We start from the raw sequence: 55,939 nt of genomic DNA, 5'->3' as shown, positions 1-55,939 counted from the left end.
ACCGCGAGGTCATCGACTTCGGCGGGTTGGGCATCCTGGCCGCATACACATTGGCCGGGAACATGGCCAGCATGAGCAGGAACAGGCACACGGCTGCGGCGACCCGGGTGGGCGGGTAGAGCAGGCCCGTGGCGCCGGCCAGCTCCAGCACGCCGGTGACCGTCACCTGTGCGGCCGGGGCGGGCAGCGCCGGCGGCACGATGGCGATCATGTCGCGCCGCAACGGATTGACGAAGTGCGCGACGCCGGTCATCACGAACATCGCGGCCAGTCCGACCGCTATTGCCTCGGGCCAACCGTCGAGATAGTCCACGCCCAGCATGCCGATCACCCGGGCGGCCAGGCTACCCAGAATCAGGGTCAGGAAGACGGCCATCGAAGCTCCGATCTTGTCGGTGTCTAGATCGCCACGCTACGCCGAATCTAGGCGGTGTCAAGATGTGGGGCTAGGATGGCCCGCATGGGCTATCACCACGGCGACCTCAGGGCTGTGATCCTCGCTCAGGCCGCCGATCTGGTGGCCGAGCGCGGCGCCGACGGCATCTCGCTGCGCGAACTCGCGCGGGCTGCGGGTGTCTCACACGCGGCACCCGCGCACCACTTCACCGACCGGCGCGGGTTGTTCACCGCACTGGCCACCGAAGGGTTTCAGCTTCTGGCCGCGGCCCTGACCGAGGCCAGGCCGCAGTTCATCGACGCCGCCAAGGCCTACGTACGCTTCGCCCTCGACCACCCCGGCCACTACGAGGTGATGTTCGACAAATCGCTCTACGACGACACCGATGCCGAGCTGGTCGCAGCCTCGTCGGCCGCCGGAGCGGAGCTGAACCGCGGCGTCGGCACCCTGGCCGATCCGAAGGCCGCCGCCGATCCGGCGGGTGCCGCGCTGGCCGCTTGGTCTCTGGTGCACGGCTTTTCGATGCTGTGGCTCAACGACGCGATCGACACCGCGGGCGATCCGATCGCGAAGGTGGAGAGCCTGGCCGGGATCCTGTTCGACAAGTAGGTCGGGATAGCTCCGGTAACCTCTGGGCGATGAGCCTCAACGACATTCCGCTGACCACCCTCGACGGCAGGCAGACGACGTTGGCCGAGTTGGCCACGGGCGCCACCCTGGTGGTCAACGTCGCCTCCAAATGCGGCCTGACGCCGCAGTACACCGCGCTGGAGAAACTCGCACAGGATTACGCCGCGCGCGGGCTCACCGTGGTCGGCGTGCCGTGCAACCAGTTCATGGGCCAGGAGCCGGGCAGCGCCGAGGAGATCCAGACGTTCTGCTCGAGCACCTACGGCGTGACGTTCCCGTTGCTGGCCAAGACCGACGTCAACGGCGCCGATCGTCACCCGCTCTACGCCGAGCTGACCCAGGCCGCCGACGCGGCAGGTGAGGCCGGGGACATCCAGTGGAACTTCGAGAAGTTCCTGCTCGCCCCGGGTGGCACGGTGGCCAACCGGTTCCGTCCCCGCACCGAGCCGGATGCGCCCGAGGTCATCGAGGCCATCGAAGCGGTCCTGCCGGCCTGATCAGGCTCTAGCCGAATGGACATTCGGCGTCAGAGTGTTCGACACCGTCCCGACATGTGACGTTGCCACACTGGCAGCGTGACCGGACAACTCATCGTCTCGATATCGCAGATCAGCGATCGCACGCTGGGCGATGTCGCGTCATTCTGCAACGAGCTCGATGCCCGTGGGGTACCGGTGTCCATGATGGTGGCGCCGCGGCTCAAGGGCGGATACCGGTTGGACCGCGATGCCGGCACCGTGGAATGGCTGGCCCGCCGGCGCAGCGGCGGTGACGCCGTCGTCCTGCACGGCTACGACGAGGCCGCGACCAAGAAGCGGCGCGGTGAGTTCGCCTCGTTGCCTGCCCACGAGGCCAACCTGAGGTTGATGGGCGCCGACCGGGTGCTCGAACACCTGGGACTGCGCACCCGGTTGTTCGCCGCCCCCGGCTGGACCGTGTCGCAGGGCACGGTGACCGCTCTGCCGCGCAACGGTTTTCGTCTGCTGGCCGACCTGAACGGCATCACCGACCTGGTCCGCCAGACCACGACGCGCGCCCGGGTGGTGGGCATCGGAGAAGGTTTTCTGTCCGAGCCGTGGTGGTGCCGCACCGTGGTGCTCTCGGCTGAACGCACCGCGCGCCGCGAAGGCACGGTGCGCGTCGCGGTTGCCGCACGGCACCTTCGCAGGCCCGGTCCCCGGCAGGCCATGCTGGACGCGATCGACCTGGCTTTGCTGCACCGGTGCGTGCCCACCATCTACCAGTGGCGAGGATTCTCGGTCCTGACCGAGGCTGCCTGACTAGGGCTAGTCTTGCGTCTCATGGCAGACGCCGATGTCATTGTCGTGGGGGCGGGTCTCGCCGGCTTGGTCGCCGCATGCGAACTCGTCGAGCGCGGGCACCGCGTGCTCATCCTGGATCAGGAGAACGCCGCCAACCTCGGTGGGCAGGCGTTCTGGTCGTTCGGCGGACTGTTCTTCGTCGACAGTCCCGAACAGCGCAGGCTCGGGATCCGCGACAGCCAGGAGCTGGCCCTGCAGGACTGGCTGGGCACCGCGGGGTTCGACCGGCCCGAGGATCACTGGCCGCGGGAGTGGGCGCACGCCTACGTCGATTTCGCCGCCGGGGAGAAACGTAGCTGGCTGCGGTCCCGCGGCCTGCAGACCTTCCCCTTGGTCGGGTGGGCGGAGCGGGGCGGTTACGGGGCGCTGGGACACGGCAATTCGGTGCCGCGATTCCACATCACCTGGGGGACCGGGCCGGCGATCGTCGACGTCTTCGCCCGTCGGCTGGTGGGAGAGCCGCGGGTGCGGTTCGCCCACCGTCACCGCGTCGACGAACTCATCGTCTCCGAGGGCGCCGTCGTCGGGGTCCGGGGTGCGGTGCTGGAGCCCTCCGATGCGCCTCGCGGGGCGCCGTCGTCGCGAAACGTGATCGGCGACTTCGAGTTCCGTGCCTCTGCTGTGATCGTGGCCAGCGGAGGGATCGGCGGCAACCACGACCTCGTGCGCAAGAACTGGCCGGCGCGTATGGGCCGGGTGCCCGAGCAACTGCTCAGCGGCGTCCCCGCGCACGTCGACGGCCGGATGATCGGCATCTCCGAGACCGCCGGTGCACACGTCATCAACAGCGACCGGATGTGGCACTACACCGAAGGCATCACCAACTACGATCCGATCTGGCCCGACCACGGGATCCGCATTCTCCCGGGGCCGTCGTCACTGTGGTTGGACGCCAACGGAAAACGGCTGCCCGGGCCGCTGTATCCGGGCTTCGACACCCTGGGCACGCTCGAGCACATCTGCCGCACCGGGCAGGACTACACCTGGTTCATCCTCAACGCGCGGATCATCGCCAAGGAGTTCGCGTTGTCCGGCCAGGAACAGAACCCCGATCTCACGTCGCGCAGCGTGCGGGACGTCCTGGCACGGGTGAAACCGGGTGCGCCGGCCCCCGTACAGGCGTTCGTCGATCGTGGTGTCGACTTCGTCAGCGCGCGCTCCCTGCGCGAACTGGTGGCCGCGATGAACGACGTGCCGGACGTGCTGGAAGTCGACTACGCCACGGTGGCGGCCGAGGTGACCGCACGGGACCGCGAGGTGGTCAACAAATTCACCAAGGACGGGCAGATCACCGCGATCCGGGCGGCCCGCAGCTATCTCGGTGACCGGTTCAGCCGCGTCGTCGCCCCACACCGGCTCACCGACCCGAAGGCGGGTCCGCTGATCGCCGTCAAACTGCACATCCTGACTCGAAAGTCCCTGGGCGGGTTGGAAACCGACCTCGACTCCCGGGTTCTCAAAGAAGACGGTGCCGCGTTCGCCGGCCTGTACGCCGCGGGTGAGGCAGCCGGATTCGGCGGTGGCGGGGTGCACGGCTACCGGTCCCTGGAAGGCACCTTCCTGGGCGGGTGCATCTTCTCCGGCCGGGCGGCCGGGCGCGGTGCGGCCGCCGATATCGCCTAGGCCGCTCGCGTTCAGAACACCACGGCTGAGCCGTGAATCAGAACTCGGTGCCGTTTTCCTCGGTGAGAACCTGGAATTCGGTGTTCGTCATCTCCGTCAGCCGCCCGTAGTAGATGCCGCGCGCACCCGGCTCGATGATGCCCTGATGGATCGGCACCGCCCGCGCCGGCGCCACCGCGCGCAGGAAGTCAACGGCCTCTGAGATTTTCATCCACGGGGCGGCCGCGGGGGTGGCCAGCACGTCGACCGGTTCGCCGGGGACGAACAGGGCGTCACCGGGATGCATGAGCCGGGCGGGATGCTCGTCATCGCCCAGCAGGTACGAAATGTTGTCGATCACAGGGATTTCCGGGTGGATCACGGCGTGTTTGCCGCCGGTCCCGCGCACGTTGAGCGAGCCGACCCGGAATGCGTCGCCGGGGCGCACCGCCTGCCACGGCTCACCAAGCTGGGCGGCGGTCTGCGGATCGGCATACAGCGCCGCCTGCGGGTTGGCCTCGATCAGCGCGGGCAAACGGGCGGTATCGGCATGGTCGGGGTGCTGGTGGGTGATCAGGATGGCCGACAAACCGGTGATGCCTTCGAAACCGTGCGAGAAGTTGCCCGGGTCGAACAGCACGGTGGTGTCCGAAATGCTGGCCAGTAGGCACGAATGTCCGAAATGCGTGAGTTGCATGCCTATATTGTGGCGCTCGGTGGGGATATGGCGGGTGATCGTGGCGATGTCGATCGTGCTCTGCGGGCTGGCCGCAGCGCCCCCTTCGGCTTGGGCGGAGCCCAGCCCCGACTGCCCGCCGCTGTGTGACCGCATCCCCGACTCGGCGTGGGTGGACACCTCGAAACTCCCGTTGGACCGTGAGTACGGCTGGCCCGGGCTGGCCGGACTGGCCGTGACCGCCGTCGCACCACGCTTTCGCTTCGAGGAGGAATGTGCGTCGGCGCCGGTGCCCGGGGATCCGCGCGGCTATGCCGTGGCGGCGCGATCCGAGGTGACCCGGCCCGCGGGGCACTGGCAACTGCGCGTGCAGGTCATCCATTGGCGCGGGGAGACGTGGCAAGGCGGTCAGACGGCGCTGGCGGTCCTGCAAGGGGCCACTGCGGCACTGCGCGCCTGCCCGGGGAACGCGGCGTCGATCACCACAGAGCGGACCGGGCGGCTGGCAGCGGTGGTCAACCTCGACGATGGGACGGTCCTGCACCAGTACCTGCTCGCCGATCCGTACAACAGCACCATGGTCGAGCTGGCCATGTGGACGACCACGCCACCACAGGTCGCGTGGTCCGCTCCGGCGGACCGTCAGGTGCTCGATGCGCTGGCCGACCCACTGTGCACGGCTTACATAGGGTCGTGCCGGTAGAGTGTGCGCCGTGGCAAAGGTGGTTGTGCACGTCATGCCCAAGGCGGAGATCCTCGACCCCCAGGGTCAGGCGATCGTCGGGGCACTTGGTCGGCTTGGACATGGTGGTATCTCGGACGTCCGTCAGGGCAAGCGTTTCGAGCTCGAAGTCGATGACTCCGTAGCTGACGAAACCCTGGCCGAGATCGCCGAATCTCTGCTGGCCAATACCGTTATCGAGGACTTCTCGGTGAGCAGGGAGGGCGCGTGACCACCCGTGTCGGGGTGATCACCTTCCCCGGGACGCTCGACGACGTCGACGCGGCCCGAGCCGTCCGTCTGGCCGGGGCCGAGGCGGTCAGCCTGTGGCACGCCGACGCGGACCTGAAGGGCGTCGACGCGGTCGTCGTGCCCGGTGGCTTCTCCTACGGGGACTACCTGCGCTGCGGGGCCATCGCGAAGTTCGCGCCCGTGATGGGTTCGGTCGTGGAGGCTGCCGGCAAGGGCATGCCTGTGCTCGGCATCTGCAACGGCTTCCAGGTGCTGTGCGAGGCCGGGCTGCTGCCCGGTGCTCTGACCCGCAACGCCGGACTGCACTTCATCTGCCGCGACGTGTGGCTGGAGGTCGCCTCCAACACCACGGCCTGGACCACCCGGTATGACGCCGGTGCCGACCTGCTGATCCCGCTCAAGTCGGGCGAAGGCCGTTACGTCGCCTCCGACGCCGTGCTCGACGAACTCGAGGGCGAGGACCGCGTGGTCTTCCGCTACCGCGAGAACCTCAACGGTTCGATGCGCGGCATCGCGGGCGTGTGCTCGGCCAACCGTCGCGTCGTCGGCCTGATGCCGCATCCCGAACACGCCACCGAGGCGTTGACCGGTCCGTCCGACGACGGGCTCGGCTTGTTCTACTCCGCGCTGGACGCGGTTCTCTCGGTTTAGCTTTCTGCCTTATTCGGCCTCACTCGGCTCGGCCTCACTCGGCGCCGCGAGCGACCGCTGAGGTACGCAATTTGCGGCGTGTCGGCGTACAGACACGGTCGCTCGCGGGGCAAGGGGACCAAAGGGGCAAGGGGACTCAGGCGGTGAGGGCGACCGAGGCCTCGGCGGTGTAGGCCAGGAACGTCAGCGTCTCCTGCAGGTACAGCTGCACGCTCTCCGCATCGTGGGACAGGTAGCCGATCGAGACGTCGGTGCCCAGCTGCAGATCGAAATCGCCACCGCGGGTGGACAGTACGAACGCACCGTCGATCGCGGGCGCCCAGATGATCTCGCCATCGACCAGCCGGCTCAGGTGCTCGCGGATCGGGTAACCGTGCGCCGTCGTCTCGCTGACCTTGGTGTAGGTCGCCGCCGAGAGCAGCACCGAGTACGGTCCGTCGACACCGGCCAGCCGCAGCTCGGACAGCGCCTGGGCGATCACGTCGGGGATCTCACGGGCGTCGTCGGGCAGGGCCAGCGCCGGGTTGGAGCTGGAGCTGCGGATGCCCTCGATCGAGGCCGCCGGGTAACCCTCGAAGATCGCCCGGTCCTCGACGAACGCCAGCTTCTTGGCGGCGTCCTTCACCGGATCCCAGTCGGAGTCCTGGGCGCCGCGCTCGACGTCGTCAATTGCGGTGCGCGACACCGTGAACGGCACCCGCAGACGCACCAGCGGCTTGGCGTCGCGCAGGTGGGCGACCACGCCGTCACCGGGCGAGTTCACATCGAGCAGATGGCCCGTGCTGATCGCCGCGGTAACCGGGCCGCCGGGCTCGCTGACGTCGACCACGCGCCGTCCGGCGATGTGCCGCTTGAAAGTCCGGCTGGCCTCGAGTTCGATCTCGGCCCAGGCGGACTCGGTGATCGGGGCAAGCTCGCGGTACAGGTTGTTCATTGCGGGATTCCTTTCAGGCTGCCGATCGCCAGTGAGTGTTCGGGCACCGCGGTGTCGCTTGCGATCACTTCCGGTTCTTCGACCGGAACCGGAAGCGGCGGTGGATCATCGAGGAAGCTGATGGTGGGCACGAAGAACATCCCGCCGGTCACCGCGGTCGAGAAATCCAGGATCCGGTCGGTGTTGCCGGGCGGATCGCCGATGAACATGTTGGTCAGCATGCGTTCGGTGATGGCCGGATCGGCACAGTAGCCGATGTAGTACGTGCCGAACTCGCCGCTGCCGAGTTCGCCGAACGGCATGTTGCGCCGCACGATCTTCAGTTCGTTGCCGTCTTCGTCGGTGATGACGTTCAGCGCGATGTGAGAGTTGGAAGGTTTGACGTCATCGGCCATTTCGATGTCGTCGAGCTTGGTGCGGCCGATCACCCGTTGCTGTTCCTCGACCGACAGCGAGCGCCAGTCCGTCATCTCATGCACGTACTTCTGGATGTGCACGTAGCTGGCCCCGGCGAAATCTGGATCCTCGGCGCCGATCTGAACGGCGGCCGCCGCGGTGGACCCGTTCGGGTTCTCGGTACCGTCGACGAAGCCCAGCAGATCGCGGTTGTCGAAGTACTGGAACCCGTGCACCTCGTCGACAACCGTGACGGCACTGCCGAACTCCTGCAGCATCCGATCGGCCAACTCGAAACACACGTCCATGGTGTCCGCGCGGATGTGCAACAACACATCACCCGGGGTGGACGGTGCCTGATGTCGTCCGCCGTCGAGGGCGATGAACGGATGCAGACTGGCCGGGCGCGGCCCGGCGAACAGGCGATCCCAGGCCGCCGAACCGATCCCCGCCACCAGCGACAGCTCCTTGGTGGTATCGCGGAACCAGATCGAGCGGACGATGCCCGAAATGTCAGGGAGGACGTCGTGAACGGCTTGCTCACCGTCGTCCTCGATCGTCAGTACCAGGAAGATGGCCGCCCGCGTCAGGAGGTTCAGCACCGGCTGCGGGATCGGATCGGGCACAAACCGACCCTACCGACACCTGCGGCCGGTTCGCCGGTCAAGATGAAAAGATGCCAGCGAGCGCTCAGGGCCTGTGCGAGTTCATCGATGCCTCTCCGTCTCCGTTCCACGTGTGCGCCACTGCCGCGCAACGCCTGCGCGACGCGGGATTCACCGAGCTGGCCGAAACCGACGGCTGGCCGGCCACCGCGGGCAAGTTCTTCACGGTGCGGGCGGGCTCGCTCGTGGCCTGGAACGCCGAGGGAACCGACCCGGCCGCACCGTTCCGGGTCGTCGGCGGCCACACCGACAGCCCCAACCTCCGGGTCAAGCAGCACCCCGATCGCGTCGTCGCCGGCTGGCAGGTGGTCGCACTGCAGCCCTACGGCGGGGCCTGGCTGAACTCGTGGTTGGACCGCGACCTCGGGATCAGCGGCAGGCTCTCGGTCCGCGACGGCAACCGGATCGAACACCGGTTGATCCGGATCGACGATCCGATCCTGCGCGTGCCCCAGCTCGCCATCCACCTGTCCGAGGACCGCAAGGGCGTGAGCCCCGACCCGCAGCGCCACGTCAACGCGGTGTGGGGCCTGGGGGAGCGGCCCGGGTCGTTCCTGCGGTTCGTCGCGGAGCGGGCCGGGGCCGACGAGGGCGACGTGCTGGGCTTCGACCTGATGACCCACGACCTGACCCCGTCGGCGATCACCGGCGCCGAGGGGGAGTTCGTCAGCGCGCCCAGACTGGACAACCAGGCCACCTGCTACGCGGGACTGGAGGCGGTCCTGGCCGCGGGTGCAGGCACACATGTGCCGGTGCTGGCGCTGTTCGACCACGAGGAGGTCGGTTCGACCTCGGACCACGGCGCCCAGTCCGAACTGTTGCCGACCGTGCTGGAGCGCATCGTGCTCGCCGCGGGCGGTACCCGGGAGGACTTCCTGCGCAGGGCGGCCGGATCGATGGTGGCTTCCGGGGACATGGCGCACGCGACGCATCCGAACTACCCGGACCGTCATGAGCCCGGACACCTGATCGAGGTCAACGCCGGGCCCGTGCTGAAGGTGCAGCCCAACCTGCGCTACGCCACCGACGGCCGCACCGCGGCGGCGTTCGCGCTGGCCTGTGACCACGCCGGGGTGCCGCTGCAACGCTATGAGCACCGCGCCGATCTGCCGTGCGGGTCCACCATCGGGCCGATGACGTCGGCGCGCACCGGGATCCCGACCGTCGACGTCGGCGCGGCGCAGCTCGCCATGCATTCCGCAAGGGAGTTCATGGGCGCCCGGGACGTCGCCGCCTATTCGGCGGCATTGCGGGGGTTCTTGTCACCGGCCTGATCTAGGGTCGGCGCCATGGCACTCTCCGTGGAGATGATCACAGTCGACTGCACCGATCCCGACACGCTGGCCCAATGGTGGGCGCAGGCCGTCAACGGCACGGTAAATGCCGTTGTTCCAGGCGAATTCGTCCTCGTCGACCTGCCGGGCGGGCCCAACCTCGGTTTCCAGCACGTCGACGATCCGACGCCGGGCAAGAATCGCGTGCACCTCGACTTCCACGCGGCCGACATGGAGGCCGAGGTGACGCGTCTGGTGGGGCTGGGCGCCAGCGAGACCGGGCGGCACAACTTCGGTCCGGAGTTCAACTGGGTGGTGCTGGCCGACCCGGCCGGCAACGCGTTCTGTATCGCGGGCGGATAGCCCTGCAGCCGGGTTTCGGCGCCGCCCGTCGGTGTGGCCGCGCCCACACGCGAGCAGCAACTAAACTGATCACGTGACGTCTGAGCTCACCCACGGCCGTACATCCACCCAAGACACTGTGGAGCGGGCAGCCGCCACCCCCGATCAGCCGCAGCCCTACCGCGAACTCGGTCTCAAGGACGACGAGTACCAGCGGATTCGCGAGATCCTGGGCCGCCGCCCCACCGACGCCGAGCTGGCCATGTACTCGGTGATGTGGAGCGAACACTGCTCCTACAAGTCTTCGAAGGTGCACCTGCGCTACTTCGGTGAGACCACCACCGACGAGATGCGCGCCGGCATGCTGGCCGGCATCGGTGAGAACGCCGGCGTAGTCGACATCGGCGACGGCTGGGCCGTCACCTTCAAGGTCGAGTCCCACAACCACCCGTCCTACGTCGAGCCCTACCAGGGTGCGGCCACCGGCGTCGGCGGCATCGTCCGCGACATCATGGCGATGGGCGCCCGCCCGGTCGCGGTCATGGACCAGCTGCGCTTCGGCGCGGCCGACGCACCCGACACCCGCCGCGTGCTCGACGGCGTGGTGCGCGGTGTCGGCGGCTACGGCAACTCGCTGGGCCTGCCCAACATCGGCGGCGAGACGATCTTCGACCCGTCCTACGCCGGCAACCCGCTGGTCAACGCGCTGTGTGTGGGTGCCCTGCGCAAGGAGGACCTGCATCTGGCGTTCGCCTCGGGTACCGGCAACAAGATCATCCTGTTCGGCGCGCGCACCGGCCTGGACGGCATCGGCGGTGTCTCGGTGCTGGCGTCGGACACCTTCAGCGGCGACGAGAGCGGAGCGGGCCGCAAGAAGCTGCCGAGCGTTCAGGTGGGCGACCCGTTCACCGAGAAGGTGCTCATCGAGTGTTGTCTCGAGCTGTACTCGGCCGGCCTGGTGGTCGGTATCCAGGACCTCGGCGGTGCCGGATTGTCCTGTGCCACATCCGAACTCGCGTCGGCCGGCGACGGCGGCATGCACATCGAGCTGGACCAGGTGCCGCTGCGCGCCAAGGACATGACCCCGGCCGAGGTGCTCTCCAGCGAGTCCCAGGAACGCATGTGCGCCGTGGTCACGCCGGAGAACGTCGATGCGTTCATGGCGGTCTGCCGCAAATGGGAGGTGCTGGCCACCGTCATCGGTGAGGTCACCGACGGGGACCGGCTGCAGATCACCTGGCACGGCGAGACCGTCGTCGACGTGCCGCCGCGCACCGTGGCCCACGAGGGCCCGGTCTACCAGCGCCCGGTGGCCCGCCCCGACAGCCAGGACGCCCTGATCGCCGACACCTCGGCCAAACTGCCCCGGCCGAAGACCGGCGACGAGCTCAAGGCCACCCTGCTGGCACTGATCGGCAGCCCGCACCTGTGCAGCCGCGCGTTCATCACCGAGCAGTACGACCGCTACGTGCGCGGCAACACCGTGCTGGCCGAGCATGCCGACGGTGGTGTCCTGCGCATCGACGAGAGCACCGGCCGCGGCATCGCAGTCTCCACCGACGCCTCGGGCCGCTACACCCAGCTCGACCCCTACACGGGCGCGCAGCTGGCGCTGGCCGAGGCCTACCGCAACGTCGCGGTCACCGGGGCCACCCCGGTCGCGGTGACCAACTGCCTGAACTTCGGGTCGCCCGAAGACCCGGGTGTGATGTGGCAGTTCAGCCAGGCCGTCCGCGGACTCGCCGATGGCTGTGCCGCCCTGGGCATTCCGGTGACCGGAGGCAACGTCAGCTTCTACAACCAGACCGGCTCCACGGCGATCCTGCCGACGCCGGTGGTGGGCGTGCTCGGCGTGATCGACGACGTGAAGCGACGCATCCCCACCGGGCTGGGCACCGAACCGGGTGAGACGCTGCTGCTGCTCGGGGATACCCGCGACGAGTTCGACGGGTCGGTCTGGGCCCAGGTCACCGGCGACCACCTGGGTGGGGTTCCGCCGAAGGTGGACCTGGACCGCGAGAAGCTGCTGGCCGAGGTGCTGACCGCGGCCTCGCGGGACGGACTGATCTCCGCGGCCCACGACCTGTCCGAAGGTGGGCTGATCCAGGCCGTGGTGGAGGCCGCGCTGGCCGGTGAAACCGGTTGCCGGGTCATCCTTCCGGAGGATCTGCCGGAAGGCATCGACCCGTTCGTCTTCCTGTTCTCGGAGTCCGCGGGCCGGGTGCTGGTGGCCGTGCCGCGCACCGAGGAGAGCCGGTTCCGGTCGATGTGTGAGGCCCGGGACCTGCCGGTCACCCGGGTGGGCGTCGTCGACGAGGGGCCAGAAGGCGGAGAACCCTCGATCGAGGTCCAGGGACAGTTCAGCATCACCCTCGCGGAGCTACGGAGTACGTCGGAGGGCGTGCTGCCCGGGCTGTTCGGGTGACGGAGAAAGCCTCCAACGAACGTCATCCTCTGCTGCGCTGGGCCTGGAGCCTGGTGCGACTGGACTTCGCCGGCATCGCCGTCGGAGCCCTGTTCTTCTGTCTCTCGCTGACCCCGTCGCTGCTGCCGCGCGACTGGCTGTTCGCCGGGCTGATCGGCGGCATCAATGCCGCCATCGGCTACGGCATCGGTCTCCTGCTCGGAAAGGCGCTGTACCGCTTCGGGTTACGCAACCGTGCCTGGTGGCCTCCGTCGAAGCGGACGTTGTACTGGCTGAAGGCACTCGTCGTGACCGGCGCCATCGTGGCGTGCGTGCTGATGCTGATCCCCGCCGCGGCCTGGCAGCGGCAGGTCTCGGCGTTGATGGGCATGGAAGGCCCCGCCACGCTGGGCTATCTGCGCACCCTGATCATCGCGGTCGCGGTGGGCGCCGCGCTGATCGCGACGGCACGGTTGCTCCGCGACATCGTGCGACTGCTGGCCAGGTGGTTTATCCGGCGCTGGCATCTGCATCGGGAGGTGGCCCAGTTCATCGGGACCGCCATCGTGGTGGTGCTGGTCGTCATGCTCGTCAACGGCGTGGCCTACCGCGGTTTCCTGGCCGGGGCGAGCCGGGTGTTCCAGCCGCAGAACTCCACCACCCGTGAGGGCGTCAGCCAGCCGACCGAACCTGAAAGGTCGGGCAGCCCAGCCTCATTCGCGGCATGGGATTCGCTGGGCTTTCAGGGCCGCAACTTCGTGGCGAGCGGCCCGCGTCCCGCCGAGCTGGAGAAGCTCAACGGTGCGCCGGCCAGGGAACCGATCCGGGTGTATGCCGGGTTGCACACCGCCGACTCCGACGATCAGCGGGCCGCGGTGCTGCTCAGCGAGCTTGAGCGCACCCACGCCTTCGATCGCAAGCTGTTGGTCATCGTCCCCACCACCGGCACCGGCTGGGTGAATCCGGTGGCCGCCCGCGCCCTGGAGCTGATGTACAACGGCGACACCGCGATGGTCGGCATGCAGTATTCCTATCTGCCGAGCTGGATTTCGTTCATGGGTGACCGGGAGAAGTCCATGAAGACCGGACGGCTGATGATCGACGCGATCCAAGCGCGCTGGGCGCAGCTGCCGCCCGACCATCGCCCCCAACTGGTGCTCTACGGGGAGAGCCTGGGATCGATGGGTGGACAGGGCGCATTCAGCTGGCTCCCCGACATCTCGCGGATGGGCTTCTCCTCGGTGCTGTGGGTGGGCCCGCCCAATGCCAGCCCGCTGTGGCGCGGCCTGACCGCGCGCCGCGACCCGGGCACACCGCAAGCGCGACCCAGCTACGACAACGGCCGCACCGTGCGGTTCTCCGAGGCCGCGAACGCCGCCGAGATCGCCGAGGACACCGCCGCTCCGTGGGAGGGCACCCGCGTGCTGTTCCTGCAACACCCGTCGGACCCGATCATCTGGTGGTCGACGGATCTGCTGTTCTCCGAACCGGATTGGCTGGTCGAACCGCCGGGAACGGACCGCACCGCCTCGATGCGCTGGTACCCCATCATCACGTTCTGGCAGGTGGCCGCCGACATCACCAACGCGTCGAGCGTCCCGGCCGGACACGGGCACAACTACGGCGAATCGGTGCTCGACGGCTGGGCGGCGGTGGCGCCACCGGAGGGGTGGACTCCGGAGGACACGGAGCGAATCCGCGTGGCGCTGGAGAAGACCGAGGCCAACAACGGACCCGAATACTGATGTCCACCGGCCGGATTCGCGCGGTGGCGCTGGCCGTGGGCCTGGTCGCGTGGAACGGCCTGGTCGACCCCCGGTTGCCGGCCCGGTGGCAGCCGCTGGTGCGGGCGGGGCTCGGCAGCGTGCTGATGGTCGGGACGAGTGCCCGGCCGGGGTTACTGCCCCCGGCGCTGTGGTCGGGCCTGCGACTCGGGGCGGCTGCCGCGACCGCGGTGAGCGCAGGAGTGGCGGCAACCTCGGCGGTGCCGGTGGTCCGCACCGGGATGCGCCGCAAGGTCCTGCCCGCAGCGCCGGGCCGCTGGCTGGCGCTGCGGATCCCGCTGGGGACCGTCTGGCCGGAGGAGGCCGCCTTCCGCGGTGCGCTGGGCAAGGTCGGCGCCGAAGCGTTCGGTCCGGCGGGCGGTCAGGTGTTGCAGGCCACCGCTTTCGGGCTGTCACACATCTCCGACGCCCGTGCCGCGGGCCAACCGGTGCTCCCGACTGTCCTGGTCACCGGGGTCGCCGGGTGGGCGTTCGGTTGGCTTGCGCAGCGTTCGGCGAGCCTGGCGGCGCCGATGCTGGCTCACCTGGCGATCAACGAGGCGGGGGCGCTGGCCGCACTGGCCTACCAAGCCGCGCCAACACCCCTGCCACCGCGAGGATCACAGCCGTAGCGGCCAGCGGCCACAACGCCGGTATCGCGAAACTGGTGACCCGCAGCGGGATCAACACCACGCAGACCACCACCACGGTCAGGATCACCCTCGGCGCCTGCTGTGCCGCCGCGGACCCTTCGACGCGCGAATTGGCCTCCGTGACAAGCACATAGACCACCAGTAAGAGCAGCGCCGGGACCGCTATCTGCAGTCTGCCGATGTGATCCTGGAACCGGCTGAACGCCACGGCCAGCACACACATCACCGCGGGAACCAGGATCGCCACCTCCGGACCGGAACCGAACAATCGTCCCGCGACCCGGGTGGCCGCCCACGTCAAGGCCAGCACCGCGGCCGATCCCAGGCACAACGCCCCGGTGGTGAACCAGTAGAACCCGGCATCCGAGTAGAACTGGGAGACGATCAGCGGGAGGTTCGCGGCGGTGGGGTGGAACCCGCCGGTCGCGCCGATGTTGGCGGCCAGCAGCAGGACGACCGCGACCAGCGCCGTGATCCCCACCGCCGCGCCCACCGGGCGCGCCACAGATTCAAGGCGGCCACTGACCACGGTCGCGGCCTCGAATCCCACCAACGCCAGGCCGAGCGGAATGGCTGCCGCCGTCACCAGCAGGACCGAATTGACGGGCGTGGGCCCGCCGAACTGAACCGGAGGTGTACCCGAGCCCACCCGGGCCATGATCGCCAGCGCAAGGTAGAGGAAAACCAACAGGCCCACACCGGTCAGCGCGGCGGCCGTGGCACCCACCGCCCGCGTCGGCAGGTAGGCCACCACCGCACCGGCGATGACCACCACTGCAACAGACCAGCCGGGCCACCACCAGCCGGCCAGCGCGGTCTCCAGATCCGGTGCTCCGGTCAACGGCTGTAGCGCGAGCGTGAGCGCGGCGGCCACACCCAGCAGCACATAGGCCGCCAGCTGGATGAGGCTGGTGAACCGCCCGGCGGCCGGACCTACCGTGGAGGCCACCAGATCACCCGTCGATACGGACTGTGGTGCATTCCGGTGCAGGCGGGCGAACGCGAAGATCAAAACGGCGGCGATGGCCGCGGCGCACAGGCCGGCCACCCCGTTGAAGGCCGCGGCTCCGATCGGTGCGAGCGACAGGCCGACGGCGCGCCATGCTGCAAGTGCGGGGGGCCAGGCGGCGGGCTGCTCAGGGCTCGCCGGTACTGCGCGTTTAGGCATCGATCAGACTTCTTGTATCGGCGACGCGTTCACAAATCCCCTTTTCGCGCAAAGGCCTCGGACAAGATCGTAAGCGGTCACGGGTTGATCGTGGGCTCACCGATCTGCCGTCCCCAGACGTAGTCGGTGAAGATCGGCGAGCCGAGTTCGACATGGTTGTACGGCGCGATCGACAGTCCGGTGTCCATCACCAGGTACGGCGCAGGCCACAGGTCTTTGGTGATCGGCTTCCAGCAGCCGGGCTTGCCCTCGGGCCCGCCCTTGGCGTTGACCCGTGGCAGGTTGTCCGGATACACGTAGGCGTTGCCCACGCCGATGCTCGACAAGGTTCCCGTGCTGTCGAACGAATATCCGTTGTCGCCGCCGAACGTCGCATAGAAGGCGGGCGCGACGTCGTGGTAGTTGCGGATGGTGCAGAACAGCTGCCCCTGGTACTTGTCGAACAGTTTCGACGTCGGGATCAGGTCCTGTGCGCCGCGCTGTAGATACGGGCCGCCGCGCTCGAGGATGTCGGAACCGGTCCCGGCGAAGCCGATCGCTGCGATCAGCGCGGCGTCGAGTTGACCGCGCTGCGAGTTGAAGGTGGCGGCACTGCGAGCGGCGTCGGTCAGGCCGTCGAACAGGTCGGGTCCGGCCGCCGCGTAGCGTTCGCCGAGATCGGCCAGGGCGGCGATGTCGTGGCGCAGCGCGGGCATGCGCGGGTTCACATCGCCGAGGATCGTGTTGCCGTCGCTCAGCGACTGCCCGAACGCACTGCCCAGCCCGGTCAAGGCCTGCGCGGTGGCCGACAGGGTCTGGTTCAGCTTGATCGGGTCGACCTGTTCGGTGATGGCGGTGATGGTCTCGAACAAACTGTTGAACTCGGTGGTGACTGCCGTGACGTCGAGTGGGGTGGAGCTCGAAACCCGTTGCGGGCTCGGATGTTCCGGCGAGGTGAAGGCGACGTATTTGTTGCCGAACACCGTGGTCGCCTGGATCGAGGTCTGGACGTTGGCAGGCAGGAGGTCCATGTACTTCGGGTTGATGTCGAGCCGTACCTGGGCCCGGACCGGGTTGCCGTCGGCGCTCACCGTGGCCACCCGGCCGATCGGAACCCCGTTGAAGGTCACCTTCGAACCGGGATCGAGGACCAGGCCCGCCCGCGAGGCCAGCAGGGTCAGCGGTGTCTTGGGTTCGAAAGCGCCCCGGAACTGCGCCACGATCAACCCGAATGCGAGCGCGAGGATCACCAAGAGCACTGCACCGGCCATGCGATACGGCGGATTACGGTGATCGGCAAACACTTTGCGAGACTCTATGGCATGGCCGCGCGAGGCAGTGTAGATCCGCAAAAGACCAGGGCGGCGGTCGCCGCCGTGGCCGACTGGCTACGCGAACCCACCCATGCCGAACCCGCCCGCGCCGAGCTGGCCGACGCGGTCCGGCTGACCGCGCGCACCCTGGCGGCGGTAGCACCGGGCGCCAGCGTCGAGGTGAGAGTGCCGCCGTTCGTCGCGGTGCAGTGCATCGAAGGGCCCCGCCACACCCGGGGCAACCCGCCCAACGTCGTGGAAACCGATCCCCGCACCTGGCTGCTGCTGGCTACCGGGCAGCTCGACCTGGACGACGCCGGGGTAGCGGTGCAGATGTCGGGATCGAGGGCCGGCGAGGTGGCCCGCTGGCTGCCCCTGGTGCCGCTGGGGAGTGTCTAGTCCCGTTCGCCGCGCGTGGCGGCCGGCTCACCGGAAGTAGGGATACTCCTGCACCCAGTGAAAGCCCCGGTTCCGCAGGGTGAACTGGTTCAGATCCTGCCGATCCAGCCAGATCGCGACGTCGCGGCCGGACAACTCACCGGTCAGCCGCAGCTGCTCGGGTGTCGGCCGGGACGCGGTGAGCGTGGCCAGGGGTGAGCCGTCCGGTCCCGACACCGTGAGGTTGTTCCCGTCGACCTTGACCGGTGCGTCCACCAGTTCGCCGCTCATCCGTTGGTAGGTGAGTAGCTCGGGCAGATCGAAAACGACGCGCTGCCAACGGTACTGATCGGTGGTCAGCGGCGGTGCCGCCGCGCCGTCGACGTCGAAGCGGCTGACCGTCCAGATCCCGTACAGCTCGGGTTTGACGCGGCCGCCGCCGTACTCGCTCCAGCTCTGCCAGCTGGTCAGGACACAACCGGCCACGATCCAGATACCGAGTGCGGCCTGTATCCGCGCCGCGATGTTGTTGGCCCGAGCGCCGGCGAACAGTTCGGGTTGGACGGCCGGTTCGGTGGTGCGCTGCAGCACCAGGAAGTCGGCCAGCCGGCGGTATTGCGGGGCGAGCAGCACCAGACCCATCAGCAGGAGATGTCCGGAGAGAATCTTCACCGGCACATCGAAGGTCATGTTCAGCAGGAACACCTGCGCCATGCTGGCCACGCCGAGCAGGGCGCCCAGCGTCCCGGTCCGCGGCAGGAACAGCAACAACCCGGCGAGCACCTCGACCGCGCCCAGCGCCATCTCGTACGGATAGGAGCTGCCGACCTGGAGCCACAGCACCGACGCCGGGCTGAACTCGCCGTACGGGCGCAGCAACGCGGCCAGCGGCGGCGTGGGCATCTGGGTCGGCACCAGCTTGGCGAATCCGTAGAACAGCATCTGGCCGCCCACGCACAGCCGCACAAATGTCAGGAACCAGGCCCACAGCCTCGAGTAGTCGTGTCGCTGCCGGTCCACCCACGACCACACCGCTGTGCCGACGACGGCGAACACCAGCAGGCAGAACATCGTCACCCAGATCGCGGCCTGGTCCCCGCTGCCCGAGTCCTGATGCAGAACCGCCTCGACGCCGAAGACGTGGCTGCCGACCCAGCCCACCACGGGCCCGAAGACGGTCATCTGCCACATCACCGCCCGATCCGGCAGCCAGTGGCCGACGATCCCCAGGAAGGCGAACGTGATCTGCGCGAACAACAGACAGAACAGGCCGAAGTACAGGAAGCAGAACCGAAATGCGATCTTCGTCACCCCCGGCCACGGTTGCGGCCGGGTCTCCGCGTCGGGGTCGAGGGGATCGGTTGCCGGCTTCTCGGAGAGTTGGCGCGTCACGAAATCCATCCTTGCCGTTGCCATGTAGTGGGTCGATGGGGTTATCCCGACGGATCCGGGTACGGCTGGCCACACCCCGGTAGATGGGTGCGGGAATGGCGATCGTGTCGCCCGCTGTTGGAAAAGCCGGTGCCAGACCGGCCATTCGATTCTTTTGTTGGCCCACCTGGACCGTAGACTCGGTTATGTCACCAACCGCCGCCCCGGGAGCAGCCCTATCGTGACTGTGCAGCAACTCGAAGAGAACGAACCGCGCGAAGAGTGCGGCGTATTCGGGGTCTGGGCCCCGGGTGAAGACGTTGCCAAGCTCACCTACTACGGCCTGTACGCGCTGCAGCACCGTGGCCAGGAAGCAGCGGGCATCGCCGTTTCCGACGGCTCCCAGATCCTGGTCTTCAAAGACCTCGGGCTGGTCAGTCAGGTATTCGACGAGCAGACCCTGGCCGCCATGCCGGGCCACGTCGCCGTCGGACACTGTCGCTACTCCACCACCGGATCCACCACGTGGGAGAACGCCCAGCCGGTGTTCCGCAACACCGCCGCCGGGACCGGCGTCGCACTCGGACACAACGGCAACCTGGTCAACACCGCGGAGCTGGCGACCCGCGCCCGTGAAGCCGGACTGATCGACATGAAGGGCGCCCCGGCCGCCACCACCGATTCCGACATCCTCGGGGCGCTCCTGGCCCACGGCGCCGCCGACGCGACGCTGGAGCAGGCCGCCCTGGACCTGCTGCCCACCGTGCGCGGCGCGTTCTGCCTGACCTTCATGGACGAGAACACCCTCTATGCCGCCCGCGACCCGCACGGTGTGCGCCCGCTGGCGCTCGGCCGGCTCGACCGCGGCTGGGTGGTGGCCTCCGAAACCGCCGCGCTCGACATCGTCGGCGCTTCGTTCGTCCGCGACATCGAACCCGGTGAACTCCTTGCCATCGATGCCGACGGCGTCCGCTCCACCCGGTTCGCCAACCCCGAACCCAAGGGCTGCGTCTTCGAGTACGTCTACCTGGCCCGGCCCGACAGCACGCTGGTGGGCCGCTCGGTGCACGCCACGCGCGTCGACATCGGCCGGCGGCTGGCCCGCGAGCACCCGATCGACGCCGACCTGGTGATCGGCGTCCCGGAGTCGGGAACGCCGGCTGCCGTCGGCTACGCGCAGGAATCCGGGATCCCGTTCGGGCAGGGCCTGATGAAGAACGCCTACGTGGGCCGTACCTTCATCCAGCCCTCGCAGACCATCCGGCAGCTGGGTATCCGGCTCAAGCTCAACCCGCTGCGGGAGGTCATCCGCGGCAAGCGACTCATCGTCGTCGACGATTCGATCGTGCGCGGCAACACCCAGCGCGCCCTGGTCCGGATGTTGCGTGAGGCAGGGGCGCTGGAGGTCCACGTCCGGATCGCCTCGCCGCCCGTGAAATGGCCCTGCTTCTACGGCATCGACTTCGCCACCCCGGCCGAGCTCATCGCCAACGCGGCATCCGCCGAGCACCCGGGCGAGATGCTGGAGGCGGTGCGGCACGCCATCGGTGCCGACAGCCTGGGCTACATCTCCAAGCAGGGCATGATCGCGGCCACCGAGCAACCGCCCACCCGGCTGTGCTCGGCCTGTTTCGACGGGAACTACCCGATCGAGCTGCCCGGCGAGACCGCACTGGGCAAGAACGTCATCGAGCAGATGCTGGCCACCGCAGCCCGCACCGGCATTCCGCTGCAGCCCGACAACGACAACGCATCGGCGCTGCGCAGGCCCTGACGTCACGGTCGCGACGTCCTTGAGGTGTCCTTAACACCTCCTGCGCTGTACCCCCGTAACAGCGGGGCGGTAGCCTTGCTTGCGATGACTAAGGGCGCCGAACAGCACGGCATCGCCGAACACAACAGCATTTCGTACGCGTCGGCCGGAGTGGATATCGAAGCCGGTGACCGCGCTGTTGAACTCTTCAAACCCCTCGCCGCCAAGGCGACCCGACCTGAGGTCAGGGGCGGTCTAGGCGGGTTTGCCGGATTGTTCGCCTTACGGGGCGGATACCGCGAGCCGGTGCTGGCCGCCTCGACCGACGGTGTGGGCACCAAGCTCGCCGTCGCCCAGGCCATGGACAAGCACGACACCGTCGGGCTGGACCTGGTCGCCATGGTGGTCGACGACCTCGTGGTGTGCGGCGCCGAGCCGCTGTTCCTGCAGGACTACATCGCCGTCGGCCGTACCGTCCCCGAGCGGGTCAGTGCGATCGTGTCCGGCATCGCCGAAGGCTGTGTCCAGGCCGGCTGCGCGCTGCTGGGCGGCGAGACGGCCGAACATCCCGGGCTGATGGAACCCGACCACTACGACATCTCCGCGACCGGCGTCGGCATCGTCGAGGCCGACAACGTGCTCGGACCCGATCGCGTCCGCCCCGGCGACGTGATCATCGCCATGAAGTCCAGCGGGCTGCACTCCAACGGCTACTCGCTGGCCCGCAAGGTGCTGCTGGAGATCGACCGGATGAACCTGGCCGGCCACGTCGAAGAGTTCGGCCGCACCCTCGGCGAGGAGTTGCTGGAGCCGACCCGCATCTATGCCAAGGACTGCCTGGCGCTGGCCGCCGAGACGCAGGTGCGTACGTTCTGCCACGTCACCGGCGGTGGCCTGGCGGGCAACCTGGAGCGTGTGGTGCCCCATGGCCTGACCGCAGAGCTGGATCGCGGTACGTGGACGCCTGCGCCCGTGTTCCAGATGATCGCCCAGCGCGGACGCATCGAGCGTGCCGAGATGGAGAAGACGTTCAACATGGGCGTCGGGATGGTCGCCGTCGTCGCCCCGGAGGACACCGATCGCGCGCTGGCCATCCTGACCGCACGGCACCTGGACTGCTGGACGCTGGGAACCGTGAAGAAGGGCGGCAAGGACAGTGCGCGCGCCCAGCTGGTCGGACAGCATCCGCGGTTTTAGGCAGATAGACAGGTCGCGCTGGTAAGCGACGTGCGCGATCAGCGCGACCTGTATCTAAGTTCTACGAAAAGAATGCCGGCGGCTCAGCGCCGCCAGTCGTCCTCGCCCGACCAGTCTTCGGCATCGTCATTGACGTCGCCGGAATCGGGAGATCCCGACAGCTCACGTTGGAGCTGACTGAAGTCGGTATTCGGCGAGCTGTACTTAAGGTCACGTGCAACCTTGGTCTGCTTTGCCTTAGCCCGGCCGCGGCCCATGGGGGACCCCCTCGCGCAATAACGGAGCGGCCCAATAGCTAGGCGGCTCCGATCTGTGTGTCTTTATTTCCTGCCAACACTTTACCGTGCCCGTCCGAGAAGTGCTGTCAGGCCCTACCTCACATCGAGTGGCTGCGGGCCCGGCTACCGTGCGTCGTTGCACAGCGGCACGACCGTCACCAAGAACGCGAGGATCCGCGCAGAGACGGTCGTCACGTCGTCGGTGACCGAGTGAGTTTACGTGCTGATGACCTGTTCCACGGCTTAACGCCCCCGGAGTCGATCCACTGCCGCCCGCCCGGCGCCGGCGGTGGCATCCGCCTCCGGCAGGGAATCGGGGTCGATCACGGCGGGTGCCTGCGCCTCGGCGCCGGCGACCAGCTCGGTATCGGCCGGCAGTCCCCGTTTGACCAGGGCCAATGCGATCGGGCCGTCGTCGGCGTGCTCGACGACGGTGCCGATCCGGCCGACGTTGCGCCCGCCCGCGGTCACCGCGTCGCCCGTCACTGGCCGGTCAGAGGAGCCGTCGAGCTGCAGGATCACCAGCATCCGGGGTGGTTTGCCCAGGTTGTGCACCCGTGCAACGGTCTCCTGACCGCGGTAGCAACCCTTGTCCAGGTGGACCGCTCCGACGCCGGGGCCGCCGATCCAGCCGACCTCGTGCGGGATGGTGCGCTCGTCGGTGTCGACCCCCAACCTCGGGCGCCCGGAGGCCACGCGGTGGGCCTCGTAGGTCCAGATCCCGGCCGGCCGCACGCCGGCCTCGGTCAGCCGCCGGGTGTACTCGGCGACTGCCTCTCGTGGCACCACCAGGTCCAGTTCGATTCCCGGGGCGGGCAGCCGGCGCAGGAACCCGCCGCCGGGCAGTGCGACCGCCGTCGCCTCCTCTGGCAGCTCCGCGCAGCCCAGGGCCTTGATGACCTGGTCATCGGCAAGCCCGGGCCCGAGCAGAGACAGCACCGCCAGATCCGCGGGCTCGACCTGCACGTCGGACCAGAACACCATCTTGCGCAGGTAGGCCAGCAGCGGTTCGCCCCGCCACGGTTCGGTGTCCAGGTACGTGGTGCCGCCGAGGTCGGTCTGAATCCAGTGATCTTCGACACGGCCCTGCATATCCAGGCTCAGGTTCTCGGTGACCATGCCGTCCGGCAATGCGCTGACGTGCTGGCTGGAGATGCTGTGCAGCCACGTCTGACGGTCCTTGCCGGTCAGGGTCAGGACTGCGCGGTGCGACCGGTCGACCAGAACGGCGGCACCCGCAGCGGCCTGCTGTTCGCCGAGCGGATCGCCGTAATGCCACACGGCCCCGGCGTCGGGGCTGCCTTCGGGCGTGGGCACTGCTGGCGGTGGGGCAGTCATAGCGCCAACTCTACGTTTGTCGCTTCCCGCGCCGGCGGCTCGTGGGCGCGCGGCTACGCTTTGGCCCCATGGCGAGCCAACCAGCCGTGCTGGTCACCCTTGACGGCCAGATCCACGATCCCAACGCTCCGCTGCTGCACGCCGACGATCTGGCCGCGGTGCGCGGCGACGGGGTTTTCGAGACGCTGCTGGTGCGCGATGGCAGACCCTGCCTGCTGGAGGCGCACCTGGGGCGGCTGACCCAATCCGCCAAGATGCTGGATCTGCCCGAGCCGGATCTGGACGCCTGGCGAGCGGCGGTCGCGACGGGGGCCGCACGTTGGACCGCCGACAACGACGGCGACGGCGTGCTGCGCCTGGTCTACAGCCGCGGGCGGGAGAGCGGGGGACCGGCGACGGCGTTCGCCACGATCGGCGCGCTGGCCGACCGGGTGGCCGGGGTGCGGCGTGACGGGCTGGCGGCGATCACCCTCGACCGCGGGCTGCCCCTGAATGCCAGCGACATGCCGTGGCTGGTCGCCGGCGCCAAGACCCTGTCCTACGCGGTCAACATGGCCGCGCTGCGGCACGCCGAGCGCCAGGGTGCCGGTGACGTGATCTTCGTCAGCTCCGACGGCTACCTGCTGGAGGGGCCGCGTTCCACCGTGGTAATCGCGGCCGAAGGTGACGACGGCCGGCCGCTTCTGCTCACCCCGCCGCCCTGGTACCCGATCCTGCGCGGCACCACCCAACAGGCACTGTTCGAGGTGGCCCGCAACAAGGGCTATGACTGCGACTTCCGGGCCCTCAAGCCGGCGGATCTGCTTACGGCGCAGGGGGTTTGGCTGGTCTCCAGCATCACCCTCGCGGCCCGGGTGCACACCCTGGACGGGCGGCCGCTGCCCTATGCACCGCTGGCAGCCGATATCTCCGGCCTGGTCGACGCGGCGATCGTCAGCGATCGCTGAGCTGCGGATAAATCGCTTGTCGGGGTGCGCGGACGGGGGTAGCTTCGTGTGCACACAGGGAAGGAGGTGGTCCGTCAAATTGAGTGACTTATGGACATGTGAGGTGGCTGCCCGCTAGCAGCGCCGGGGTATTGCCTGCGCGCGCTGGCGAATTCCCCGCAGCCACCCGGCCCCCGAGCCCCTCGGTCTGTCTAACCAAGAACCACGGCTCGGGGGCCGCCCCATGTCTGGGGTAGGCCGAACCCTGTTACTGCGGCGGCGGCTGTGGCGCCAGTGACTGGCAGGCCTGCATCGCGTCGTCCCACTGAGCCTGATCGACACCGGGCGGAGGCAATGGCTTGCCGTCCTCGCCCATCGGCGGCGGCGGTGGCAGTGGCTCGCCATTCGCATCGGTCGGGGGTGGCAGAGGCTTCCCGTCCGGACCCAGCGGCGGCGTCGGGGCGCCTGGAGGCGGGGTCGCGCCCGCCGGTGGCGGACCTGGTGGCGCACCCTCCGGTGGCGCCGGGATGCCGTGCTCGGTCAGGCAATCGGTGAACGCGCCGTGGGGCGCGGCTGCCGGAGCGGCCGACGTCGACTCCGAAGCCGACGTGGCCCCCGAGGTATCGGGCGACTCTGTGCTCGAACCGGACGAACACGCCACCATGCCGGTGACGAGTGCTGCACCGGTGACGCCGAAAACGGCGGCGCGCAGCGATGACAAGGACACATTTACCTCCTCGATGGTTGGTGCGCGACCGAGGCTATTTCGGCTGAATGGGCTTGGGTTATCAGCACCCTTGGAGCCGGCTGTGTGATTGGTTGCGAAACGGTGTCAGGCAATACCGCTGAGATCGGTTGCGGCGATCCATGATTGGGCCGCGGCAAGGCAGGGCGCGGAGGCGAGCCCTAGCTGCTCGGGCCCGGCGCCAGCGTCGAGCACGCCTTGGTGGCCTGCTGCCAGGTCTGATCGTCGACCCCGGACGGCGGACCGGCGACCGGGCCGGGCGCAGACGGGATGCCGTGCTGGGACAGGCAGTGCGCATAGGTCCCGTGCTCGGGCGGCGGTGAGGTCGGAGCAGGTTGTGGGCCCTCCGACGAACATGCGCCGAGGAACGCTGCTGCGGCAAGCAGTCCTGCCGCGATGATCGGCCGGCGCATCAGCCGACAAACCGTGACAGCCGGGCCGACAGATGCGGTACCAGACCGCCGTCAGCGTCCACACGTTCCTCGACGTAGCCCAGGTCGCCGCCGTCGACGATGCCGTAGAGGCGCTTGGCGCCCCCGACCAGCAACCCGGACTTGCTGCGGGCCAGCGCATCGGTCACCAGCTCCCAGGACGCCTGGGTGAGGGGCTTGCCGTAGAAAAGTTCGACATAGCCGGCCGAATGGGCCAGCAGCAGTTCGATGGCCTGCGACTCGTCACGGCCGGTCGGATCATCGGGATCGGTCACGAATCGCCAGAATCCGGTTTCGCGCAGGCCGGGGGATTCGTATTCACCCGATTCGTTCAGCCGCCAGGACCGCGAGTCCCAGTTCAGGTAGTCACCGCCGTCATGGGAGACCACGATCTGCTGACCGAACCGGTAGTCGCCATGGGTGTCGCGGCCTTCGCCCTCACCGCGCCAGACGCCGACCAACGGCAACAGTGCCAGCAGTGCGTCGTTGAGTTCGACGCCGTCGCGCAGATTGGCGGTGTCGGCAGGCACCGGGAGGTCGTCGAAGACCGGAATGTTGCGGGCGGCCGTTGCCTTGGCCCGCTCGGCGGCTGCCGCTACGGCTCGGTCACCGGAGCCCGGCTCCGGAACGGAGGCCTCGGCTGGAATGTCCCGGTCGGAGGTCACGACTCGTCGGTGACGAGGCGGTACAGCGCGTACAACGCGAACCACGTGATGACCACGACGGCCGCGACGAGCATTATCTCGAAGAAGAGCACCACGGGAGTGAGTCTAGTTCCTAGTCGAGGGTGTCGGCGCCCCGGGTCGGGGCGCCCTATACACGCCGAACGTGGGCCTGTGTGCGAGATACGTGCGAATCCTCGTACACAAGCCCACGTTCGAGCGGGATCAAGCGATCAAGCGATCAGGCGGTGCCGATGGCCTAGCTCCTCATCGGCTCGTACCTCGCCTTGATCGTCGCTAGGCGACCTTGACGTCGACCTCGTGGATGCCCGCACCGGCCGGGGCCACGCTGGCGTCGCCGTTGCCCGCGGGGGACAGGGCGCGCAGCGTCCAGGTGCCCGGGGCGGCGAAGAACCGGAAATCGCCGGTCGCCGAGGCCACGACCTCAGCCGTGAACTCGTCGCTGGAGTCCAGCAGGCGCACGAAGGCACCGCCGACAGCCTGGCCGGAGCCGTCCACCACGCGACCGGTGATGACGGTTTCCTTCTCCAGGTCGACGCCGGCCGGCAACGTCAGTCCTTGCTTGGGTGCAGAGCACATATCAACTTCCCAACTCGATCGGGGCGCCCACCAGGGAGCCGTATTCCGTCCAACTACCGTCGTAGTTCTTGACGTTCTCGTGTCCCAGCAGCTCCTGCAGCACGAACCAGGTGTGCGAGGAACGCTCACCGATCCGGCAGTAGGCGATGGTCTCCTTCTCGCCGTCGAGGCCGGCCGCGGCGTACAGCTTGGCCAGATCCTCGTCGGACTTGAAGGTGCCGTCCTCGTTGGCTGCCTTGCTCCACGGAACGTTGATGGCGCCGGGGATATGCCCGGGCCGCTGGCTCTGCTCCTGCGGCAGGTGCGCCGGTGCCAGGATCTTGCCGGAGAACTCGTCAGGCGACCGCACGTCGACCAGGTTCTTCGCACCGATCGCGGAGATGACCTCGTCGCGGTACGCCCGGATGCTGTTGTCGAGCGGCTGGGCCGTGTACGACGTGGCGGGGCGGCTGACGGCGTCCTTGACCAGCGGGCGTGCGTCGAGCTCCCAGCGCTTACGGCCGCCGTCGAGCAGCTTCACGTCGGCGTGGCCGTACAGCTTGAAGTACCAGTAGGCGTAGGCCGCGAACCAGTTGTTGTTGCCGCCGTACAGGATCACCGTGTCGTCGTTGCTGATGCCCTTGTCGGACAACAGCTTCGAGAACTGCTGCTGGTCGACGAAGTCACGCTTGACGGCGTCCTGCAGATCGTCTTTCCAGTCCAGTTTGACGGCGCCGGGGATGTGCCCCTCGTCGTCGTAGGCGCTGGTGTTCTCGTCGACCTCGACGAACACCACGCCGGGGGTGTCGAGGTTGTTCCCGGCCCATTCGGTCGAGACCAGGACGTCGGAACGTGCCATGTACGAATTCCTTTCGGTTGCTTCAGATTTGGTTTGTCAGGCGGGTGTCATGCGGGACTGGGGACGCGACGTAGCCGCGCCACCAGCGGGTAGATCTGGCAACCCAGGCAGATGCCGAAGGCGGCGTTGAGGAAGGCCGCCACCAACGCGAAGGCGGTGGCGGTCAGGCCGAGCGCGGTGATGCCGAAGGCGAACCCTGCGGTACCCGCGATCGCGAACACGAAGCCGACCAGCTGGGCGAACTTCAGTGGTGGCACCGGCTCGCGCTCGGTGACCGGTGCCAGGCGCGGTGCGACGAAAGTGGCGAACAGCCGGCCATACGGATGCTTGCGTGGACCGCCGACCGCACCGATGGCGAACACCACGGCCTGGGCGCCGAGCAGCACCGCGGCCGCGAGCTCACTCACCCCGGCGACCAGCAGCGTGGCGATCAGTACCGCGGTGGTGACCCAGGCCGCGAACCGAGGGCCCCGCACGTCGACCTGCGCGGGCCGACCATCAGCGACGGGCTGGGTTGATGTCGATGACATGAGAACGAACTCCTGTTGTTGTAGAAGGTCTGATGGTGTGCAGGCTCAGGCGCGAGGCCTGAGCGGGCGCGCAAAAGCGCGCGGCTGCCCTCAACAGCAACAACAACAGCAGCAACCCGCGACGCGGCACAGATCGACTGCGCGGCGCTTGGTGAGCACAAGCTCAAGGCGGGCTGACACGAGCCACAGCTTACCCAATAACCGCCGGGTCAGGCCAACAGTGGTTCCAGAGCCGAGCGCAGGTCAGCGGCCTTCGGCACCCCGCTGGTGCGGTATCGGGGCCGCCCGTCCCGGTCGAAGATAATGGTGGTGGGCAGCGACAGGACCGAAAGCCGCCTGGCGGCTTCGGGATTGGCGTCCATGTCGATCTCGACGTGGGCAACCTCGGGTAGCTCCGCGCACACCTGGTCGACGACTCGTCGCACTCCCGCGCAGGGCCCGCACCATTCGGCCGAGAAATGAAGGACGGTCGGGCCGGTGTGGGACAACCCCAGATCGCTGGTGTCGACGTTGGCGGCCTCCTCACCTGCCCTGATCATGCCGGCGCGCAGCGTGATCAGGCGACCGATCACGTAGGCGACCCCGAGCGCGGCGATCAGCACCACGATCACCAGCACCATCGAAGAGCTCATGACTGTCTGAACCCCGCCAGGTCGATGGTTACTCCCGAGGCGATCCCCTCGATGATCACGTCGGAGCCACGGGCGCCCGCGGTGGTGGGGGCGATGCCGAACGGAAGCTTCTGGCCGGTGATCGTGTGGCTGAACTCCGACAGCACCGCCGCGACCTTGTCGTCGGGCACGGCCTCGTCGGCGGTTCCTGGGCCGGTCAGGATCCCGGTCGCGGTCAGCACCAGGGTGGTTTCGTTGCCGTCGGCGAAGGACAGGTCGACCGCGACGCTCACCCGCTTGTCGAGTCCGGATTGCTTGGGGGTTCCGGTGAACACCAAGCCCTGGCTGCTGGAGATGCCGGATTCGGTGGTGCCCCCGGTGGCGTCGTTGGTTTCCCGCGAGGGAGCCTCCACCAACAGGTCATCGATGCCCATGAACCTGCCGATATGGGTGGAGTCGATGATGATGCGACTCTCGGCCTTCCTGACCGGCAGCTTCGCGTCGGGCCGGATCAGCCACGACGAGTCGGTGAGGTCGATTCCGTGCAGCGTGGCCTCCAACGAGGCTTTGCCGACCACCGGGTGGTCGACGCCGGCGGCGCGGATCTCGATCTCCTTGTAGCGGTGGTTGCGGACCTGGGTGAGGAAGGGAAAGCCCAGGATGGCCACCCACGGGTCCCAGTTGAGCCCGGCCGCGGTGCGTACGTTGCGGGCAAGCCGGTATTCGGCGTAGATCGCCGAGCCGAAATCGGTGCCGACAACCCCGACGACGAGCGCGGTGACGGTTGCGGTGAGCCCGATCAGCAGTTTGCGCACCGCCACATTGTCGCCCACGGCCGACGGATCCAAGCGCTCGGCGCGGCTAATCAGCAGGTGAGGCGTTATCGTTAGATCACTAAAGGCCGGTAACGGCTACATGTCAGTCATGAATCCGACTGCGTGGACATCGGGGTCCGGGCGGTCGCGGGAAGTGATTGCCGGCGCGCCGGAGGACCTGTTGGATCTGCTGCTACTGACCGTCGACCCGCACCCCGAGTCGGTCCTGCCCTCGCTGACGCTGCTGGCCCACACCGTGCGCACGGCACCGACAGAGGTGTCCTCGCTGCTGGAAGCGGGTAGTGCCGATGTGGCGATCGTGGACGCGCGTACCGATCTCGCGGCCGCTCGCGGCCTGTGCCGACTACTGGGAACGACGGGTACATCCGTCCCGGTCGTCGCGGTGATCAACGAGGGCGGATTGGTGGCGGTCAACCACGAGTGGGGTCTGGACGAGATCCTGCTGCCCAGCACCGGCCCCGCCGAGATCGACGCCCGGCTGCGGCTGCTGGTCGGCCGGCGCGGAGGCGGCGCCAACCAGGAGAACGTCGGCAAGATCACCCTCGGTGAGCTCGCGATCGACGAAGGTACCTACACCGCGCGCCTGCGCGGGCGCCCCCTCGATCTCACCTACAAGGAATTCGAGCTGCTCAAGTACCTCGCACAGCACGCCGGACGGGTCTTCACCCGGGCGCAGCTGCTGCAGGAGGTGTGGGGCTACGACTTCTTCGGCGGAACCCGGACGGTCGACGTCCATGTCCGTCGTCTGCGCGCCAAGCTCGGCCCCGAGTACGAATCGCTGATCGGCACCGTCCGCAACGTCGGATACAAGGCGGTACGCCCGTCACGCGGCCGCACCCCCGCCCCCGAGGCGAGCGGCGCCGCCGAGGCCACGCAGGACGACGTCGACGACGACTTCGACCCGGTGAACGACGACGTGGACGAGTCGCTGGCCGGGCGGTTGCCCAGCCAGTGACCGACCTCGACTGGCGGACCGGACTCTCAGAAGCCGAGCAGACCGGGATCCGGGCACTCATTGCCGCGGCGACCGCGGTCGACGGCGTCGCCCCGGTCGGCGATCAGGTGCTGCGTGAGCTCGGCCATGACCGCACCCGCCACCTTTTGGCGACCGACGGCGCAGACCTCGTCGGATACCTGAACCTGGCCCCGGCCGGCGACGAAGACCCGGCGATGGCCGAACTGGTGGTTCATCCGCAGGCCCGACGGCGCGGCATCGGGGCGGCGCTGGCTCGCGCCGGGCTCGCCGAGGGGACCGCGGGCACGCGGATCTGGGCGCACGGCAATCTCGAGGCGGCCCGGGCGCTGGCGGCCTCGCTGGACCTCAAAACCGTCCGCGAACTGCTGCAGATGCGCCGCCCGCTGACCGATCTGCCGCCGCTGCGCACCGCCGACGGGGTACGGATCAGCACCTACGCCGGTCCCGGTGACGATGCCGAGATCCTGCGGGTCAACAACGCCGCGTTCTCCTGGCATCCGGAACAGGGCGGTTGGACCGAACAGGACATCGAAGAGCGGCGCAGCGAGCCGTGGTTCGACCCCGAAGGGCTTTTCGAGGCGTTCGACGAGCGCACCGGGGCGCTGCTGGGCTTCCACTGGACGAAGGTCCACGATGGCGATCTCGGCGAGGTCTACATCGTCGGAGTCGACCCCGCCGCACAGGGGCGAGGCCTGGGTTCGGTGCTCACGCTGATCGGTCTGCACCACCTCGCGGAGCGGTCCCTGGCGACGGTGCTACTTTACGTCGAGGCAGATAACTCGGCGGCCGTGGCGACCTACCGAAACTTGGGTTTCGAGGTATTCGGCGTCGACGTGGCGTACGCCGCCGGTTAACCCGTTTAGCTGTGAACACGCTGAACCTATTCACTGCTGATTCACCTGCTGTCCGCGAGCCGTCCACTGGGGCCTAATACGTTGCCGGAGAGTTCGAAGCCGTCAACTGAAAGTGGGACAAGTGAAGCTCATCAGCATTGGCAAGCCGTTCGGTGTCGCGCTCTCCGCGACGGCGATCGCGGCCCTCACGCTGACCGCCTGTGGTAGCGACAACAACGCCGCCAGCACCGGCTCGTCGGCCGCGGGCACCAACTCGGCCGCGTCCGCTGAGTGCAGCGGCAAGAGCGCTGTGACGGCCGAGGGCTCGACCGCGCAGCAGAATGCCATTGCCGAGTTCAACAAGACATGGGGCCAGGTCTGCTCCGGCAAGAACCTGTCCTACAACCCGACCGGTTCGGGCGCGGGCGTGGACCAGTTCATCGCCAAGCAGGTCGACTTCGCCGGCTCCGACTCGCCGCTCAAGGACGACCAGGTCGCCAAGGCCGCCGCGCGTTGCGGCGGCAACGAGGCCTGGAACCTGCCGCTGGTGTTCGGCCCCGTCGCGCTGGCCTACAACGTCGAGGGCGTCGACAAGCTCGTGGTGAGCCCGGACGTGCTGGCCAAGATCTTCCAGGGCCAGATCACCAAGTGGAACGATCCGGCCATCGCCGCACTCAACGCCGGCGCCACCCTGCCGGACGTGGACATCAAGCCGATCTACCGGTCGGATTCCTCGGGCACCACCGACAACTTCCAGAAGTACCTGGCCGCGGCCGCGCCGCAGACCTGGACCAAGGGTGCGGGCAAGGAGTTCCAGGGCGGCGCCGGTGAGGGCGCGCAGAAGTCCTCCGGTGTCGTGCAGGCCGTCCAGGCCACCCCCGGCTCGATCGGCTACGTCGAGAAGAGCCCGGCTGCCGCAGCCGGCCTGCCCTACGCCCAGATCGACAGCGGCGCCGGTGCGGTCGCGCTGGACGACCAGTCGACCACCAAGGCCGTCGGCGCCGCCAAGGTCAAGGGTGACGGCAAGGACCTCGTGCTCGACCTGAACGCGCTGTACGCCTCGAAGGAAGCCGGTGTCTACCCGCTGGTGCTGGCCACCTACGAGATTGTTTGCTCCAAGGGCTACGACGCCGACACCGCTGCGGCCGTCAAGTCCTTCCTGACGGTGGCCGCCAACGAGGGCCAGGCCAGCCTGTCGCAGGCCGGATACATCGCGCTCCCCGACGAGTTCAAGCAGCGCCTGCTGACCTCGGTCGAGGCCATCGCTTAGTAGCCCGGCTGGCATTTGAGGACGGATTTGGGCGAGGATGGATTTAACCGACCATATGACGACCAGGGGCCCCGACGGGACGACAGTGACAACGCCGAATCCAGCTGATTCGGGGTCGGGGGAGACGCTCGCCTCCCCCCATCCCGAACCGGTACCCATCTCGACCGATCCGTCCAAGGGAGCCAAGGTTCGCCTGGGCGACCGAATTTTCCGTGGGCTTGCCGAGGGCTCGGGCATCCTGATCGTCGCGCTCATCGCGGCGATCGGGGTGTTCCTGCTCTGGCGCGCGGTTCCGGCGCTGACCCGGAACGAGGAGAACTTCTTCCTCTACGGCGGCAACTGGATCACCACCGACACCTCGGCGATGCACTTCGGCATCTTCGAGCTGCTGCAGGTGACCGTGTTCGTCTCGGTCTTCGCGCTCGTCTTGGCGATGCCGGTGGCCCTGGGCATCGCGATCTATCTCACCCAGTACTCATCGCGGCGATTGGCCGGCCCGCTGGCCTATCTGGTGGACCTGCTGGCCGCCGTGCCGTCGATCGTCTACGGCGTGTGGGGCCTGTACGTGCTGGCGCCCGCGATCAAACCCTTTGCGGTGTGGCTCAATACGAACTTGGACTGGTTGTTCCTGTTCAAGACCGGCAACGCGTCGGTGGCCGGCGGCGGCACCATCTTCACCGCAGGCATCGTGTTGGCGGTGATGATCCTGCCGATCATCACCGCGGTGACCCGCGAGGTGTTCACCCAGACCCCGCGCGGCCAGATCGAGGCCGCGCTGGCGCTGGGTGCCACCCGCTGGGAAGTGGTGCGCACGACGGTGCTGCCCTTCGGGCTGTCCGGGTACATCAGCGGCGCGATGCTCGGTCTGGGCCGCGCGCTCGGTGAGACCATCGCATTGCTGATCATCCTGCGCGGCACCCAGACCGCGTTCAGTTGGACGCTGTTCGACGGCGGCTACACCTTCGCCAGCAAGATCGCCGCCACCGCAAGCGAATTCAACGACCAGTACAAGGCGGGCGCCTACATCGCCGCCGGCCTGGTGCTGTTCATCCTCACCTTCGTGGTGAACTCGCTGGCCCGTGCCGCGGTCGCCGGAAAGGGACGCTCATGACCTCCACGCTCGAGCGGCCGGTCAAGGCGCCCGCGTTCCAGGGCGTGAGCCTGCGCCGCAAGCTGACCAACCACCTCGCCACGGTGTTGGTGACCTCGTCGTTGCTGGTCGCCCTGGTACCTCTGGTGTGGGTGCTGTACTCGGTGATCGTCCGGGGTTGGGCCGCATTGAGCTCACCCACGTGGTTCACCAATTCCCAGGCCGGGATGACGACGTTCAGCGCGGGTGGCGGTGCCTACCACGCGATCGTCGGCACCCTGCTGCAAGGCCTCGTGTGCTCGCTGATCTCCATTCCGATCGGGGTGATGGTGGGCGTGTACCTGGTCGAGTACGGCGGTGGTACGCGGCTGGGCAAGGTCACCACGTTCATGGTGGACATCCTCACCGGCGTGCCCTCGATCGTCGCCGCGCTGTTCATCTACGCATTGTGGGTGGCCACGCTCGGGTTCGGCCGGTCCGGGTTCGCAGTGTCACTGGCGTTGGTGCTGTTGATGATTCCGGTGATCGTGCGGGCCACCGAGGAGATGCTGCGCATCGTGCCGATGGACCTTCGCGAAGCGAGTTACGCGCTGGGCGTGCCCAAGTGGAAGACCATCGTCCGAATCGTGATCCCGACGGCGCCTGGCGTTCTATAGCCGACTGAACTGTTGTGATTGACTGATCGGGTCCATTGAGAATGGAGCCGATCATGAGTGATGCGCGATGGCAGGTTCATCGATACAGATTTGATCTGCCAGTCGGTGACTTGTCGTTGGTGCTGGCGGATAGATCAGAGTCGCTGTCGGAGTTGATCAAAGCCCTCGGGGGTCGTGATGGACAACGGTTCTTGTTGGGTCCGAATGGATTTCCAGATACTCGGGTGAACGACTTCCTCGGTTCAGCTCGGATGCGGAATCTGGCGGAAACAAGCAACCGCGACTATGCCGGCTGTTTGGCATTGTGGCTGAACTTCCTGGAAACCCGCGGGCAGGAGTGGTTTACAGCCTCTGTCGACGATGTCGAGGAGTTTCAGTTCTGGCGTCTGACAGACCCGACCAATCCGGAAAGAGTTGGTACGTCGACTTTTTCCAAGGACATCGCCGCCTGTAAGAAGTTCTATCGATGGGCCTCGTCCCGCTACCCGGAGGTGGCCGATATTTTCGCCGAAGTGGGTTCACCCCGGGCGAAGCGCACAGCGGGCGTCAAGTGGCTAGATCCCGCCGCGATCGCGAGGTGGCGCGACGTGGGCCTGCGTGGTCGAACCCTGGACGGCGGACCAGACAAATCGTGGCGAGGACGAAATGAACAGCGAGACAGCGCGTTTGTGGATGGTCTGTATGGGACAGGACTGCGGCTGACCGAGTGGGGCTCGGTGGTGTTGCCGGAGTTGCCGACGCTGGAGCTGGGAAGGTCGTTCTATACGTGCCGGTTGGCCGACAAATGCGCCAAGGGTGGGTACGGACATCCCTATTGGATGCCCGTTGATGTGTTGCGCGCGGTCCGTGCCTACATAGAAGGCCCTCGTGCGCGTGCTGTTCGTGACGCGCAGGCCGAGCATCGGTATGACGCCGTCGCAGCGCGCCAGATCGCACAACCGGCTAAACGTGGGGGCCACGTGATCCTCATTGCGGACGACGGCCAGGAGGTTCAGCGACCATGGAACCTCATTGATCCAGAACAGCGGCGAAGACTGTTCATGCGCACCGGTAGCGATCTGGAACCCTTGGCCCTGTGGCTAAATGAGGATGGGCTGCCCCGAGATCCCCATGGATGGCACCACACGTTTGATAACGCCAATCGGCGGATCGCCGCGCTTGGGTTGCCCAACTTCAGGTGCACACCGCATATGCACCGGCACTCATTTGCTCTGAAATGGTTCTCGATCGGCAAGCTGGTGTACGCAGCCCGGCTGAGCTCCCTCGAGGAGGACGGCACAAACGACTTCCGTACCCAATTCGGAGACACCTGGCATTTCGTTCAAACCATGCTCGGCCACGCCCGCGTCGAGACGACGAAAAACGTCTACTTGGAACCTTTCCGGAATCTTGACGTCGAGATTCTGCTGGCCCACGCCGACGGCTTTCCGGTGAAGGAGTTCCTCAGCCAGGCATTCCGCCTGCACCCCAATGTCGCCAGCGACCCGGTTGGAACCAGCTGGTGAGCCGCCGCGGTCGACGCGCAGCGCTACCCACCCAAGGACTGACATCCCATGGACTGCAGCCAGACCGACTGACGGTGAGGTGCTTTGACCATGATGGTGCCACCGTTCAGGATTTCGATTTCTCCCGGATGCCTGTGGCCCTCGATCTGCAAAAGGGATTGGCGATGACGTTTGCGAAACGGACAGCTCCTGGTGGCGCGGTGACCAGGATGGAAGGTTTCAGGTACTCTTTCCGCGCCGTTCGACTCTTCGCTGATTACCTCAGCGGACTGGCGGCCCCGCCCACAACGATGGCAGAGCTCGTCGATGACCACATTGACGGTTTCCGCGATCATCGCCGCGCCACAACAACGTCGGCACATCGCGAAGTGTCTGAGCTAAAAGTAGTGCTCCGCAATAGCAATGAACTAACTGCCATGATGGTGGCCAAAGTTTGCCAAATCACTCTGAGAAAATCGAACGCGAGTAAGAAGGCAAGTTACAGTCGCGACGAGTTCACTCAGATCGCTCGCGTTGCGCGATCAGATCTGCGCGCCGCGGCGACCAGAATCCGCAAGAACCGCGAGCTGTTGCGGCAGTACCGCGCAGGAAAGATGGCTGGCCGTGACCGGCGTTTGGAACTGCTGGAGTTCGTCGAAGAGCACACCGACGTACCCCGCTATACGCGCCCAGCTCACAAAGGGACGTACGCACCCAAGACTTGGGTACGGGACTCGGGGTTCGGCTCGGTCGCCGAGGTAGTGGGTTGGCTGCATCTGACGTGTACCGAACTCGCTGCTGCGGCAATTCTTATGGGGATCATGACCGGTCAGAATCGCAGTGTCATCCTCAACCTCACAACAGCGCATCACCGAACCGACGGACACGTCGATGGGCGGAAGTCCATCGCGATCCTCGATACTTACAAGCCCCGGCGAGGAGCCCGGGCCTACATGAATCTGGCCTTGGCCGAGATCCCGGACTGGATCACGCTTCCCTCGACGTCGTCATCTCCGACAGCCCGCGACGAATTGCACACACCGTTCGGTCTATATGCGCTGTTGCTTGACTTGACGTCTCACTCGCGTCAAATAACTGATACGGACCGCCTTCTGGTTGGCTACCACGCAAATGGGACTACCCGCGGCATTCGGGCGCTTGCCAGCAACGAGCCCTTCCGTATGTGGTCGGCGCGTCACAAGATCCAGCCTGATGCCTCGGCGGCCAACGCCCGCGGATACCTGTCGGTGACGTTGGACCTGATACGGCTCACTTATGTCTCATTGCACCAGAAACCCGTTGCTCACACCGAAACCACCCTGGTCAAGGACTATCTCAGCAGGGACCGCGGCAACCTCGGCCAGTATCGACAAGTCGTCGCGGCCGCACTGGCTGAAGAAGTCGACAAAGCGCGCAGTCGCAGCGTCATGGAGACCCTCAGTCGCGACGAGATCGCTCAATCCGACGCTTGCGCGCTCGCCGCAAAGCACGGTATTGAGCCGACCGTCGTCAAGCGCATGCTTGCGGGTGAACTGGACACAGTGATGAACTCCTGTATCGACAATGACAACAGCCCATTTGGGGCTCCGGGGCAACCATGCCGCGCGTCGTTCATGAAATGCCTGGAATGCCCGTGCGCGAGAGCGTTGCCCCACCATCTACCCGTGCAAGCTCTCGTCTTTGAGCGCCTTCAAGCCCGCAAGGCAGACATGACTCCACTGGCTTGGGCGCAACGATTCGCACGTGCTCACACCCAACTCGCCGACCTGCTCAGCCGGCATGACGCCGCTGCTGTCGCGCAGGCGCGCGCGGACGCGACTCCGCAGCAACACGCGATGGTGGACCGATTCATCAATCGGGAAATGGACATTCGGTGACCGCGCCCTGGCGTTCGGTCGAATGGGCAAGCCCGATTCCCGACGACGTCCAGTGGCCCGACGATCAAACGTTGGTCCTGACCAACCGCGAACTCGTCCCTGGGACGGACGTCGCTGCGCTGAGTCGCTTCGGTGACGACCACTGGAGCTTGACCGCTGCAGTCTTCGAAGAGCACGTTTACACGCTCACACTGAACTTCAGCTCAATACCTGAGCGGCTACGCCTCGCCTCCAAACACTATTTCTGGCAGTTGATCAACCACTCCACGCCCACCCCGTTTCACGAGAAGGCGGCGAGCAAGGCAGCGATCGCTACCGTGGTCAGTGCCTGGGCCAGCTTCAAGGCCTTCATGACGTGGTTGAACCAGCAACACATCTGGGCTTTCGGTGAGGTTGATGACAACGTCCTCGACCGCTACCTGGCATACCTCGTGGACGTGGAAGCCACACTCGACACCAAGCATCGGCGGGCCCTTGAGATACGGCGGCTATGGAGTTACCGATTGATCCTGCCCGAATCAATGAGGCTTCCCCTCGCGCCGCCGTGGAACGGCGATCCACTGCACGAAATCTTGGGAAAGTCGCAGTCGCGCAGGGAAAACCGGACACCGCGCATCGCAGAAGTCACCATGCAGCCGCTGCTGCACTGGGCACTGCGATTCGTCGAGGATTTCTCCGTCGACATCATCGCAGCGCATGACGAACACCTGCGTCTCAAAAGACTCTCCCCACAAGCGCGCCGCGCCGACAACGGCGGCCGCCTCGGGCGCACCCCGAGCCATGACCTGGAAGACAAGGTGCAGGCCTATGTGGCACGACTGCATGAAACCGGCGGGGCCCTACCCGGCAAGGTCGACGCCACGGGCAGGGTGCAGCTCGACATGCAGCATCTCGAGAGGCAGCTGGAGATGGTGTTCAACCAGAAAACACTGCGCTACCCCGCGGGCCAGTTGATTGCGCGATCAGGCCTACCGATTGCTGACGCACCCTATCTGGACACCCCGATCACCGCCCGCCTCGACGGACGTCCTTGGCGGCACCGTCCCATCGCCTACGAGGAGGCGCGGACATTGGCCAACCATCTCAGCGCTGCCGCGATGATCGTCATCGCTTACCTCTCAGGTGCGCGAGCCGGCGAAGTCCTCAATCTGCGGCGGGGATGCATCGAACGCGACGAAGCAGCCGACATGTGGCTGATGTCGGGACTGGTGTTCAAGAACGTCGTCGACGACGACGGAAACAAACTCCCCGAGGGACAACAACGCCGCGATCCGTGGGTGGTGGTCAAGCCGGTCGCCGACGCGGTCGCTGTTATGGAGCGCCTCCACGCCCACCCCCTGCTGTTCCCGTCCAGAATCCAGCCCTACAAGGAAGCAACAAACTTCGCCCGCATCGGTCAGGCTCGGACCAGCACGCGAGCCGTCGGCACCATTTCCGACTTCATCGACTGGGTCAACGACTACTGCACGCAGAACGACCGCCCGGGCATCCCTCTTGACCCTCAGCAGATCACGCTCTCACGGTTTCGGCGAACACTGGCCTGGTTCATTCGGCGTCGGCCCCGCGGCCTGGTCGCCGGAGCAATGCAGTACGGGCACGTGCACACACGACTGATCCAGGGATACGCCGGTGACTACAGCTCGGGCTTTCCCGACGAGTACGCCTACGAAGACTTCCTCGCGCGTCTGGAAGAGATGGCCATCGACCAACAAGCACTCGAAGACGGCGAACGCGTCTCTGGGCCCGCTGCAGACGAATACCGCCAGCGAGTCCGTGCCGCCGAACGCACCTTCGCCGGTCATGTACTCACCAGCCCCCGACAAGCGCGCGATCTGCTCGGCAACACGCTGCTGCAGATCTATCACGGCGACGGAATGACGTGCGTGTTCAAGGCGCAGGAGGCTGCGTGTCAGCTGCGCGGGAGCATGGACGATCCGATGCTCACCCCCGACATCGACGACTGCCGTCCCACATGCCGTTGCATCGCACACACCGACCGTGACATCGAAGCCATCCAACAACACCGCAACCAGCTCCACGAGATCGTCAGCGATCCGCTGGCCCCTCCGATAAGACACCAACGAGAGCAACGCGAACTGCAACGTCTCGACAAAATCCTGGAGCGACACCAATGACAACCGATGCCGCCCACAACGACCCTATCCGCGACCAGATCCTCGCCGCGATGGACCGGCTGCTCGCCGGTCAGCCGCTACGGTCCACCGGCCGACTGTCGGTGTCACAGCTCGCCGTGGAAGCCGACCTCCCGCGCTGGCATCTCACCCACCAACATGTCGACCTCAAAGAGCTCTTCCAGGCCAAGGTGCGCAACGCCGACGGTGCCCCGGCCGCATTCGCGCGCCGCCTCAGCGAGTATCAAAAGCTCAAGGAAGACCACGCCAAACTCCTCGCACACTGTGCAGAGCTAGAGCAGAGACTGCAGCTGTACGCCACAGTGATCAATGTTCTGACGCTCGAACGAGAAAGTGCTCAAAGCCAAAAGCCCGTCACCAACATCTCGACGCGCAGGCGACCCCGCTCGCAAGCTACATCCCGCCACCGCGGAAACGATGACGGCACCAGATAACCGCCGTGCTGGGCGCAGTCGGATGTGTCTGCGCCAGGATCGTGCCCTAGGCGTGAGGCCACCCTGCCGACAATCCGAAAACTGTTGATGCCGGGATAGTCTCGTGCGCGGTCACGACCACTTCACCGGTGTCGGGGTCAGCAGCGTGCGCCTCGAACGGGAGATCATCTTGTAGGGGGCGCTGTGCCCATGGGTTGCGCCACAGCCTCGGCAGCCCAGCCGCAACGCGTGAATGACTGACGCTTTCACCGAACAACACGGCCGAGACGACACTTCCGCGCGGCGGCGGCCCGGGGTGCCAATAGCCGTCTGTACCTTGAACCAGCTGGGTGGTGTCCCTGCCCGATTGCACGACGGCGGACCCAAACAGGGCACGGTTGACTTCGTTGAGCCGGGCGAACATCGACCAGTTGAGAATCGCGACGATCAGCGGCGCATCGACCGCCCGGCACTGTTTAGCCTTGCCCTTCAAGATGTCTCGAATCTCGCCAACGCTTTGCACCGCAAAGGCGCCATTCGCCGGGCCGAAGCCGATGCGGCCAACGTCATTGCCCCGCCTGTCGGGGTGCACGGGTATAGCAGTGAGCCTTACCCGCGAATCAGCGAAGTCGAAGTTCTTTGATGGGTAGTGTGATTCGCCTGCCCGGCTGGCCGCCGACACGGAGTCATAGTCCAGCGTTGCCAGCCAACCCTCGATGTGGCGTGTGACCTGGCTCTGTTTCGGCCGCAGTTTCCCGAAGTGCTCGAACCGAACCCCGACGACGAAGTCAGGGTTCTTGGCGGCGTCGATGCAGTCCTTGACCCAGGATTCGCTGTCTGTTGACTGCCGGCTCCCGTCCTCAAACAGCACCACACATTCGATGTACACCCGGGAACCGTCCTTGGTGAGCAGCAGGTCGGGGTGGCGGGTGGTGCCGGGAATCTCGGGGTGAACCGTCGGCGCATATCCGAGCCGGCGAAACAACGTGTAGATGTACAGCTCCCACCAGGCCGGAGCGTGCTGCCGGATGCTGACATCACGAAATCTGGCGCGCAGATCTCCGTCGGGGTCGGGGTAGTCGGCATACCACTGTTCGATCACGTCACGTACCTGCGCCCACATCGGGTCACTGGCCCGGTTCAGGAACGCGAAATGAGGTTCGGTGTAGAGCGCGGGACCGTCGTGATGCGGACCGTCATCAAAAAGGGGCTCGGGAGCCATCGCCGTCAGCGCCGAGGAAGCCAGCCGTGTTGGAGGCCGCAGCGTGCACAGTCGACCTCAACGATCCACGTCGACGGCTCATCGCCGCCATGAGACCAGATCGGATTGGCTGTGGCCACGCGGGCCGACTGGTTGCACTCACTGCACATCGCCTGCGCTGGAGGTGTCGCCATAGCCATCTACGGTAACCACGGCCACCGACTAACGCCGCTATGGAACCGCAGCCCTCAAGGCACCCGGCCGGGCCGTGCCCTCGAAGTTGGGCGACTGTTCACTTGCCAGACGGTATCGATAACTGTCAATATTGATGTATGTCGAATCAGTTTGATCAGTCGTCCGAGGTGCTGTGTTGCCCTCCCGGGGCGCTGCTGCGTGAACCGATCTCTGCGGTTGCCGCCGCGGACATGGCGGTCAAGCTCAAGGCGCTGGCCGACCCGGTCCGGCTGCAGCTGTTCTCGGCGATCGCCAGCCGCGCCGGCGGTGAGGCCTGCGTCTGCGACATCTCGGCCGGAGTCGAGGTCTCCCAACCCACGGTGAGCCATCACCTCAAAGTGCTACGCGACGCGGGTCTGCTGACCTCCGAGCGCCGCGCGTCCTGGGTGTACTACACAGTGGTGCCCGAAGCGTTGGCCAGCCTGTCGGTGCTGCTCGGCGCCACCGTCGAGACGGTGGGGGTGCTGGCATGACCGAGACCACCACTTCGTCGTCGGCAACACCGGTTGTCGGCAAGCTGTCCACCCTCGACCGGTTCCTGCCGTTGTGGATCGGTGCCGCCATGGTCGCCGGCCTGCTGCTGGGGCGCTGGATCCCGGGGTTGAACACCGCGCTGGAAAAAGTCCAGATCGACGGGATTTCACTGCCGATTGCGCTGGGCCTGCTGATCATGATGTATCCGGTGCTGGCCAAGGTGCGCTATGACCGCCTCGACACCGTCACCGGCGACCGCAAACTGCTGCTGTCCTCGCTGCTGTTGAACTGGGTGTTCGGCCCGGCCTTGATGTTCGCGTTGGCCTGGCTGATGCTGCCTGACCTGCCCGAGTACCGCACCGGGTTGATCATCGTCGGGCTCGCGCGGTGTATCGCCATGGTCATCATCTGGAACGACCTGGCCTGCGGTGACCGTGAGGCCGCCGCGGTGCTGGTCGCGCTGAACTCGGTGTTCCAGGTCGTCATGTTCGCGGTGCTGGGCTGGTTCTACCTGTCGGTGCTGCCGGGCTGGCTCGGCCTGGAACAAACCACCATCGACACCTCGCCATGGCAGATCGCGAAATCGGTGCTGATCTTCCTGGGCATCCCACTGGTGGCCGGGTATCTCTCGCGTCGCCTCGGGGAGAAAGCCAAGGGCCGTGACTGGTACGAGTCGAAGTTCCTGCCACGGATCGGGCCGTGGGCGCTCTACGGCCTGTTGTTCACCATCGTGATCCTGTTCGCGCTGCAAGGGGAGCAGATCACCAACCGGCCGTGGGACGTCGCCCGCATCGCGCTGCCCCTGCTGGCGTACTTCGCGATCATGTGGGGTGGGGGCTACCTGCTCGGCTCGGTGCTCGGATTGGGTTATGAGCGCACCACCACGCTGGCGTTCACCGCTGCCGGCAACAACTTTGAGCTCGCCATCGCTGTGGCCATCGCGACCTACGGCGCCACCTCCGGCCAAGCCCTGGCTGGCGTGGTCGGCCCGCTCATCGAGGTGCCCGTCCTGGTTGCCCTGGTCTATGTCTCGCTGGCGTTGCGCGGTCGATTCGGCGGCGGCAGTGGCACTGCCGCGGGCCCGGCACCGATCACCGCCCAGGAGCGCTGACCCATGAGCGAAACGGTCAAGCCGGCAGTGCTGTTCGTGTGCGTCAAGAACGGCGGCAAGTCACAAATGGCGGCCGGATTGATGCGCCAGGTCGCAGGCGAGGATGTCGACGTGTATTCGGCCGGCACCAAGCCCGGCGACACCATCAACGCGTTGTCAGCCGAAGCGCTCGGCGAGGTCGGTGTCGACATCACTGGCGAGACACCCAAACTGATCGATCCCGACCTCGTCAAAACCGTCGATCTCGTGGTCACTTTGGGGCGCGAAGCCAAAGTCGATCCGGTGCCGGGAACGCGTTTCGAGAACTGGGACACCGACGAACCTTCCGAACGCGGCATCGAGGGCATCGAGCGGATGCGGTTGGTCCGCGACGATATCGCCTCGCGGGTAACCGATCTCGTGTCTCGGTTGAAGAGCCCGAGCTTGCTCTAGAAGCGCACGTGCAGCGCGGCCGCGGCCGCCCAGCTACACCGCACCCAACGGCGGGTGTCGTCTGCAGTACTCGTCCACCGAGCACATCCCGTCCCCCAGGAGCGATGAGCCATGCCCCAACACATTGTTGCCGTCGGCGGCAGCGACGCCGGAATCTCAGCGGCACTGCGGATCCGCGAACTCGACCCCACCGCCGAGGTCACAGTGGTGGTCGCCGACGCCTATCCCAACTTCTCCATCTGCGGCATCCCCTATTACGTGTCCGGCGAGGTCGCCCATTGGACTCATCTCGCCCACCGCACCGCAGAAGACCTTGCAGCCACCGGAATGCGGGTCGTCACCGACACCACCGCCACCAAGATCAACGTCACCGAGCACACCCTGGATGTCCTCGATCCCACCGGCAACCCCCAGCAACTCGGCTATGACGCCCTGATCGTGGGCACTGGAGCTGTATCGGTACATCCACCCATCGCCGGCCTCACCGGTCCACACGCCCTCGGGCCTGCCGACGGGGTCCACCTGCTGCATTCCATGGGCGACACCTTCGCCGTGATGGACTCCCTGCAGCAGCGGGATCCGAAAACCGCGATCATCATCGGTGCCGGCTACATCGGCCTGGAAATGGCCGAAGCCCTGACCTTGCGCGGCATCGCCGTCACCCAGGTCGAGGCCTTGCCCGAAGTGCTGCCTACCGTCGACCCTGAGCTTGGCGCCCTGGTCCATACCGAACTGCAGCGCCACGGTGTGGAGGTCCTCACCGCGACCACCGTCAACGCCATCTCCAACACCGACACTGGGGCATTGACGGTAAACGCTGCACGCGACGGGGAAACCATCACCCGCACGGTCGATTTCGTGCTGGTCGTGGTCGGCGTGCGACCCGATACCGAGCTCGCGGCCGACGCCGGCGCCGAGCTCGGGGTCAAAGGCGCGATCGTCGTCGACGACGCGATGCGCACCAACCTGCCCGACATCTACGCCGCCGGTGACTGCGTACACACCCACCACCGGCTGCTCGGCTCAACGTGGCTACCGCTGGGCACCACCGCCCACAAGCAGGGCCGTGTCGCCGGGGAGAACGCCATCGGTGGTGACGCGCGGTTCGCCGGCAGCCTCGGCACCCAAGTCGTCAAGGTGTTTGACCTCGTCGCAGCCCGCACCGGGCTGCGCGAGCACGAAGCCATCGCGGCACAGCGCGGCTGGGCGCCGGTCACCACCGCATCGGCCCCCGATGATCACAAGGCCTACTACCCGGGCGCCACCCCGATCCATACCCGTATCACTGGCGACCAATCCAGCGGGCTGCTGCTCGGCGCTCAGCTTGTCGGGCATCGTGGCGCCGAAATCGCCAAACGCGTCGACACCTACGCCACTGCCCTCTACCACCACATGACTATCCCGGAGTTCAGCAGCCTCGACCTGTCCTACACTCCGCCGCTGGGATCACCTTGGGACGCAACACAAATAGCCACCCAAACGTGGAGCCGTGACCATCAGCGTGGACTGCGGCCCTTGCCAGGATGATGGGTCATCGCTGCGGCTCTCGGTTCAGGTCGAACCGACCTTTTCGGCATAAGTCGATATCCGGGGTTAGGGTGAAACCCATGCCCAAGTCGTTGCCGGTAATCGATCTGACCGAACCGATCTGCTGCGCACCCGTCTCGGCGGCACCCCTCGACGACGACGCGGCGCTGCAGATCGCTTTGCGGCTCAAAGCATTAGCCGATCCGGTGCGGATCAAACTGATGTCGATTCTGTTGACCGACGTGCAGGGCCAGGTGTGCACATGCGATCTGGCCACCGCGGTCGGGCTCGCCGAATCGACTACCAGCCACCACCTCGGCCAGCTGCGTAAAGCGGGGATGGTCACCGCGCAGCGGCGAGGAATGAATGTGTTCTACGAAGCGAACACGAAATCGTTGGATGCGTTGAGGTCAACGCTAACGACCTGCTGCTAGGGCCCTGGCAGCCACCACCTTTCGTCCCTTGACCTGAACAGGAATGCCCATGCCAACCACCCCCAGCGTGCTGTTCGTCTGCGTCCACAACGCCGGCCGATCCCAGATGGCCGCCGGTTTCCTCGCAGCGATGGCCGGAGACCGCATCGAGGTCCGCTCCGCAGGCTCTGCCCCCGCCGACCAGGTCAACCCCGCCGCGGTGGAGGCAATGGCCGAGGTCGGCATCGACATTTCCGCACAGAGCCCAAAGATCCTCACCGTGGACGCCGTGCAGGCCTCCGACGTCGTGATCTCCATGGGCTGCGGCGATGCCTGCCCGGTCTTTCCCGGCAAGAGCTACCGCGACTGGGTGTTGGAAGACCCCGCCGGTCAGGGGCTGGACTCAGTTCGCCTGATCCGCGACGAGATCAAGTCCCATGTCGAGGCATTGATCGCCGAACTGACCTCGAAGCACAGCGCCCCCTGATCCCAATGGCAACGGGTGTGGATGTCGTTGTGGTCGGCGGCGGGCAGGCAGGGCTGGCCGCTGGGTACTACCTGCGCCGCGCCGGCCACCACTTCGTGATCCTCGACGACCAACCCGCACCCGGAGGCGCATGGCCCCACACCTGGCCATCACTGCGGCTGTTTTCCCCGGCCCAATACGCCTCGTTGCCCGGGTGGCCGATGCCGCCGTGGAAGAACGGGTTTCCGCCGGCAAGCCATGTCGTGGACTACCTCACCGCCTACGAGGCCCGCTATGACCTGCCCATCGAGCGACCGGTGCGGGTGAGCGCGATACGCCGCGACGGCGCCGAACTGCGGGTCGAAGCGGAGACGCGCACCTGGCGGGCACGCCGAGTCATCAGCGCCACCGGAACCTGGCAACAGCCGTTCTGGCCCGTGTACCCCGGCATGCGGACCTTCAAGGGACGACAACTACACACCGTCGACTACCGCACGCCGGCGGAGTTCGCGGGCGCCGATGTCGTCGTGGTCGGGGGTGGCAATTCCGCGGCCCAGCTGGTCGCTGAGATCTCCCCGGTGGCCTCCAGCACGATGTGGGCCACGCTGCGACCACCGAGATTCCTGCCCGACGGTGTGGACGGCCGAGCCCTGTTCGAGGCCGCGTCCCGTCGGGCAATCGCGCTGGCCGCGGGCAAGCCCGATCCCGGTGGGGTCGCCGCACTCGGTGACATCGTGATGGTCCCCGAAGTCCTGGCCGCACGCGATCGCGGCGATCTCACACCGGTGTCCATGTTCGACCGCCTGACACCTGACGGTGTGGCCTGGGGTGAGCGAGTCCACCACGCTGATGTGGTGTTGTGGGCGACAGGATTTCGCCCGGCCCTGTCCCACCTTCGGCCGCTACGGCTGCGCGGCCAGGACGGTACCGTGCCGACCGCGGGCACTCGCGCCCTGGCAGAACCGCGCTTGCACTTGCTCGGCTATGGCGATTGGACCGGACCGGGATCGGCAACAATCCTCGGTGTCGGCCGCACCGCCAAGTCTGCGGTTGCCGAACTCGACCTCGACGACTGACATTCAAGCCCAGCCCGGCGATTGAGCTGCACTGACCGCTCGGAGATCAGAAGGCTTGGCCGCCGGCTGTCAGCTTGCCTGCACGTAGGGCGCAAGGTGATCGATCCGGCCGGTGAGGATGTCCACGGTGTTCTCGAAGGCATCCGGGTTGGTGCTGTGCACCGGGTCAGGAATCGACCAGTGGATCCGTTCGGGGTCCGGTGTGAGTTCCTCATGGGCGCTGTCGCACACCGCGATCACCAGATCGCCAGAAGCCAACACCTCGTTGAGATGACGCGGTGGCCGCGTCGACATCGGCACCCGCCGTTGCCGCGCGGCGGCGACCGCCGCCGGATGAATACGGTCCACCGGATGCGTGCCCGCCGAGGTGGCCAACACCGGACTGCGCCGATTCCAGATAGCGGCCGCCAGCTGGCTTCGAGCCGAATTCTGCGTACACACAAACACCACCCGGCGCGCATGACGGACCGCCGCGGGCACCAACTGCTCGAGCGCCTCACGCTGCAGATGCAAATAGGTGCGGCGTCGGTCGGCTTCGGATCGAGTCCGCCCGATCAGACCGGCCTCGGTCAAAACGCGCAGGTGATGGGCCATCAGGTTCGACGGCACCGACAGCTGAGCCTGCAACTCCGAGGGAGATGCGTCGGCGATCAACAACTGATCAACAATTGCCACCCGATATGGATCGGCCAGGGCGGCGTGAATCTCGGCGCGCCGCGACGCGTCGACGAGATCAGGCTGACCATCCATTGGCTCAATGGTCATTGAGTGATGGCAGGCCGTCAAGCCGGAGCTCGACCTACCGGCGGCCCCATTACTGCTCGACCGACTCGTGTTGTCCTCTGGGCTTCCTCGGGACTGCGACCCGCGGTGCGCGCCGCAGTCGGACGGACACGAACGTGCACGCATCGCACCGCTCGCCCTCGGGGCGTCGATGCATGAACTCCCACCACCCGGGAGATGAATGCTCGGTGACATCACCCGGCGAATCCCGTTACGGCACTTGCCCATCACGAGATCACTCAATCATCATTGAGGCAATCATGGCTGAGCGATATGCGGACGGGCCGCAGGCGAATGGTGCGGCCCGAATCGACGCCGCGGCACGGCACCGTGGCCACGCCGTTGTCGGCGCACACCGTGTCCCACCTGCTTGGTCAACCCGCAGCGATGTGCGGCTGACTGCCCAGGCCAACACGTATCCACCCCTATCCAGACGAACGCAAAGGACACAGTCGACATGACACTTCGCCGATCCCGCACGGCGGCAGCTCTGGCCGTTGGCGGGGCACTGCTTCTGGCTGGGTGCGCCACCACCGGACCCGTGCAGCCCTACGCCAAGAACGCCACGGTGGACTGCGGGGGCACGCCGACCCTCACCGCGAGCGGATCCACCGCGCAGGCCAACGCGATGACCCGATTCATCAAGACCTACGAGGATGCCTGTCCGGGCAAAACGGTCACTTACACCGCCAACGGCTCAGGAGCCGGCGTCGAAGAATTCCTCAACGGCAAAACTGACTTCGGCGGATCAGACACTGCGCTACAAGGTCAGGAATACGCGGCTGCCAAGCAACGCTGCGGCGGCTCGGACGCCTGGAACCTGCCTGCCGCTTTCGGCCCCCTGGCCATCACGTTCAACCTCAGCGAGGTCGACGTGCTGACCCTCGACGCACCCACCATCGCCAAGATCTTCACCGGCGCCATCACCCGATGGGACGACCCGGCGCTCGTGGCACTCAACGGAAAAATGCCCGCCCTCGACATCCATGTCGTCTATCGCAGCGACTCATCTGGCACCACCGACAACTTCCAGCAGTATCTGCAGGCTGCCTCCGAAGGTGCGTGGACCCACGGCGCCGGAAAGACATTCCAGGGCGGCACGGGGCAGGGCGCACCTGGCAATCAGGGCACCTCGGAGGTCGTGAAAAACACCGAGGGTGCCATCAGCTACAACGAATGGTCCTATGCCATCGAAAAGGAACTGGCCGCCGCCGACATCCGGACCTCTGCCGGCATCGTGCACATCGGCTCGGACTGGGTCGGCAAAACCATCTCCTCGGTCGGAATTACCGGCCAGGGCAACGACATCGTCTTGGACCTGAAACCGATCTATCTCCCCACCGAAAAAGGCGCCTACCCAATCGTGCTGGCCAGCTATGAAATCGTCTGCTCGAAATACCCCGACCCCGAGGTAGGCAAGGCAGTCAAGGCATTCCTGCACTCCACCATCACCGCCGGCCAGACCGGGCTCAACAAGAGCGGCTACATCCCGCTGCCGCCCGACTTTCAATCCAAGGTCTCGACAGCAGTCGACAGCATCACCTAGCCGCGGCCCCGCAGTGAGGCCGACCATCTTCGGCAACAACCGGTCTCGCGCCGTTGCGCTCACGCGCCTGCGCTCCGGGCGAGGGCGCCAGCGTCTGACGCACGGATCTGAGTAAGCGGGGCGGAGTCTCAGGAGGGCACTGGAGGGCGTCTGGTTGGCGGTCACCCGCCTCCTGCGCGGCCGGGCCTAGGTCCTCCTCGCACCGGCGCTTCGGAAAAGCCACTCCTGAGACCCCGCCAGTCCAATGTACTACTAGTAGGGCAGACTCTTGTGTTGCTGAACTGACTACTGGGTGGCGTGCCGACCCGACCCAGTCAGACAGACCCCGAACGAGCCGCCCAGTGGGCCCAGCGCCGCCGCGCTGTGGGACGTCGTATCCGCAGCTTGCGGCTCGAACGAGGATTAACCCAGGAAGCGCTCGCCCTGGAGTCGGGCGTCACGCGCAATGTGCTCATCCACGTCGAGCACGGCAAGCGCGGGCTGTTGTTTGAGCGGCTCTATGACATCGCCGAGGTGCTCGGAGTGCCGGCCAGTGACCTGCTCGACGACTCGATGGACACCTGACACAGTCCGTGGGTGTCCGTCCGGGGGTGAGGGTGGTCGCCCGGTGGCGATTCACTGACCGGGTAAGAACGCGACATACGCGCGGCGGGTGAGGGTCAATTCGGTGAGCTCTGCGGGATTCTGATCGGCCAGCGCAAACGCCCACGGCGTCAAGCCATGATCACGTGCCGCACCCGACACCGAGGCGAACTCATCGCGAAAATGGTTGCGCTGCCCCGAGGTCCAGTCTCGATGGTCGACTACCAGCGTCCACGGCCGCGTGAATCGGCGCGAGTCGGGGTCGTAACCTTCTCCGGCATATAGTTCAACCCGGTAGATGCCGTCGACGTCGGAGATCTGCCCCGTCCAGCGCAGCTGGGCATGAAGCACCCGCCGATGCGGCAGCCGGACGATGTCGCGGCGCGGGAGTCCTTTGAACGCGAATTGGTACCGGTCGGCGTTGACGCCCGGAAGCTCGATCGGCGACCCTCGGCGCTCCTCGGCGCTCATCTCCAGAAACGCCGCTGCGAATGGCCTGATCGATCGGGCGATCGCGCTGCCCGACGTTCTCCGGCGTACGTCACCTGTCGCCGATACCGGCACTAGCGAGGTGCGGCGGCGATCTGCACTCGGCGACAAGCTGGCGGCGGGTTCCCCGCTGATCTTGCGGTCCTCGGATTCGACCAGCCGGGTCGGACGCAGCACCGGCAGTCGGCCAGGGGAACCGCCGGCGATCACGCCACCGGCAGCGGCGGTCTCATCAACCAGGGTGCAATTCACATGCTGGCGAAGCGGTTTGGTGGCAAAGTGCGCCTGCACTCGTCGGTCGGGGCGGTGGGCTTTCGGGTACATCTCGACGCTGCAGCCGCAGCACCGAAACGTCGCGGCCTCGACCTCGGCATCGGTCCAGGCCCGCAACTCCTGCGCCGACACCACGACTGCCGGATCGGTCCCATCGATCACCGCACTGTCCACGACCGCCCCCATGTCGACCGCCCCTGCAGATGGCCGACCCCCGGCGCATCCGAGCAACCCGCCCAGCACACCGGCGCGGCCGCTGCCCCCAGTGTCGCAGCCACCGCCGACACGCACGTCAACGCGAGCACCGCCGCCACCGTGCTCGACGTCGGGAATCCGGCACTGAGCTATTTGATATATATCAAATAGATGGTTATGGTTGGCGGCATGCCCAAGGCGTTGCCTGTTATCGATGTCAGTGCCCCGATCTGTTGCGCCCCGATCTCCGCGGCGCCGATGGATGAGGACGTCGCCGTCGCGCTCGCGCTGCGTCTCAAGGCATTGGCCGACCCCGCTCGGCTGCGGCTGATATCGATCCTGCTGACCGCCCGCGACGGTGAGCTGTGCACTCAAGACCTGGCCACCGCCGTCGGTCTGTCCGACGGCACCGTCAGCCACCATCTCGGCCAGTTGAAGAAGGCGGGATTGGCGCTGTCGCAGCGACGCGGGATGAACGTCTACTACCGGGCCCATGTCGCTGCCCTCGACGCCTTGCGCGGCGTGTTGGCTACCTGCTGCTAACCCAATCAATCCCATCGTTCGCCCTCTCGAGAAGGAGTTCTCCCGTGACCGCTTCAGTGCCAGTGGATTTGCCGTCGGTGTGGACGCCCGCCGATTTTCCCGATGAGCACGCATGGTCGATCGACCTCTCGCCCGCGGACCGCCGGGCTCTCATCGACTACGGGCGCGGCGGAGCGCAGCAGGACCTGGCACGTCACTTCGCCCCGGCAGCCGCGCGGTGGGCGGCCATGCTGCAGCGGGGAGCGGGGTTTGTGCGGCTGCGCGACTTCCCGATCGAAGACCTCACCGAGGCTCAGATTGAGCACGCCTACCTGGGGCTGGGCAGCCTGCTGGGCCAGCCCGTCGGTCAGGATCGCCACGCCAACCTGCTCACCCATATCCGCGATGAGCGCGGCCAGCACGGCCCAGGTGTGCGCAAGTACCGGACAAATCTGCGCCAGGACTTCCACAGCGACGGTTCAGATCTGGTCGGCCTGCTGTGTCTACATCCGGCCAAAACCGGTGGCGAATCAAAGATTGTCAGCGCCCACGCGGTCTACAACGAGATGTTGCGCCAAGACCCGCACCTGGTGGAGGTGATGTATCAACCCATGCCGTGGAGCCGCAACGGGGAACAGCCTGCCGGTGAACCCGAATTCTTCGAACTGGCACCGATCACCGAGATCGACGGCGTCCCACGGCTGTTTTTCATCGCCTGGTACATCCGCGACTCCCAACAGCACGCGGGCGCACCTCGACTGTCCGATGACCAGTTGGCCGCGCTGCGCCTGGTCGAGAACATCGCCAACGATCCGGGCTTTCACATCGAAATGGACTTTCGGCCCGGCGACGTGCAAATCCTCAACAACACCACGGTGCTGCATTCACGCGAGCAATACACCGACCACGACGAACTGAGCCGGCGGCGCCATCTGTTGCGTCTGTGGCTGACGACCGACACCCCGACCACCCACGAGCTGCTCCGCGGCGGGATCCCCAACCAGACCGCGCGCTGACACCTCCAGGCACCGGTGGGATGCGAACGCTGGTCTGCTCGCATCCCGCCGGTGGACCATCACTGCGTTTTCAGCACCTCGGCCAAGGGCTCGGGCGCGACGTGGTGGCCTTGGCCGGTCAGCTGCACCAGAGTGGCGTGGGGAAGCTCGTGCGTGAGCAGGTCGATGGCCTGGTGTAGAAACGCCGCGCTGGCGGTGCCCGACACCAGGGTGGTGGGTGTGTGCAGGGTGGCGTAGCGGCGCAGATCAGCGGGCAGTCCCGACAGCACCTCCATGGTGGGCAGCAGCGTGGGGGCATGGGCCACGTTGGCCAGCCACAACGGGTTGTCCCGTGCGGCAGCAACTTCGGCCGGTGAGAGTCCGCCGCCCCCGCGGCCCAGCGCATCCAGGACCAACTCCTCGTAGCGTCCTGCGTCGAGCATGCCGCGGATCCACTCCGGATCCGGGATGGGGTAGGTGATCGGCAGCGGTGGTTCATACAGCGCCAGGCGCGGCACCAAATCTGGTGCGGACAGCGCGGTTTCCAGTGCGACAACAGCACCGAACGAGTAGCCGAACAGGGCATCGATCGGGCCAAGCGTGTCGATGACTGCGCCGACATCCTCGGTGTAGCGGTCGATGTGTGGCGGTGACAGGCCACGCTGGCTGGTTCCGTGGCCGCGCAGATTGATCAGGGCGACCGTGAACCGGTCGGTGAGATGGTCGGCCAGCGGCATCAGACTTAGTGCGGTACCCAGGCCGCCATGCACCGCTACCAGGACCGGGCCCTCACCACGCACCAGGTACGTGATCTCCGTGCCGTCAGCTGAGCGCACCGATCCGCCGCGCAGCCACCCGTGGCTGCTCGTCGTTGCCACGCGCCTTGGCGGGAAGGGTTGCGGGCCAGCAGTTTATCCACGACATAGGTGGCGTCCCGGCCGACGCCGCGTAGCGACGCCGAAGATAGGGACCGCTGCCACTCCAAACCTACGAAGCCCAGCCCCAGGTGAGTGCGCGACAACCCGCGCCGCTGTCGGGGCAGCGCGCGGTCATCGAGTGCCCCCAGGTCGGCGAGATAGTCCAGCGCGGGCCGATACCCGGTCGCGCACAGCACGGTGTCGACTTGTTCGCGGGTGCCGTCGGCCCACACCGCCGAGTCGCCGTCGAGACGACGGAACATCGGTCGCCGGTCGGGACGACCGGCGGTGAGCGCGTCCCGATAGGTGCCGTGGTCGAACACCGGAACGGTAGGCGGTTGGTTCAGCCACGGGCCGATCGGTGCGGCATCCAGGCCGGTGACGGTGAACCAGAAGTGCATGTCGCGACCCCACGGTCGCTGCGGAATGAACCGCACCCGGTCTCGGGTGGCCAGGGATACGTCGGTGACTTCAGCCAGCTCGGCACCGATCTGAATTGCCGAGTTGCCGGCGCCCACAACCACGATGCGCCGCCCGGCCCACGGGTCGGGACTTCGGTAGGCACTGGCATGCAGCAGTTGGCCGGTGAACGTGTCGGCTCCGGGGAAACTGGGCAGGTAGGGCTTGGCGAAGCTTCCGGTCGCGGCGATCAGGATCGGTGTGCTCCACTGCCGGCCCGCGGCGGTGAAGACGGTGAAGCCACTCGGGTCGCCGGTGACGGTGGTGACCGCATCGCCGGTGTGGATGTCCACAGACAGCCCTGCGGCATAACCGCGGAGGTAGTCGATGACGTCGTCGCGATGCGGATAGCGGTCGGGATCGCCCGGGAATGCCACGCCGGGCAGCGCGCTGTAGCGGGCGGGGCTGAACAGGGTCAGGCTGGCGTAGTAGTCCGGCCAGGATCCGCCGGGTTCACCACGAGCGTCCACAATGAGCGGGTGCAGGCCGCGGTCGCGTAGCGCGGCGGCGGCGGCCAGTCCGGATTGGCCGGCACCGATCACGATCGCGTCGCGTGGTGAGGCGGAAGTCATTGCCGTGACGGTTCTTTCGTCGATGGTGTACCGGTGGTGAGTTCGGGTGCTGCCACGCCGGTGGCGGTGGCCAAGACCGCTGCCAGGCCGGCGGCCGCGCCCAGGACGACGAACATGGCCGCGTAGCCGTGCAGCGCGGTGGCCAGTGCGGCGCCGATGAACGGGGCTAGTGCGGTGGTGAACATCAATGGTGCTGACAGGATTCCGCTGAGATGCCCGTAATGGGCTGTGCCCCAGCGTTCTGTCACGGCAGTGGCCTGCAGCAGCGTCATGATGCCGCGCACCATGCCCGCCACGATCGCGACGCCGATCAGCGCCGCCAGCGAGGTGAACAGTCCCAACAGTGCGGTGGTGACCGCAACGATGCCCATGATCAGCGCAGTGCGGGTGACGACGCCGAAGCGCTGCACCAAACTCTGATAACCGATCCGGCCCAGCACCTGGCCCACGCCGCCGAGGCCGAGGGCCACCGCCGCTGCCTGGGTGCTGAACCCGCGCTGGGCCATCAACGGGACGAGGTTGATGACCACGGCGTAGGAGGCCAGCGCCGCCAGCGCGAACGCCGCCGTCAGGGCGACGAAGGGGCGGGTGCGTGCCGTGAGGGTCGCAGCCTGCACCGCATGGTGATGGATCATCGGCGGCCACGGCTGTCGCAGTCCGACGAGGTGGGCCGGGATGGTCACCACCGCCAGCAACGCCGTGAGCACGAGATAGGTGGTACGCCAATCCAGATGCGCCGAGAGCACTGCGGTCAGCGGGGCGAAAACAGTGCTGGCGAACCCGGCGACCAACGTGAGCACGGTCAGCGCCCGCACAGCATGGGGAGCGAAATACCGCGTCAGCGCGGCGAACGCCGGCGCGTAGAACACCGCGCTCATCGCCACGCCGGCCAGCGCCCACGCGGCAAGAAACCACCCGAAGGTGGGGGCCGCGGCGATCCCCAGCAGTGCGGCGACACCGAGCACCGAACCACCTGTCATGACCCAGCGGGGGCCATGGCGGTCCAGCGCTCGGCCCACCGGGACGCTCATGATCGCCGAGGTGAGCAGGCCTGCGGAAAACGCGGCAGTCACCGCCGAGGCCGACCACCCTGTGTCGCCGCAGATCTGGGGCAACAACACCGGGAAGGCGTAGTAGAGCACACCCCAACTGATGATCTCGGTGACACACAGCGTCACCAGCACCCCGCGCGGGCCGTGCGAGCCGGCGCGGGGCGGCAGTGATGCACTGCGCGGTGAGGTCATCCGCCGATCGGATTGAGTGACAACGTCAACGGCTGCGGGG

The 55,939-nt window shown here is 66.8% G+C and carries 61 protein-coding genes and 1 pseudogene (2 of these 62 cut by a window edge); 37 read left to right on the top strand and 25 right to left on the bottom strand.

What is annotated here, in order from left to right; genetic code table 11:
- On the top strand, position 1 holds a 1-nt sliver of the coding sequence (locus TX88_RS24535) for a S9 family peptidase (protein WP_044520522.1). 2,147 nt of this gene lie to the left of the window's left edge; just 1 of its 2,148 coding nucleotides falls inside the window; its start codon lies beyond the left edge, outside the window; the stop codon is cut by the window's left edge — 1 of its three bases falls inside, at position 1.
- Here TX88_RS24535 and TX88_RS24530 read toward each other — a convergent pair.
- Positions 1-376, bottom strand: partial view of a DoxX family protein gene (locus tag TX88_RS24530; RefSeq protein ID WP_044520519.1) — the 5' portion only. 71 nt of this gene lie to the left of the window's left edge; 376 of the gene's 447 nt are visible here — the first part of the coding sequence; the start codon lies at positions 374-376; the stop codon falls past the left edge of the window. The two genes, TX88_RS24535 and TX88_RS24530, sit on opposite strands and share 72 nt — an antisense overlap.
- Positions 377-460: 84 nt before the next feature.
- On the opposite strand from TX88_RS24530, the gene TX88_RS24525 reads away from it, so the two are divergent.
- The 4 genes from TX88_RS24525 to TX88_RS24510 all read left to right on the top strand — a co-directional run bounded on the left by TX88_RS24525 (position 461) and on the right by TX88_RS24510 (position 3,972).
- Positions 461-1,006 carry a TetR/AcrR family transcriptional regulator gene (locus TX88_RS24525; RefSeq protein ID WP_044521866.1) on the top strand — a complete coding sequence of 182 codons (546 nt, stop codon included), beginning with the start codon at positions 461-463 and terminating at the stop codon, positions 1,004-1,006.
- Positions 1,007-1,035: 29 nt separating this feature from the next.
- Entirely contained in the window at positions 1,036-1,524 is a 489-nt protein-coding gene (locus TX88_RS24520; RefSeq protein ID WP_044520515.1) for a glutathione peroxidase, read from the top strand.
- Positions 1,525-1,602: 78 nt separating this feature from the next.
- A complete protein-coding gene (locus TX88_RS24515) occupies positions 1,603-2,307 on the top strand; it encodes a DUF2334 domain-containing protein (protein WP_044520513.1) in 705 nt (234 codons plus the stop codon).
- A 21-nt stretch (positions 2,308-2,328) separates the two neighbouring features.
- Positions 2,329-3,972, top strand: a complete 1,644-nt coding sequence (locus TX88_RS24510; RefSeq protein WP_044520511.1) for an FAD-binding dehydrogenase — start codon at positions 2,329-2,331, stop codon at positions 3,970-3,972.
- Positions 3,973-4,009: 37 nt separating this feature from the next.
- Here the strand turns inward: TX88_RS24510 and TX88_RS24505 are convergent, their stop codons facing one another.
- Positions 4,010-4,648, bottom strand: coding sequence for an MBL fold metallo-hydrolase (locus TX88_RS24505; RefSeq protein ID WP_044520510.1), 639 nt, complete (start codon positions 4,646-4,648; stop codon positions 4,010-4,012).
- Here TX88_RS24505 and TX88_RS24500 point away from each other — a divergent pair.
- The 3 genes from TX88_RS24500 to purQ are packed head-to-tail and all read left to right on the top strand — an operon-like array spanning position 4,647 to position 6,251.
- Positions 4,647-5,330, top strand: coding sequence for a hypothetical protein (locus TX88_RS24500; protein WP_044520509.1), 684 nt, complete (start codon positions 4,647-4,649; stop codon positions 5,328-5,330). The genes TX88_RS24505 and TX88_RS24500 overlap by 2 nt on opposite strands.
- 10 nt (positions 5,331-5,340) lie before the next feature.
- Positions 5,341-5,580 carry a phosphoribosylformylglycinamidine synthase subunit PurS gene (gene purS, locus TX88_RS24495; protein WP_044521864.1) on the top strand — a complete coding sequence of 80 codons (240 nt, stop codon included), beginning with the start codon at positions 5,341-5,343 and terminating at the stop codon, positions 5,578-5,580.
- On the top strand, positions 5,577-6,251 hold the full coding sequence (gene purQ, locus TX88_RS24490) for a phosphoribosylformylglycinamidine synthase subunit PurQ (RefSeq protein WP_044520507.1): 675 nt from the start codon (positions 5,577-5,579) through the stop codon (positions 6,249-6,251). The genes purS and purQ overlap by 4 nt, the downstream gene beginning before the upstream one ends.
- A gap of 136 nt (positions 6,252-6,387) precedes the next feature.
- On the opposite strand, the gene TX88_RS24485 is transcribed toward purQ, so the two are convergent.
- A complete protein-coding gene (locus tag TX88_RS24485; protein WP_044520506.1) occupies positions 6,388-7,185 on the bottom strand; it encodes a family 1 encapsulin nanocompartment shell protein in 798 nt (265 codons plus the stop codon).
- A complete protein-coding gene (locus TX88_RS24480; protein ID WP_044520505.1) occupies positions 7,182-8,207 on the bottom strand; it encodes a Dyp-type peroxidase in 1,026 nt (341 codons plus the stop codon). The genes TX88_RS24485 and TX88_RS24480 overlap by 4 nt, the downstream gene beginning before the upstream one ends.
- 50 nt (positions 8,208-8,257) lie before the next feature.
- On the opposite strand from TX88_RS24480, the gene TX88_RS24475 reads away from it, so the two are divergent.
- From TX88_RS24475 to TX88_RS24455, 5 genes are all read left to right on the top strand, one after another.
- Positions 8,258-9,520: a M18 family aminopeptidase gene (locus TX88_RS24475; RefSeq protein WP_044520503.1), complete on the top strand. Its 1,263-nt coding sequence runs from the start codon at positions 8,258-8,260 to the stop codon at positions 9,518-9,520.
- A 15-nt stretch (positions 9,521-9,535) separates the two neighbouring features.
- On the top strand, positions 9,536-9,883 hold the full coding sequence (locus tag TX88_RS24470) for a VOC family protein (protein WP_044520501.1): 348 nt from the start codon (positions 9,536-9,538) through the stop codon (positions 9,881-9,883).
- A gap of 73 nt (positions 9,884-9,956) precedes the next feature.
- The gene (gene purL, locus TX88_RS24465) at positions 9,957-12,287 is read left to right on the top strand and encodes a phosphoribosylformylglycinamidine synthase subunit PurL (RefSeq protein WP_044520500.1); all 2,331 of its coding nucleotides are present in this window, start codon (positions 9,957-9,959) and stop codon (positions 12,285-12,287) included.
- Positions 12,284-14,011, top strand: a complete 1,728-nt coding sequence (locus TX88_RS24460; protein WP_044520499.1) for an alpha/beta hydrolase — start codon at positions 12,284-12,286, stop codon at positions 14,009-14,011. The genes purL and TX88_RS24460 overlap by 4 nt, the downstream gene beginning before the upstream one ends.
- Positions 14,011-14,661 carry an Rv0804 family intramembrane glutamic endopeptidase gene (locus tag TX88_RS24455; RefSeq protein ID WP_044520497.1) on the top strand — a complete coding sequence of 217 codons (651 nt, stop codon included), beginning with the start codon at positions 14,011-14,013 and terminating at the stop codon, positions 14,659-14,661. The genes TX88_RS24460 and TX88_RS24455 overlap by 1 nt, the downstream gene beginning before the upstream one ends.
- Here TX88_RS24455 and TX88_RS24450 read toward each other — a convergent pair.
- Both TX88_RS24450 and TX88_RS24445 read right to left on the bottom strand, forming a co-directional pair.
- Positions 14,582-15,850 carry an APC family permease gene (locus tag TX88_RS24450; protein WP_044520495.1) on the bottom strand — a complete coding sequence of 423 codons (1,269 nt, stop codon included), beginning with the start codon at positions 15,848-15,850 and terminating at the stop codon, positions 14,582-14,584. The two genes, TX88_RS24455 and TX88_RS24450, sit on opposite strands and share 80 nt — an antisense overlap.
- A 77-nt stretch (positions 15,851-15,927) precedes the next feature.
- Positions 15,928-17,100 carry an MCE family protein gene (locus TX88_RS24445; protein ID WP_044520494.1) on the bottom strand — a complete coding sequence of 391 codons (1,173 nt, stop codon included), beginning with the start codon at positions 17,098-17,100 and terminating at the stop codon, positions 15,928-15,930.
- A 51-nt stretch (positions 17,101-17,151) separates the two neighbouring features.
- Between TX88_RS24445 and TX88_RS24440 the strand changes: the two genes are divergently transcribed.
- Positions 17,152-17,541, top strand: a complete 390-nt coding sequence (locus tag TX88_RS24440) for a sterol carrier family protein (protein ID WP_044520493.1) — start codon at positions 17,152-17,154, stop codon at positions 17,539-17,541.
- 27 nt (positions 17,542-17,568) lie between these two features.
- Here the strand turns inward: TX88_RS24440 and TX88_RS24435 are convergent, their stop codons facing one another.
- Complete coding sequence (locus TX88_RS24435; protein WP_110918143.1) at positions 17,569-18,921, bottom strand: DoxX family protein; 1,353 nt, start codon at positions 18,919-18,921, stop codon at positions 17,569-17,571.
- Positions 18,922-19,132: 211 nt separating this feature from the next.
- On the opposite strand from TX88_RS24435, the gene purF reads away from it, so the two are divergent.
- Positions 19,133-20,665 carry an amidophosphoribosyltransferase gene (gene purF / locus TX88_RS24430; RefSeq protein ID WP_044520492.1) on the top strand — a complete coding sequence of 511 codons (1,533 nt, stop codon included), beginning with the start codon at positions 19,133-19,135 and terminating at the stop codon, positions 20,663-20,665.
- Between the two features lie 84 nt (positions 20,666-20,749).
- Positions 20,750-21,841, top strand: coding sequence for a phosphoribosylformylglycinamidine cyclo-ligase (gene purM / locus TX88_RS24425; protein ID WP_044520491.1), 1,092 nt, complete (start codon positions 20,750-20,752; stop codon positions 21,839-21,841).
- Between the two features lie 83 nt (positions 21,842-21,924).
- Here purM and TX88_RS33515 read toward each other — a convergent pair whose 3' ends face one another.
- Positions 21,925-22,098 carry a DUF3073 domain-containing protein gene (locus TX88_RS33515; RefSeq protein ID WP_082940115.1) on the bottom strand — a complete coding sequence of 58 codons (174 nt, stop codon included), beginning with the start codon at positions 22,096-22,098 and terminating at the stop codon, positions 21,925-21,927.
- 264 nt (positions 22,099-22,362) lie between these two features.
- Entirely contained in the window at positions 22,363-23,457 is a 1,095-nt protein-coding gene (gene ygfZ / locus TX88_RS24420) for a CAF17-like 4Fe-4S cluster assembly/insertion protein YgfZ (protein ID WP_044520487.1), read from the bottom strand.
- A 68-nt stretch (positions 23,458-23,525) separates the two neighbouring features.
- On the opposite strand from ygfZ, the gene TX88_RS24415 reads away from it, so the two are divergent.
- The gene (locus TX88_RS24415; protein ID WP_044520485.1) at positions 23,526-24,404 is read left to right on the top strand and encodes an aminodeoxychorismate lyase; all 879 of its coding nucleotides are present in this window, start codon (positions 23,526-23,528) and stop codon (positions 24,402-24,404) included.
- Positions 24,405-24,651: 247 nt separating this feature from the next.
- On the opposite strand, the gene TX88_RS24410 is transcribed toward TX88_RS24415, so the two are convergent.
- The 9 genes from TX88_RS24410 to lmeA all read right to left on the bottom strand — a co-directional run bounded on the left by TX88_RS24410 (position 24,652) and on the right by lmeA (position 29,633).
- Positions 24,652-25,110, bottom strand: a complete 459-nt coding sequence (locus TX88_RS24410) for a hypothetical protein (RefSeq protein ID WP_044520483.1) — start codon at positions 25,108-25,110, stop codon at positions 24,652-24,654.
- Between the two features lie 179 nt (positions 25,111-25,289).
- On the bottom strand, positions 25,290-25,541 hold the full coding sequence (locus TX88_RS24405; RefSeq protein ID WP_044520481.1) for a hypothetical protein: 252 nt from the start codon (positions 25,539-25,541) through the stop codon (positions 25,290-25,292).
- Entirely contained in the window at positions 25,541-26,224 is a 684-nt protein-coding gene (locus TX88_RS24400; protein WP_044520480.1) for a heme-binding beta-barrel domain-containing protein, read from the bottom strand. The genes TX88_RS24405 and TX88_RS24400 overlap by 1 nt, the downstream gene beginning before the upstream one ends.
- A gap of 294 nt (positions 26,225-26,518) precedes the next feature.
- A complete protein-coding gene (locus tag TX88_RS24390; RefSeq protein WP_044520476.1) occupies positions 26,519-26,821 on the bottom strand; it encodes a DUF1416 domain-containing protein in 303 nt (100 codons plus the stop codon).
- Position 26,822: 1 nt separating this feature from the next.
- Complete coding sequence (locus TX88_RS24385) at positions 26,823-27,659, bottom strand: sulfurtransferase (RefSeq protein ID WP_044520474.1); 837 nt, start codon at positions 27,657-27,659, stop codon at positions 26,823-26,825.
- Between the two features lie 47 nt (positions 27,660-27,706).
- On the bottom strand, positions 27,707-28,189 hold the full coding sequence (locus TX88_RS24380; RefSeq protein ID WP_044520473.1) for a DUF4395 domain-containing protein: 483 nt from the start codon (positions 28,187-28,189) through the stop codon (positions 27,707-27,709).
- Between the two features lie 90 nt (positions 28,190-28,279).
- Positions 28,280-28,369 (bottom strand): Ms5788A family Cys-rich leader peptide, encoded by a 90-nt coding sequence (locus TX88_RS35770; protein WP_350222965.1) that lies wholly within the window; start codon positions 28,367-28,369, stop codon positions 28,280-28,282.
- A gap of 29 nt (positions 28,370-28,398) precedes the next feature.
- Positions 28,399-28,821: a thioredoxin family protein gene (locus TX88_RS24375; RefSeq protein WP_044520471.1), complete on the bottom strand. Its 423-nt coding sequence runs from the start codon at positions 28,819-28,821 to the stop codon at positions 28,399-28,401.
- Positions 28,818-29,633 (bottom strand): mannan chain length control protein LmeA, encoded by an 816-nt coding sequence (gene lmeA, locus TX88_RS24370; RefSeq protein WP_044521860.1) that lies wholly within the window; start codon positions 29,631-29,633, stop codon positions 28,818-28,820. Before lmeA ends, TX88_RS24375 begins: the two co-directional genes overlap by 4 nt.
- 163 nt (positions 29,634-29,796) lie before the next feature.
- Here lmeA and TX88_RS24365 point away from each other — a divergent pair, with 163 nt between their 5' ends.
- From TX88_RS24365 to TX88_RS24325, 9 genes and pseudogenes are all read left to right on the top strand, one after another.
- Positions 29,797-30,591: a winged helix-turn-helix transcriptional regulator gene (locus TX88_RS24365; RefSeq protein WP_084622158.1), complete on the top strand. Its 795-nt coding sequence runs from the start codon at positions 29,797-29,799 to the stop codon at positions 30,589-30,591.
- On the top strand, positions 30,588-31,466 hold the full coding sequence (gene mshD, locus TX88_RS24360) for a mycothiol synthase (protein ID WP_044520468.1): 879 nt from the start codon (positions 30,588-30,590) through the stop codon (positions 31,464-31,466). Before TX88_RS24365 ends, mshD begins: the two co-directional genes overlap by 4 nt.
- A 121-nt stretch (positions 31,467-31,587) precedes the next feature.
- Entirely contained in the window at positions 31,588-32,715 is a 1,128-nt protein-coding gene (pstS, locus tag TX88_RS24355) for a phosphate ABC transporter substrate-binding protein PstS (RefSeq protein WP_044520467.1), read from the top strand.
- Between the two features lie 55 nt (positions 32,716-32,770).
- Positions 32,771-33,826: a phosphate ABC transporter permease subunit PstC gene (pstC, locus tag TX88_RS24350; RefSeq protein ID WP_044520466.1), complete on the top strand. Its 1,056-nt coding sequence runs from the start codon at positions 32,771-32,773 to the stop codon at positions 33,824-33,826.
- Positions 33,823-34,446, top strand: a pseudogene (gene pstA, locus TX88_RS24345) (phosphate ABC transporter permease PstA); the annotation flags it as partial. The gene pstC and the pseudogene pstA, both read left to right, overlap by 4 nt.
- 68 nt (positions 34,447-34,514) lie before the next feature.
- Positions 34,515-35,966 carry a site-specific integrase gene (locus TX88_RS24340; protein ID WP_227469652.1) on the top strand — a complete coding sequence of 484 codons (1,452 nt, stop codon included), beginning with the start codon at positions 34,515-34,517 and terminating at the stop codon, positions 35,964-35,966.
- A 128-nt stretch (positions 35,967-36,094) separates the two neighbouring features.
- Positions 36,095-37,822 carry a hypothetical protein gene (locus TX88_RS24335; protein WP_210742397.1) on the top strand — a complete coding sequence of 576 codons (1,728 nt, stop codon included), beginning with the start codon at positions 36,095-36,097 and terminating at the stop codon, positions 37,820-37,822.
- 71 nt (positions 37,823-37,893) lie between these two features.
- The gene (locus TX88_RS24330) at positions 37,894-39,957 is read left to right on the top strand and encodes a hypothetical protein (protein WP_244438600.1); all 2,064 of its coding nucleotides are present in this window, start codon (positions 37,894-37,896) and stop codon (positions 39,955-39,957) included.
- Positions 39,954-40,409: a hypothetical protein gene (locus TX88_RS24325; RefSeq protein WP_005086319.1), complete on the top strand. Its 456-nt coding sequence runs from the start codon at positions 39,954-39,956 to the stop codon at positions 40,407-40,409. The genes TX88_RS24330 and TX88_RS24325 overlap by 4 nt, the downstream gene beginning before the upstream one ends.
- A 46-nt stretch (positions 40,410-40,455) precedes the next feature.
- Here the strand turns inward: TX88_RS24325 and TX88_RS24320 are convergent, their stop codons facing one another.
- Complete coding sequence (locus tag TX88_RS24320; RefSeq protein WP_005086318.1) at positions 40,456-41,610, bottom strand: hypothetical protein; 1,155 nt, start codon at positions 41,608-41,610, stop codon at positions 40,456-40,458.
- Positions 41,611-41,615: 5 nt separating this feature from the next.
- Positions 41,616-41,783 carry a DUF7160 family protein gene (locus TX88_RS35835; RefSeq protein WP_419186657.1) on the bottom strand — a complete coding sequence of 56 codons (168 nt, stop codon included), beginning with the start codon at positions 41,781-41,783 and terminating at the stop codon, positions 41,616-41,618.
- Between the two features lie 138 nt (positions 41,784-41,921).
- Between TX88_RS35835 and TX88_RS24315 the strand changes: the two genes are divergently transcribed.
- From TX88_RS24315 to TX88_RS24285, 7 genes are all read left to right on the top strand, one after another.
- On the top strand, positions 41,922-42,296 hold the full coding sequence (locus tag TX88_RS24315) for an ArsR/SmtB family transcription factor (protein ID WP_005086317.1): 375 nt from the start codon (positions 41,922-41,924) through the stop codon (positions 42,294-42,296).
- Positions 42,293-43,408: an ACR3 family arsenite efflux transporter gene (gene arsB / locus TX88_RS24310; protein ID WP_005086316.1), complete on the top strand. Its 1,116-nt coding sequence runs from the start codon at positions 42,293-42,295 to the stop codon at positions 43,406-43,408. The genes TX88_RS24315 and arsB overlap by 4 nt, the downstream gene beginning before the upstream one ends.
- A 3-nt stretch (positions 43,409-43,411) precedes the next feature.
- On the top strand, positions 43,412-43,840 hold the full coding sequence (locus tag TX88_RS24305; RefSeq protein ID WP_044520463.1) for an arsenate-mycothiol transferase ArsC: 429 nt from the start codon (positions 43,412-43,414) through the stop codon (positions 43,838-43,840).
- Between the two features lie 111 nt (positions 43,841-43,951).
- Positions 43,952-45,367, top strand: coding sequence for an FAD-dependent oxidoreductase (locus TX88_RS24300; RefSeq protein WP_005086314.1), 1,416 nt, complete (start codon positions 43,952-43,954; stop codon positions 45,365-45,367).
- Positions 45,368-45,447: 80 nt separating this feature from the next.
- Positions 45,448-45,801, top strand: a complete 354-nt coding sequence (locus TX88_RS24295) for an Rv2640c family ArsR-like transcriptional regulator (RefSeq protein WP_005086313.1) — start codon at positions 45,448-45,450, stop codon at positions 45,799-45,801.
- A 49-nt stretch (positions 45,802-45,850) separates the two neighbouring features.
- Entirely contained in the window at positions 45,851-46,267 is a 417-nt protein-coding gene (locus TX88_RS24290; RefSeq protein WP_005086311.1) for an arsenate reductase ArsC, read from the top strand.
- A gap of 5 nt (positions 46,268-46,272) precedes the next feature.
- Complete coding sequence (locus TX88_RS24285; protein ID WP_005086310.1) at positions 46,273-47,322, top strand: ArsO family NAD(P)H-dependent flavin-containing monooxygenase; 1,050 nt, start codon at positions 46,273-46,275, stop codon at positions 47,320-47,322.
- 69 nt (positions 47,323-47,391) lie between these two features.
- Here TX88_RS24285 and TX88_RS24280 read toward each other — a convergent pair whose 3' ends face one another.
- Positions 47,392-48,072 (bottom strand): arsenate reductase/protein-tyrosine-phosphatase family protein, encoded by a 681-nt coding sequence (locus TX88_RS24280; protein ID WP_005086309.1) that lies wholly within the window; start codon positions 48,070-48,072, stop codon positions 47,392-47,394.
- A gap of 490 nt (positions 48,073-48,562) precedes the next feature.
- On the opposite strand from TX88_RS24280, the gene pstS (TX88_RS24275) reads away from it, so the two are divergent.
- Positions 48,563-49,651, top strand: a complete 1,089-nt coding sequence (gene pstS / locus TX88_RS24275; RefSeq protein WP_005086308.1) for a phosphate ABC transporter substrate-binding protein PstS — start codon at positions 48,563-48,565, stop codon at positions 49,649-49,651.
- Between the two features lie 297 nt (positions 49,652-49,948).
- Positions 49,949-50,215 carry a helix-turn-helix transcriptional regulator gene (locus TX88_RS24270; protein ID WP_072278586.1) on the top strand — a complete coding sequence of 89 codons (267 nt, stop codon included), beginning with the start codon at positions 49,949-49,951 and terminating at the stop codon, positions 50,213-50,215.
- 51 nt (positions 50,216-50,266) lie between these two features.
- On the opposite strand, the gene TX88_RS32905 is transcribed toward TX88_RS24270, so the two are convergent.
- Positions 50,267-51,181, bottom strand: coding sequence for a hypothetical protein (locus tag TX88_RS32905; protein ID WP_234792319.1), 915 nt, complete (start codon positions 51,179-51,181; stop codon positions 50,267-50,269).
- A 198-nt stretch (positions 51,182-51,379) separates the two neighbouring features.
- Between TX88_RS32905 and TX88_RS24260 the strand changes: the two genes are divergently transcribed.
- Positions 51,380-51,733, top strand: coding sequence for an Rv2640c family ArsR-like transcriptional regulator (locus tag TX88_RS24260; protein WP_044520461.1), 354 nt, complete (start codon positions 51,380-51,382; stop codon positions 51,731-51,733).
- Between the two features lie 44 nt (positions 51,734-51,777).
- Positions 51,778-52,728 carry a TauD/TfdA family dioxygenase gene (locus TX88_RS24255; protein WP_044520459.1) on the top strand — a complete coding sequence of 317 codons (951 nt, stop codon included), beginning with the start codon at positions 51,778-51,780 and terminating at the stop codon, positions 52,726-52,728.
- A gap of 59 nt (positions 52,729-52,787) precedes the next feature.
- Here TX88_RS24255 and TX88_RS24250 read toward each other — a convergent pair whose 3' ends face one another.
- From TX88_RS24250 to TX88_RS24240, 3 genes are read right to left on the bottom strand one after another with little or no spacing between them, the layout of a single operon-like run.
- Positions 52,788-53,543: an alpha/beta fold hydrolase gene (locus TX88_RS24250; RefSeq protein ID WP_235625532.1), complete on the bottom strand. Its 756-nt coding sequence runs from the start codon at positions 53,541-53,543 to the stop codon at positions 52,788-52,790.
- Positions 53,480-54,655: a flavin-containing monooxygenase gene (locus TX88_RS24245; RefSeq protein ID WP_234792321.1), complete on the bottom strand. Its 1,176-nt coding sequence runs from the start codon at positions 54,653-54,655 to the stop codon at positions 53,480-53,482. Before TX88_RS24245 ends, TX88_RS24250 begins: the two co-directional genes overlap by 64 nt.
- Positions 54,652-55,899 carry an MFS transporter gene (locus TX88_RS24240; protein ID WP_090518279.1) on the bottom strand — a complete coding sequence of 416 codons (1,248 nt, stop codon included), beginning with the start codon at positions 55,897-55,899 and terminating at the stop codon, positions 54,652-54,654. The genes TX88_RS24245 and TX88_RS24240 overlap by 4 nt, the downstream gene beginning before the upstream one ends.
- Between the last annotated feature and the right edge of the window lie 40 nt (positions 55,900-55,939).

This window comes from Mycolicibacterium septicum DSM 44393 (genome assembly GCF_000455325.1).
Classification (GTDB): domain Bacteria; phylum Actinomycetota; class Actinomycetes; order Mycobacteriales; family Mycobacteriaceae; genus Mycobacterium; species Mycobacterium septicum.
The sequence above is the reverse complement of the archived record's forward strand: the minus strand, read 5'-3'. Positions and strand labels throughout refer to the sequence as shown.

Coding starts and splice junctions, on each gene's coding strand:
- TX88_RS24525 (WP_044521866.1), top strand. CDS start 461: ATGGGCTATCACCACGGCGACCTCAGGGCTGTGATCCTCGCTCAGGCC.
- TX88_RS24520 (WP_044520515.1), top strand. CDS start 1,036: ATGAGCCTCAACGACATTCCGCTGACCACCCTCGACGGCAGGCAGACG.
- TX88_RS24510 (WP_044520511.1), top strand. CDS start 2,329: ATGGCAGACGCCGATGTCATTGTCGTGGGGGCGGGTCTCGCCGGCTTG.
- TX88_RS24500 (WP_044520509.1), top strand. CDS start 4,647: ATGCCTATATTGTGGCGCTCGGTGGGGATATGGCGGGTGATCGTGGCG.
- TX88_RS24505 (WP_044520510.1), bottom strand. CDS start 4,648: ATGCAACTCACGCATTTCGGACATTCGTGCCTACTGGCCAGCATTTCG.
- TX88_RS24485 (WP_044520506.1), bottom strand. CDS start 7,185: ATGAACAACCTGTACCGCGAGCTTGCCCCGATCACCGAGTCCGCCTGG.
- TX88_RS24475 (WP_044520503.1), top strand. CDS start 8,258: ATGCCAGCGAGCGCTCAGGGCCTGTGCGAGTTCATCGATGCCTCTCCG.
- TX88_RS24470 (WP_044520501.1), top strand. CDS start 9,536: ATGGCACTCTCCGTGGAGATGATCACAGTCGACTGCACCGATCCCGAC.
- TX88_RS24455 (WP_044520497.1), top strand. CDS start 14,011: ATGTCCACCGGCCGGATTCGCGCGGTGGCGCTGGCCGTGGGCCTGGTC.
- TX88_RS24450 (WP_044520495.1), bottom strand. CDS start 15,850: ATGCCTAAACGCGCAGTACCGGCGAGCCCTGAGCAGCCCGCCGCCTGG.
- TX88_RS24445 (WP_044520494.1), bottom strand. CDS start 17,100: ATGGCCGGTGCAGTGCTCTTGGTGATCCTCGCGCTCGCATTCGGGTTG.
- TX88_RS24440 (WP_044520493.1), top strand. CDS start 17,152: ATGGCCGCGCGAGGCAGTGTAGATCCGCAAAAGACCAGGGCGGCGGTC.
- TX88_RS24435 (WP_110918143.1), bottom strand. CDS start 18,921: ATGGATTTCGTGACGCGCCAACTCTCCGAGAAGCCGGCAACCGATCCC.
- purM (WP_044520491.1), top strand. CDS start 20,750: ATGACTAAGGGCGCCGAACAGCACGGCATCGCCGAACACAACAGCATT.
- TX88_RS33515 (WP_082940115.1), bottom strand. CDS start 22,098: ATGGGCCGCGGCCGGGCTAAGGCAAAGCAGACCAAGGTTGCACGTGAC.
- ygfZ (WP_044520487.1), bottom strand. CDS start 23,457: ATGACTGCCCCACCGCCAGCAGTGCCCACGCCCGAAGGCAGCCCCGAC.
- TX88_RS24415 (WP_044520485.1), top strand. CDS start 23,526: ATGGCGAGCCAACCAGCCGTGCTGGTCACCCTTGACGGCCAGATCCAC.
- TX88_RS24405 (WP_044520481.1), bottom strand. CDS start 25,541: ATGCGCCGGCCGATCATCGCGGCAGGACTGCTTGCCGCAGCAGCGTTC.
- TX88_RS24390 (WP_044520476.1), bottom strand. CDS start 26,821: ATGTGCTCTGCACCCAAGCAAGGACTGACGTTGCCGGCCGGCGTCGAC.
- TX88_RS24385 (WP_044520474.1), bottom strand. CDS start 27,659: ATGGCACGTTCCGACGTCCTGGTCTCGACCGAATGGGCCGGGAACAAC.
- TX88_RS24380 (WP_044520473.1), bottom strand. CDS start 28,189: ATGTCATCGACATCAACCCAGCCCGTCGCTGATGGTCGGCCCGCGCAG.
- TX88_RS24375 (WP_044520471.1), bottom strand. CDS start 28,821: ATGAGCTCTTCGATGGTGCTGGTGATCGTGGTGCTGATCGCCGCGCTC.
- pstC (WP_044520466.1), top strand. CDS start 32,771: ATGACGACCAGGGGCCCCGACGGGACGACAGTGACAACGCCGAATCCA.
- TX88_RS24340 (WP_227469652.1), top strand. CDS start 34,515: ATGAGTGATGCGCGATGGCAGGTTCATCGATACAGATTTGATCTGCCA.
- TX88_RS24335 (WP_210742397.1), top strand. CDS start 36,095: ATGCCTGTGGCCCTCGATCTGCAAAAGGGATTGGCGATGACGTTTGCG.
- TX88_RS24325 (WP_005086319.1), top strand. CDS start 39,954: ATGACAACCGATGCCGCCCACAACGACCCTATCCGCGACCAGATCCTC.
- TX88_RS24320 (WP_005086318.1), bottom strand. CDS start 41,610: ATGGCTCCCGAGCCCCTTTTTGATGACGGTCCGCATCACGACGGTCCC.
- TX88_RS35835 (WP_419186657.1), bottom strand. CDS start 41,783: ATGGCGACACCTCCAGCGCAGGCGATGTGCAGTGAGTGCAACCAGTCG.
- TX88_RS24315 (WP_005086317.1), top strand. CDS start 41,922: ATGTCGAATCAGTTTGATCAGTCGTCCGAGGTGCTGTGTTGCCCTCCC.
- arsB (WP_005086316.1), top strand. CDS start 42,293: ATGACCGAGACCACCACTTCGTCGTCGGCAACACCGGTTGTCGGCAAG.
- TX88_RS24305 (WP_044520463.1), top strand. CDS start 43,412: ATGAGCGAAACGGTCAAGCCGGCAGTGCTGTTCGTGTGCGTCAAGAAC.
- TX88_RS24300 (WP_005086314.1), top strand. CDS start 43,952: ATGCCCCAACACATTGTTGCCGTCGGCGGCAGCGACGCCGGAATCTCA.
- TX88_RS24295 (WP_005086313.1), top strand. CDS start 45,448: ATGCCCAAGTCGTTGCCGGTAATCGATCTGACCGAACCGATCTGCTGC.
- TX88_RS24290 (WP_005086311.1), top strand. CDS start 45,851: ATGCCAACCACCCCCAGCGTGCTGTTCGTCTGCGTCCACAACGCCGGC.
- TX88_RS24285 (WP_005086310.1), top strand. CDS start 46,273: ATGGCAACGGGTGTGGATGTCGTTGTGGTCGGCGGCGGGCAGGCAGGG.
- TX88_RS24280 (WP_005086309.1), bottom strand. CDS start 48,072: ATGGATGGTCAGCCTGATCTCGTCGACGCGTCGCGGCGCGCCGAGATT.
- pstS (WP_005086308.1), top strand. CDS start 48,563: ATGACACTTCGCCGATCCCGCACGGCGGCAGCTCTGGCCGTTGGCGGG.
- TX88_RS32905 (WP_234792319.1), bottom strand. CDS start 51,181: ATGGGGGCGGTCGTGGACAGTGCGGTGATCGATGGGACCGATCCGGCA.
- TX88_RS24260 (WP_044520461.1), top strand. CDS start 51,380: ATGCCCAAGGCGTTGCCTGTTATCGATGTCAGTGCCCCGATCTGTTGC.
- TX88_RS24245 (WP_234792321.1), bottom strand. CDS start 54,655: ATGACTTCCGCCTCACCACGCGACGCGATCGTGATCGGTGCCGGCCAA.
- TX88_RS24240 (WP_090518279.1), bottom strand. CDS start 55,899: ATGACCTCACCGCGCAGTGCATCACTGCCGCCCCGCGCCGGCTCGCAC.